Below are 57,671 nucleotides of genomic sequence, written 5' to 3' on the forward strand. Positions count from 1 at the left end.
GCCCCGGGCAGCGAGCGCAGCGGCGCAGACGTCCCCTCACGGACGGCGGCTTCCCGCGCGCCGGCTACTCGACCTGGGCGGCGTCCCCCGGCGTCGGAGTACCGCCTTCCTTCCCTGCACGCGGGCGCGGCTCGGGAAGGTCGGGCGACAGGAGGCGCTTGTAGTACGAGCCCTTCGTGTAGAGCGCGGCTGCGGGGTTGTGGGCGAGCACGCGGTCCTTCACCACCAGGTAGGTCACGGGAGCTTCCGCATGCTTCATGAACAGCGTGTCGTGGCCCACGCACAGGCCCACGATCACGTTCAGGTCGCAGCCGGCTTCGTTCAAGATGCGCGCCTGCATGATAGGGTTGCACGTGGGTTCGAAGCAGCCGGGATGCACCTTCACGTCGTCGGCGATGCCCGCACGCTCCTTCGCCACGGCACCTACCTTGCAGGCCACGGCGCACACGTCTTCGAATCCCTTGGCGCGCAGGATGCGGGCGAACGCCTGGGCCTCGTCGATGAGCCCCATGCACGTGGCGATGCCGATCTTGCGCGCGCCTATGCGCCGGGCGAACACCATGACCTCCTCCACGCGCGTGAGCTGGCTGTAGAAGAGGCCCTCCACCTCGGCGGCGGCTTGGAAGATGCGCGCCGTCTCGGGGTCGTCCCGATAGAGGGCGGCCGCGTCTTCGAACTCCTCGTCGGGCGTGCGCTGCGTCAGGCAGAACGAGGGATAGGCCCGCGCGGCCCCCTCGGCGCTACGGTCGTCGCAAGCCCGCACGGCGCAGTTGGCGCAGCTGCGCGGATCGTCGTTTTCCATATGCTCCCTTTCCAAGCCTTCCAGCCCTGCGTTTGCGGCGCACCGGGGTGCGGCGCGCGTTGCCGAACGCAACGGGTCGAGCTTTTCCTTCCGCTACTGGTAGCGCAGCGACTCCACCGGGTCGAGCTTGGCGGCGCGGCGCGCCGGGTAGTAGCCGAACACGATGCCGATGAGCACGCACACGGCCACGGCGCCGAACACCACGCCCGGCGCGAGCACCGGCGTGACGGTCATGCCCGCCTGCACCGCCCCGATCACCTGGCCCAAGCCCCACGCCGCCAAGAAGCCGAACACGATGCCGAACGCGCCGCCGGCCACGCACAGCATGATGGCCTCGAGCAAGAACTGCTTCGTTATGTCGCGACGGCGCGCGCCGAGCGACTTGCGCAGGCCTATCTCGCGTATGCGCTCGGTGACGTTCGTCAGCATCATGTTCATGATGCCGATGCCGCCCACGAACAGCGAGATCGACGCTACCGACCCCATGAGCAGCGAAAACGACGTCATCATCGTCTCCATCTGCTTGATGACGGCATCGAGCGACGACACGTACACGTTTTCGGGCTCCAGGTTGAAGTACTGCGCCACGAAGGTTTGGGTCGTCTCGACGAGACGGTCCATGTCGGTGCCCTCGCGCGCGAAGCCGACGATCTGCTGGATGCCCCCCGTGTTGCCGATGCGCGTCTCCGCCGTGGTGTAGGGCGCGTAGAACGTCCCGCCCCCGCCCATGAACGTCGAGGTCTCCAGCACGCCGATCACCGTGTAGTCGTCGTTGCCGAGGCGCACCGTCTTGCCCACCGCCTCGGTGTCGGGAACGCCGAGCATCTGCACGGCCATCTCGCCGCCGCCCATCACCACGAGCCGCGCGGCGTTCTGCTCTTCGCTCTCGGTGAAGAAGCGGCCCTCCTTGAGCTTCGTCCCGTTCGCCGTGAAGTACTCGGGGCGGGCGCCGATGATGCTCGCGTAGTTCTTCTGCCCGTCGGCCGTCGAGACCTCGGCCGATGCGTACGACGCGCCGGTAATGACCTCGTACTCCGGCATGCCCTGCGCGAGCTTGTCCAGGTCGTCGAACGTGATGCCCTGCGGCGAGTAGGCGCTGATGGACACCTGGCGCGCCTGGGAAAGCCCCATCTCGCCCATGAGCATGTTCTGCACGCCCGCGATGAGCGAGGTCATGGCGATGACGGCCGCGATGCCGATGACGATGCCGAGGATGGTGAGCAGCGAGCGGCCCTTGTTCGCGGACAGCGCGTGCCAGGTTTCGTAGAACAGGTCTCCGATCCTCATGCGCACTCCCCTTCGTACAGCCGCCCGTCGCGAATGTGCACCACGCGGTCGGCATGGGCGGCTACGTCGGGCTCGTGCGTGATGAGCACGATGGTCTTGCCCGCATCCCGCAGACGCTTGAACGTGTTCAGCACCATGTCGCCCGTGGCGGTGTCGAGGTTGCCCGTGGGCTCGTCGGCCAGGATGAGGGCCGGGTCATTCACGAGGGCGCGCGCGATGGCGACGCGTTGCATCTGGCCGCCGGACAGCTCGTTGCTGCGGTGGTCGTACAGCCGCTCGTCGAGCGACACGCTGCGCAGCGCCGCATGGGCGCGCAGCTCGCGCTCCTTGCGCGGGCAGGCCGTGTAGATGAGCGGCAGCACCACGTTGCGCAGCACGGTGGCGCGCGGCAGCAGGTTGAACGACTGGAACACGAAGCCGAGGCGCGTGGCGCGTATCTCGGCGAGCTCGTCGTCGCGATAGTCGGCCACGTCGACGCCCTCGAGGAGGTAACGCCCGCGCGTGGGCGTGTCGAGACAGCCCAGCAGGTTCATGAGCGTGGACTTGCCCGAACCCGACGGGCCCATGATGGCGAGGAACTCGCCCTGCGCCACCGTCAGCGACACGCCGCGCAGGGCGTGCGTGTAGCCCGAAGCGCTCTCGTAGATGCGGTGCAGGTCGACGGCTTCAACCACGTTGGCCATGGCGCTACCCCACCATGACGCTGCCGGCGGAGTCGGCCGCGGCCATGCCGCCGGCCTCCATGCCCATGTCGCCCGACGCGCGGCCCGCGCCTCCGCTCACGACCACCTCGTCGCCGGCCTTCACCTGGCCCCTCACGACGGACGTGAGACCATCCGACGCGACGACCTCCACCTCGCGCACGTCCATCTCCTGCGTCTCGGGGTCGGTGAGCACCATCACGAAGTTACCGCCCGCGCCGTCGGACTGCACGGCCGAGATGGGCACCATGAGCGCGTTGTCGATGGTGGTCGTGGTGATGGCGGCCTTGGCGGTCATGCCGGGCTTGAGGCGCGGGTCGGGCTCGGCGATGAGCAGTTTCACCGCGTACGTGACGGCGCCGCCCATGCCGCCGTACATGGCGCCGCCCGACGGGTCGCCGGAGCCGGCCGACGTGGTGGCGATGCTCACCACGGTGGCGGGCAGCGTGAGGTCGGGGGCGGCGGTGAACGTGACTTCGGCGGTCTGGTCGGCGCTGATCTTGAGGATGTCGATCTCGTTCACGTTGATGGAGACGGTCATCTGCGACAGGTCGGCGATCTGCACGGGCGAGGTCGCGGCGCTCGCCGTGGCCCCGAGCGCCTTGCCGGGCTCGATGTTCACCGCGACGACGCTGCCGGCGATGGAGGCGGTCACCGTGCGCTTGGCGGCGCGCGCGACGGCCTCGTCGTAAGCGCTCTGCGCGTTCTGCAGCGCGAGGTTCGCGTTGCTTAAGGCGAGTTCGGCCGACCTGATGGCGGAATCCGCGCTGGACTCGTCGAAGGACGCCTGCTCGCCGGCGAACGACCCGGCCGCCGCTCCCCCGGCCTCCTTGGCGGCCGCCGCGGCTGCTTGCGCTTGGGCTTGCGCGTTCGCGGCCGCCTGCTGGCCGGCGGACTTGGCGTGGTAGGCGTCGTTCACGGCGTTCTGGGCTTGGGCCACGCCGTTCCTGGCCTCCTCGATCCCCTGGGCCGCCTGGTTCACCGCTTTGTCCAATTCGTCGTTGACCACGGTGAACAGCGTCTGGCCCTCTTCCACCGCATCGCCTTCGGCCACGAGCACCTCGCCCACGATGCCGTCCACCTCGGGCGTGGCGCTCACCGACGCGACGGGTTGCAGGTTGCCGGAGGCCGACACCGTCTCGACGAAGGTGCCCTGCTCCACGAAGCCGGTCTGCGGGGCCATGTTCTGCAACGCCTTGGCCGCCTGGTCGGCCGTGTACCATGCGAACGCGCCGCCCGCGACGGCGAGCACCGCCACGGTCGATGCGACGCCGATGATGATCTTGCGCTTGCGCTGCTTCTTGCGCTTCGCCTTGAGGTCGTTGAACGCCCGCATGTCAGCGAGCGCCTCGGCGTCGACCAGGTCCGCGGGACCCAACGGGTCGGTTGAGCCGGGGACGTTGGCATGCGGGATGCCGGCGAGCGCGGCGGTCGCGCCGGGGGCCGCCTGCGGCGCGGGCTCGGCGGCGGGCATCGCGGGGGCGGCGGGCGCCGCAGGAACGATGCGCGCGGAGGCGTCCTCGCCCGCCGCTGCGCCGATGGGATGCGCGGACACCGGCGCCGCTGCCCTGCCGTCGCTCCAGGATGCGCGCTCGTCCGCGCCGTCTCCCCGCCGGTTGCGTCGCAGTGCCATCATGAACCTCCCGTGTGAAGAAGCGATCAGTCCCCAAGGCATCGAGCATAAGCCTCTCCGTTTCAGCATACGGTGCGGAAGAGGAAAAGGGAAGCCGAATTGGGCGGGTATGCACCGAGCCGTCGAAACCACATATTCCTCAAACTGCGGTTGAGGCGAGCGGGCGGGCGACCCTTTGCGCGGCCGCGGGCAATGCGATACCCTAGCAGGGAAAGGCGCGGGCGGAAGGATGGTGTCATGGGCGATTTCTCGGAGCGGGTGTTCGCGGTGGTGCGGCAGGTGCCGCACGGCAAAGTAGCATCGTACGGGCAGGTGGCGCGCCTGATAGGCGCTCCGCGGTCGGCCCGCTACGTGGGCTACGCGCTGCACGCGAACCCCGACCCGGGCGCCGAGGTGAACCACATCCCCTGCCATCGCATCGTGTTCAAGGACGGAGGCCTGTGCCGCGGCTACGCCTTCGGCGGCCCCGACGTGCAGCGCGAGATGCTGGAAGAGGAGGGCGTCACGTTCTCCGATGACGAGCACGTGGACATGGGCGCCTGCCAATGGGACGGCCGGCTGGACTCCGACGGAGGCGATGGGAACGTGCCGCTGGCGCCTCCCCCCGACTTCGACTGGGAACGCGAGCTGGGCGACTGACGGAGCAGGCACCGCGCCGATTGGGCCCGTCGGCGTGACGCGCGGGCGTCGACGGCACGCGGGCGGGAACGCGCGACGCGCGCCCTCGAGCGCGGCAGGCGAACGGGAGCGCCCGGAACGGACGCTCCGCGAAAGGAGCGGCATGGAGCAGGGCAAGGTGCAGGTGTACACGGGCGACGGCAAGGGCAAGACCACGGCCGCCGCCGGGCTGGCCCTGCGCGCGGCGGGCGAGGGCCTGCGCGTGTACTTCGGGCAGTTCATGAAGCACGGCGAGACCGGCGAGGTCAGCGCGTTCAGGGCGATGCCCCAGTCGGGCGCGCCGGTGACGACCGAGCAGTTCGGCACGGGCGACGAGCTGTCCGCCCCCGACCCGCTGCGCGACGCGCAGGCGGCCTGCGACGGCCTAGCCCGCACAATCAAGGCCATGAACAGCGGAAACTACGATGTCGTGGTTCTCGACGAGGCGAACGTGGCCGATTCGCTCGGCTACTTCGAACCGGGCGCCCTGCTGGACGCCATCCGCGAGAAGCCCGAGGGGGTCGAGCTCGTCGTCACGGGCCGCGGCGCCAGCGACGAGGTCATGGCCGCAGCCGACCTCGTGACCGAGATGCGCGAGGTGAAGCACTATTACCATGACGGCGTTCCCGCGCGGCGCGGCATCGAGTTCTAGCAGGCGACGTCGCCCGCCACCGCCTGGGCCACGCGCAGGCCGTCGCAGGCGGCGCTCATGATGCCGCCGGCATAGCCGGCACCCTCGCCGCAGGGGTAGAGGCCGCTGCCGCAGGGCTCGCCGGCGACGGACGGGCGCGAACCGGAAGCCGCATCGCCGGCCGTGCGCCGGGCGCTTGCAGCCCCGACGCCGCCGCGTTGCGCAGCCGCGGCCCCGCTGCCCGCCATCACGGCCTGCAGACCCTCGTCGCGCACGATGCGCACGGGGCTGGAGCTACGCGTCTCCACGCCGGTCATGACGGCGTCGGCATCGGCGAAGCCGTGCATCCTTGCGTCGAGGAGCGGCAGCGCCTCGGCCAGCGCGTCGGCCACGAACGGCGGCAGGCAGTCCCGCAGGTCGCACCACGCCACGCCACGCGCGTACGTGGGGCGCACCGCGGCGCTCGGACCGCCCGCACGGCCGGCCAGGAAGTCGCCCACCGTCTGCGCGGGGGCCTGGTACGGCGCGCCGCCGGCCGCCACGGCCGCCTCGTAGGCCGCCCGCTCCATGCGGCGCTGCAGCTCCACGCCCGCCAGCGGGTGGTCGCTCCCGAAGTCCTCCGGCCCCACGCCCACCAGCAGCGCGCTGTTCGCGTTCTCGCCGTCGCGCGCGAAGCGGCTCATGCCGTTCACCACCACGCCGCCCGCCTCGCTGGCCGCGCACACCACCTGCCCGCCCGGGCACATGCAGAACGTGTACACGCCGCGGCCCTCGCCGCCTGCGCCGCCGCCGCGGCTCCTGCCGAAGCCGCCGTCGGACCCTGCGTCCTCGCCCCCTCGCGCGGGCAGGTGCACCGCCAGCTTGTAGTCGGCCGCGCCGAGCGCCGGGTGCGCGGCGGCCACTCCGTACTGGGCCTCGTCCACGGAGCGCTGGAGGTGCTCGATGCGCACGCCCACCGAGAACGGCTTCTGCTCCAGCGCCAAGCCCGCCTCGTGCACGAGCTCGAACGTGTCGCGCGCGGAGTGCCCGCATGCCAGCACGACGCGCCGCGCCGGCATGCGCTCTGTGCGGCCCGTGCGCACGTCCCGCGCCTCCGCCTCGACAAGCGCGCCGTCCTCGAACCGCAGGCCCGCGAGCTGCGCGTTGAACCGCACCTCGCCGCCCGCCGCGATTATCTGGCCGCGCAGCCGCCGCACCACGTCAACCAGCAGGTCGGTCCCGATGTGGGGCTTTGCCTGCCAGAGTATCTCCTCGGGCGCGCCTGCGTCCACGAACCACCGCAGCACGTGCGGCGCGAGCGGGTTCTTGATGTTCGTGGTGAGCTTGCCGTCCGAGAACGTGCCGGCCCCGCCCTCGCCGAACTGGATGTTCGTGTGCGGGTCCAGGTCGCCGCCCGCATCGAACGCGGCCACGGCGGCCAAGCGCTCGTCCACGTCGCCGCCGCGCTCCAGCACGAGCGGTCGCAGCCCGGCTCGCGCCAGGTAGAGCGCGCAGAACAGCCCCGCCGGCCCCGCACCCACCACCACCGGGCGCGGCTCCGCCCCGGCGGCGGCCCCCGCGCGCGGCACCGCGAGCGGCTCGTAGGGGACGCGGCGCTTGACGTGCGTGCCCTTCGCGGCGCCCGCCCCACCGCGGGCCTGCGCCGCCGCGAGCGCACGGTCCTCGGCCGCCGCGTCCGCCAGCTCCACGCCAAGGGCGGCCACGAAGCGCACGTCGCGCTTCTTGCGCGCGTCCACGCTGCGCTTGAGCACGCGCACCGCCGCCACCTCGGCCGCCGGCACGCCCAGCGCCTGGGCCGCCGCCTCGCGCACGAGCCGTTCGCCCGCCGCACCCGGCAGCCCTGCGTCGAGCGGCAGCCTCATGTTGGACACCTCGAGCATGCGCTACCCCCCCCCCTATCGTCCCTCGTCCTGCGCCACGTCATCGGGGCCCATCAGCCGCGCGGCGGCAGCGCGCCCTGCCAGGATGCCGCTCGCCCAGGCCCAGTGCAGGTTGTAGCCGCCGCAGGGGGCATCGACGTCCAGCGCCTCGCCCACCACGTGCAGCCCGGGCACGGCGCGGGCCTCCAGCGTGCGCGGGTCGAACGCGGCCACGTCCGCGCCGCCGCGCCGCACCTGGCATTGGCGCTCGTCGCCTATGCCGCGCACCTCCAGCGGGAACGCCTTGAGCGCGGCGGCCAGCGCCGGCACATCGCGCTTGGCGAGGGGCGCCCTGGGCGCAAGCCCCGCCTCCTCCAGCACGGCGCGCGCCACCGCTGGCAGCAGCATGCCGCGCAGGAACGCCTCGCGCGAAAGCGGGCGGCCGTCGGTCGAAAGGCGCCTGCGGCGCGCATGCAGGAAACCCGCGCAGTCTCCTTCGGGCATCTGCGGCAGCAGGTCCACGAGCAGCCGGTCGCCCGGCTCGGCAAAGCGCGACAGGTTGAACACCGCGATGCCCGACACGCCGTAGTCGCGGAACAGCAGCTCGCCCGCCTCGCGCGCCTTGGGCGCGCCGTCGGGCCCCGCAAGCGTCACGGCGCAGCGCACGCGCAGGTTGTTCAGGTGCCTCACCACGTCGGTGGCGGTGCGCAGCGGGCCGAGCACCGGGCGCGCGGCGGCAAAGCCGATGCCCTCCGGCAGCAGCTCGCGCACCGTCCGGCCGCCGGTGGCGAGCACCACGGCGTCGGCATGCCCCACCGTCCCGTCGGCGAAGCGGATGTTAAAGCGACCGCCCGGACGATCGGGCACGTCAAGCCGCACGGCGCGCCGCCCGCACGCCTCCCGCACGCCGAAGTCCGCCGCAGCCGCCCGCAGCACGTCGAGCACGCTCGTCGCCTTGTTGGCCAGCGGGTAGAGCCGCCCTTCGCCCTCCTCGCGCCACACGAGCCCCAAGTCTTCGAAGAACGCATGCACCGGGTCCGAGCCGGCCGTCAACGCGCCGAGCGCCGAGCCCACGAACGCCGCGTTGCGGTAGGCTCCCGCATCGATGCGCGCGTTCGAGAAGTTGCACCGCCCATTGCCCGTGGCCAGGATGGAGCGCCCCACCCGCTCGTCGGCCTCGTACACCGTCACGTCGCCGGGAACGCCGAGCATGCGCAGCTCGCGGGCAGCCGTCACGGCCGCCGCCAGCCCCGCCGCCCCGCCGCCAATGATCGCCAACCGGCCCATGAGCCCACCGCTTCCCTTCCTCGCTTCCTTCGCCCGCCATCATACCGCAACGCCGCAGCAGGAAGAACGCCGCTCACGCCGTCGCCACATGAGGCGCCGGCAGGAAGCGGCGCAGGGCCTCGGCGTTTCCGGCCGTCGGGGCACCGGTCTGCGCCGTTCCGCCCAGCAGGGCACCGTTTACGCCCAGCGGGCGAGCCTGGCCTCGTGCCAGCGGCCGAACACGCCGTACAGCCAGTGGAACAGCGCCGACGCCGCAACGGCGCAGACGGCGAGCAGCACGGCCATAGGCACGGTGAACGGCTCGATGCCGAATAGCCCGTGCAGCAGCGTGGCGCCCAGCACGGTGCCGCCCACCACCACGACCAGAAGCGCGGTGCGGATGGGCGTGAACGGCACGGACAGCCGGATGATGAGCATGACGCCCACCCAGGCCGTGAGCAGCACGCACAGCGTTGACACCTGGCCGTAGTCCAGCCCCAGCGCCAGGCGGCCCACCGCGTTCACGGCCAGCACGCCCAGCACCGCGCACACGGCGCCGGGGATGGACTTCACGATGACGTTCTCCAGGAAGCGGCCGCGTATGCGCTCCTTGTTGGGCTCGAGCGCCAGCACGAACGACGGGATGCCGATGGTGAATGCGCTGATGAGCGTCATCTGGATGGGCTGGAACGGGTACTGCCACGGCAGCAGCACGAACAGCACCGCCAGCGTCATGGACAAAAGCGTCTTCACCAAGAACAGCGACGCCGAGCGCTGGAGGTTGTTGATGGAGCGCCGCCCCTCGGCCACCACCTTCGGCATGCTGGCGAAGTCGTTGTCCACGAGCACGAGCTGGGCCACGTTGCGCGCCGCGTCCGAGCCGGCCGCCATGGCGACCGAGCAGTCAGCCTGCTTGAGGGCCAGCGTATCGTTCACGCCGTCGCCGGTCATGGCCACCACATGGCCCTGCTCCTGCAACGCCACGACGAACTGCTTCTTCTGCTCGGGCTTCACGCGGCCGAAAACGTGGTAGCGACGCAAGGCGTCGGCCACCTGCTCGGGAGTCTCGAGCGTCGTGGCGTCCACGTACTCTTCCGCGCCCTCGACGCCCACCTGGGCCGCAATGCCCGCCACCGTGCGCGGGTCGTCGCCGGAGATGACGTTCACGGAAACGCCCTGGTCCTTGAAATAGCCGATCGTCTGGGCGGCCGTGGCACGTATCTGGTCGTGGATGCACACGAACCCGAGCAGCGCCGGCGCGCCCACGATGGCGCCGTCGGGGTCGAAGCCCTCCACGCGCGCCACGGCGAGCACGCGCGCCGTGGCGGCCAGCTCGCCCGCCTGCTCCTCGAACGCGTCGAACGCGTCTCCCATCACGAACCTGCCGGCACCCATGACGTAGGCGCGGCCTTCGAAGGCCGCGCCCGACCACTTCTTATCGGAGGAGAACGGCACCGTGCGCATGGGCGCGAGCGGGCGCACGGCGGGGCGCGCAGCATAGTACGCGGCGACGGCCTGCGCCGTCTCGTTCGGGTCGTCGTCCGCCGCGGCGAGCGAGGCCAGCGCCACGTCGAGTTCGGCCGCGTATCCGGCACTCCGCGGCGAGGCGGGAACCGCCCCCACGCCGCCGCCCCCCGACGCCGCCATGTCCGCCGCGGCACCCCCGGACGCGCCATCGCCCGGAGCACCGTCCGCGCCCGCCCTCTTCACGCCAGCATCCGCCGCACCCGCGCCTGCAACCGGCACCACGGCCGCCACCTCCATGGCCCCCGTGGTGATGGTGCCCGTCTTGTCCAGGCAGAGCGTGTCCACGCGCGCAAGCGTCTCGATGCAGTAGAGCTGCTGCACCAGCACCTTGCTCTTGGCCAGGCGCACCACGGCCACCGCCAGCACCGTGGACGTGAGCAGGATGAGCCCTTCGGGGATCATGCCCACGAGCGCCGCCACCGTTGACAGGATGGCCTGGTTCAGCGCCACCTCCTCGCCGCTGAAGAACATGCGCGCGAACAGCAACGCTCCCACGGGGAAGATGACGCAGCTCACGAACTTGATGATGCCGTTCAAGCTGTTCATGATCTCGGAGTTGACCTTCTTGTGCTGCTTGGCCTCGGCGCTGATCTTCGCCGCGTAGTTCTCGTGGCCCACGTGCACCACCCGGGCGCACACGGTGCCGGCATTCACGAACGAACCGCTCATGAGCTCGGCGCCGGAAGCCTTCTTTATGAGGTTGCTCTCGCCGGTGAGCAGGCTCTCGTTCACGTCGGCCTCGCCGGACACCACCACGGCGTCGGCCGGCACCTGGTCACCGCGGCCGAGCACCACCACGTCGTCGCGCACGATGTCATGCAACGCCACCTGGGTGCGCGCGCCGTTGCGGATGACCGTGGCGTGCGAGCCCGCCACGATGCTCAAACGGTCGGTGGTGATCTTCGAGCGGATCTCCTGCACGATGCCTATCACGACATTGCACACGATGACGATCATGAACAGCATGTTCTTGTACGAACCGGTGAGCAGCACGAACGCCGCCAAGATCACGTTGATGGCGTTGAACAGCGTGCAGACGTTCTCCCGCACGATCTGGCCCACGGAGCGCGTCTTCACGTCCACGTCGGCGTTCACGTCGCCGCGCGCCATGCGCTCGGCCACCTCCGCGGCGGTCAGTCCCCAGGGTTCGTCGGCCATGTTCTGCTCCTGCTTTCTTGCTCGTCCAGCAGACGGCCCGTTCGGGAAGCCGCCCGCCTGCTTGCGCCCATTCTACGGCACCTCCACGCGAAACGGCCTCCGCTTCGCTGGGAAGGGAGGCCGTTCACGCGAAACCCTCAAACGCCTGCGGCGCCTGCCGGAAACAGGGGCGCCCGCAGATGCGCCCGACCGGCAGGGGCGCACGCTGCGCCATGGGCCGGCAACCGCCCTCGCCGACGAGGCTGGCCGGCTGCCACGTTCTCGGGCACCGGGCTCCCACGCCCCGCAGGCGCAGCAGCCCCGAGCCCCCGCCGCGTCGCGCGCCGCCTATGCCTGCTTCTTCACCTGCGCAGACAGGTACAGGCAGACGGCGATGATCACCAGGCTGACGAGCGACCACGGGTTGAACGAGCCCTGCGCGATGGACATGCCCAGGCTCACGAGCCCCAGCACGAGCCCTATGATGCACAGCACGAAGAACGGCCCCACCTTGCGCGGGTTCTTGGCGCCGCGCAGGCCCAGCAAGCCGATGATCAAGTCGATGACGCCGCCGGCGATGGTGCCGGCGCCCAGCGCCGCGGCCATGACGTTGGCCGCCTGCGCGGTGCCGTCCACATCGACGGTCTCGCCGACCAGAAACGAGCCGCCCGCCACCATGAAGATGCCGAAGGCCGCCATGGCCACGGCATAGATGATAAGGAGGACGGAAACGACCTTCAAGGCCTTCTGAGAACCGGACATGCTGGACTTCCTTTCCGAAACGCGAGTAGGGTTCCCTGTCCCGGAATGGCACGACGGCCGGCCGGTGGGCAGGGCGCGCGACGTCCCCTCTCGGCCGGCGCGCTGCAAGGCGCTTCGATTATAAGATGAGGGAGGACGACCGCTCGCCCTCCCTCCGTGATTCAGCATATCATTGAACGTGCCGGCCCGACGGCCCGCGATCTGCGCCGCGGGCTACTTCGATTCCAGCACGGGGATGGGCGTCTCGTCCACCTCGTCCAGGTTCTTGTCCCACACGTAATGCTTCGTCTCCCGGGCGATCAGGCCCGACAGCATGAGCACCACGATGATGTTAGGCACTGCCATGAGCGCGTTCGTGATGTCCGAGATGGTCCACACCAAGTCGCCGATGCCGATGGCGCCCAGGAACGCCACGATGACATAGAGCACCTGGTAGGGGCGCACGGCATGCTTGCCGAACAGGTACGCGGCGCAACGGTTGCCGTAGTACGACCAGCCGAGGATCGTGGAGTACGCGAACAGGATCATGCCGATGACCAGGATGGGCGTGCCCACGTAGGGAATGGACGCGAAGGCGGCGCTCGTCAGGTCGGCGCCGGCTTTGATCTGCCCGGACTCCAGGATGCCGGGATTCGCGATGAGCGTGGACACCAGCACGATGCCCGTGAGCGCGCAGATGACCACGGTGTCCCAGAACGTGCCGGTCATGGACACGAGCGCCTGGCGCGCCGGGTTGCGCGTGGAGGCCGCCGAGGCCACGATGGGCGCCGAGCCCAGGCCCGACTCGTTGGAGAACAGGCCGCGCGCGCAGCCGAACTGCAGGGCCATCATGATGCCGCTGCCCACCGCGCCCCCGAACGCCGCCTTCGGCGTGAAGGCGCACTCGAAGATGAGGCAGATGGCGGGCCATACGTACTCCCAGTTCATGCCGATGATGACGATGCAACCCCACGCGTAGGCGATGGCCATGAAAGGCACGAGCTTCTCGCACACCTTCGAGATGACCTTCACGCCGCCGAAGATGACGATGGACACCATGATGACGATGGCCAGGCCGATGCCCCATGCGGGAATGCCCGGGAAGTTCGACGTGATGATGCCCGTCATGGCGCTGGACTGCACGGCCGAGCCGATGCCGAACGACGCGACGGTGGCGAACAGCGCGAACGCGCCGGCGCCCAGCAGGCCCCACCACGGCGTCTTGCCGTCCTTCTCGAAGGCGCGGCGCCACGCGTACATCGCGCCGCCGAGCATGTTGCCGTTGTGGTCCTTCACGCGGTACTTCACCGCGGCGAACGTCTCGGAGTACTTCGTGGCCATGCCGAACACGCCGGTGAGCCACATCCACAGCACGGCGCCGGGCCCGCCCGCCAGGATGGCGGTGGCCACGCCCACGATGTTGCCCGTGCCGATGGTGGCCGACAGCGCCGTGCACAGCGCGCCGAACTGGCTGATGTCGCCCGGGGCGTCCGGGTCCTTCGTCACCGACAGCTTGATGGCCGTGGGCAGCTTGCGCTGGATGAAGCCCGTGCGGAACGTCAGGAACAGGTGCGACCCCAGAAGGATCACGATCATCGGCGGACCCCACACGAACGCGTCGATGTCGGTGATGAGCTGGACGATGTCCATTGGCAACCTCTTTTCTGCTGGTGAATCCCCCTCGCGCAGTGCCGTTGCCGAAACAGATTCCGTCTCCGGGAAGCCCTGGCAATTCGATGAAGCCGTTTCGGCACGGGCGCTTTCGCGCACTAAAGTGGTTGGATTATAGGTGCAGGATCCGGCAGAATGCGCCGTAAACCGCGAAATTCCCAGCGAGCGGAGCCCCGCCGCCCGGCCGCGGCCGACGCGCGGGTGCGGGGAGCGGCAAAGCCCCTCGCGGACACGCCCGGCACCACGGCGTTCAGAAGGCCACGAGCATGACCTGGATGCCGTTGCGCTTGAACAGCGGCTTCATGTATTCCGGGTCGCGCAGCTCGGGCAGCACCTGCTGCAACGCGAAGAACACATCGGCCGAGGGCGCGCGGCTCGCATCCTCGAGCGTGTAGATGGCCCGCTCCGATATCCGCATCCCCGTCTTCTCCTCCACCGCGTCGGAGAGCGCCCGCCCCCGCGTGTATCCGTTCGCCAACCGGGCCGCCTTCAGCAGCACCCCGTACGCCTCCCAATCGATCACGCCGTCTTCCCGAGGCATCTTCTCCGCCCTTCCATTGCACTATCGTGCGAATACGTGTTAGTATCATTTTTGCATTATAGTGCAACTTTGGCGCTTGCCATGGGGAAAAGGGCGTGATAGTATGAGTTCACTTAAAAATGAACTAAAGAATGGATCGGGAAGGAGGCTCATCAAGCGTCGACTGGATGACGGCGTATTCTATTATGTCCTATCCGACGGAAGCAGCACGAGCAGCTTTCTTGACGATTGGCTGAACGACCCACGATCGAGGGGCAAGGCGAAGCGCCTCCTCTCGACGGTGCAGAAAATCACGACAAACGGGCTCGAATGGGCAACGGCCGCCAGGCGCATCCGCCGCATCTCGCCGGAGCTGTACGAGATCAAGAACTTTTCCGGAGCGGCCAGGGTTATGGCGCATATCCGCACGGTTGAGGCAATCGTGATACTCCGGCCGTTTCAAGGGCACAGTGGAACCGGGAGCGTTCCGACCACTCTTATTGCAAGCGCAACCCGGCAACAGCGCCTTGTCGTCGAGTTGCTTGAACAGGAGGAATACGATGGCGATTGAGGAACGCGACGATCGCGCCTTCATGCGGGACTTCCACACGCCGGGCACGCGCGCCTATGACCATGCGCTCGACATCAGCGTCATGATCTGGGAGCTCATGCAGGAGCAGGGGCTCTCGAAGACCGAGCTGGCGCGCCGTATGGGCATATCGAAGTCGCACCTGTCCAACCTGCTGAACACCCAGCCGAACATGACGCTGGAGACCATCGCGAAGTTCGAGCTGGCGCTCGGCGTGGAGTTCAAGTTCAGCTTCGTCCCGGCCCCCGCCCCCCTTGCCGGGACAGCCGTGGAGGACGCCCCGGCATCGAAGCGCGCATAACCGCCGGCATGCGGGGCGGGTGCCGCTACTTGCTCTCCACGACGGGGATGGGGTCCTCGTCCACCTCGTCGAGGCAGCCGTCGTAGACGTAGTGGCGGGTGCCGCGGGCCACGAGGCCCGACAGCAGCAGGATGGCCACGATGTTCGGGATGGCCATGAGCGCGTTGCCGATGTCCGAGACCGTCCACATGACATCGCCCACGCCGATGGCCCCCAAGAACGCCACGGCCACGTACAGCACCTGGTACGGCCTGATGGCGCGCTTGCCGAACAGGTACGTGACGCAGCGGTTGCCGTAGTACGACCAGCCCAGGATCGTGGAGTACGAGAACGCCACCATGCCCAGCACCAGGATGGGCGTGCCGATGTAGGGGATCTTCGAGAACGCGGCGCTGGCCAGCTCGGCGCCCGAGAACAGCGTGGGGTTCGCCAGAACGTCGGCCTGGATGCCGGGGTTCGCTATCATGGTGGACACGAGCACGATGCCCGTGAGCGCGCAGATGACCACGGTGGACCAGAACGTGCCGGTCATGGCGATGAGCGCCTGCTCGGCCGGGTTGCGCGTCTTCGCGGCGGCCGCGATGATGGGCGCCGAGCCCAGGCCCGACTCGTTGGAGAACAGGCCGCGCGCGCAGCCGAACTGCAGCGCCATCATGATGCCGCTGCCCACCGCGCCCCCGAAGGCCGCCTTGCCCGTGAACGCGCACTGGAAGATGAGCGCCACGGCCTCCCCCACCACCGGGGCGTTGAGCGCCAGGATGACCAGGCAGCCGCCCGCGTACGCCACGGCCATGACGGGCACCAGCTTCTCGCACACGTTCGAGATGGTGCGCACGCCGCCGAAGATCACCACCGACACCAGCACGACGATGCCGATGCCGATGGCCCAGGCGGGCACCGGCACGCTCGACGCGATGATGCCCGTCATGGCGGACGCCTGCACGGCCGATCCCGTGCCGATGGTGGCCACGGTGGCGAACGCGGCGAACGCCACGGCGCCCAGCTTCGCCCACCAGGGGGTGCGGCCGTCCTCCTTCTTGAACGCGCGCTCCCACACGTACATGGCGCCGCCGAGCATGTTGCCGGCATGGTCGCGCACGCGGTACTTCACCGAGGCGTACACCTCCACGTACTTCGTGGCGATGCCGAACACGCCGGTGATCCACATCCAGAACACCGCACCCGGCCCGCCCGCCAGGATGGCGGTAGCCACGCCCACGATGGAGCCCGTGCCGATGGTGGCCGCCAGCGCCGTGGCCAGAGCGCCGAAGTTGGAGATGTCGCCCTTGCCCTGGGGGTCCTTGCGGAACGACAGGCGGATGGCCTGCGGCAGCTTGCGCTGGATGAAACCGGTCTTGAAGGTGAGGAAGACATGCGTGCCCAGAAGGAGCACGATCATGGCCGGCCCCCAGACGAACGCGTCGATACTGTTCAGTATTTCAAGCATACGGCGCGGTATTGTACCCGATCGGCGGGCGCCGAGCGCAAAACTGTAGCCGACGCACACATATGGGAAGCCTCATGCCGGCGTGCCCGCGGTTGCCGACCGCTTCGACGTTTCTGTCCGGTCTTTCAGGCACGCTGGTTGCGCGGGGCCGTCGGGGCCGCTACAATGGGCCGCGATGGATTCTGTTTCAGGGCGAGGTGAAATTCCTCACTGGCGGTAATCGGACAGCCGGCGCAAGCCGCGCCAAGCCGAGAGTCCGCGACCCTGCGACGGCGCACGCCGGCCCCGGCCGAGCGCGCCCGGCAGGCTGACACCGGTGAGATTCCGGGACCAACGGTTAAAGTCCGGATGGAAGAGGCAGATATCGCGTCGGCTGCGACCGTTTTGCCGTAAAGGCCGGCCGCGTCCTTGCGAATCACAAGCCCGTATGGCAGGAGTGGAATTCATACGGGCTTGCTTCTTCTCTGCGAGGCGGGAGGCGGACCCGAACAGCCGACGCCCCGCGGAAAGAAGGTCGATCATGGCCGAGAAGGCGCGCAGCGCGCAGAACCTCGAATTCACGAACACGAACAAGTGGGATACCCGCCAGCTGGTGACGATGGCCCTCATGTGCGCTATCGCGGCGTTGCTGTCGTTCATCCAGATCCCGCTCATCCCCGGCGTCACGTTCCTCACCTACGACCCCTCGCTCATGCCGGCCATGGTGTGCGGCTTCGCCTTCGGGCCCGGCGCGGGCATCGCCGTGGGCGCCGTGGCAGCCGTCATCCACGGGCTCATCCTGGGCGAGTGGGTGGGCTCGCTCATGAACATCGTGGCCACGCTGTGCTTCGTGTGGCCGGCGGCCGCCCTCTACCGCCGCAAGCGCACCTTCAAGCGGGGCGTGATCGGCCTGGCTGCGAGCGTGCTGGCGGCCACGGCGGGCGCCATCGCGGCGAACCTGACCATCGGCGTGCTGTTCTGGTACGGCAGCGTGGACGTCATCCTGCCCATGCTGCTGCCCGCCATCGTCCCGTTCAACCTGGTGAAGGGCACGGTGAACGCCGTGCTCACGCTCATCGTGTACAAGGCCGTCTCCAACCTGATAACGCCGAAGAAGTCGCAGGTCAAAGGACATTAGGCCGCATCGTCAACCCGGCCCCCCACGGCACCCAACCGGCCCGTAGGGTCGCAGTAAGGAAGCATATGATTCACTGCACCGACATCGAGTTCACCTACGACGGCGAGCGCTTGGCGCTGGCCGGGGTCGACCTGCACGTGGCGCCCGGCGAGTTCGTCTGCATCTTGGGCGGCAACGGCAGCGGCAAGAGCACCCTGGCGAAGCACCTGAACGCGCTCCTGCTGCCCGACCGGGGCGCCGTGACCGTCGATGGCTACGACACGGCCGAGCCGCGCGACGTCTACCGCATACGCTCCACAGCGGGCATGGTGTTCCAGAACCCCGACGACCAGCTGGTGGCCTCCCTCGTGGAAGACGACGTGGCGTTCGGCCCCGAGAACCTGGGCGTTGAAACGGCCGAGCTGCACCGGCGCGTGCGCGACGCGCTCAAGCAGGTGGGCCTCGTGGGCTTCGAGAAGCATGAGACGAACGCCCTGTCCGGCGGCCAGAAGCAGCGCGTGGCCATCGCGGGGGTGCTCGGCATGCAGCCGAAGATCCTCATACTGGACGAGGCGTCGGCCATGCTCGACCCGCGGGGACGCAAGGGCCTCATGCGCGTGTGCCGCGAGCTGAACGGGCGCGGCATGACCGTGGTCATGATCACCCACTTCATGGAGGAGGCCGCCGCGGCCGACCGCGTGGTGGTGCTCGACCGCGGCAAGGTGGCGTGCAACGGCGCCCCGCGCGACGTGCTCGTGCGCACCGACGTGCTGGCCGGCTTGAACCTGGAGGTCCCCTTCGCCTGCGACCTGTCGCTCAAGCTGCGGGAAGCGGGCGTGGACGTGCCCGTGTGCGTGGAGGAGGCACCGCTCGTGGATGCCGTCGCCGCCGCGCTGCGCGAGGGCCTCCTAACGGAAGGGCCCGCGGGCCCTGCGGCGGACCCGGAGAGCGGGGACGGGGCACCGAACGACAACGCCCTCGGTGCCGCCGAAGAACCCGGGGCAGAGCATCCCCGGGCCGCACTCCAAGACGACGGAGAAGGGCGTCCGCAGCGCTCCGGCCGAAACGGCAAGGGCGCGGGCGCCATCGTGGCGTTCGAGAACGTCTCTTTCACCTACAACCCCGCCAAGGGCAAGCGCGCCGGAAAGGGGAAGCGCCCCCGGGGGCCGCATCCAGACTGGGGCAACGACCCGGACGCCGTATGGGCGCTGCGCGACGTGAGCTTCGCCATCGCGCCGGGCGAGTTCTTCGGCATCGCCGGGCACACGGGCTCCGGCAAGTCCACCCTCATCCAGCACATGAACGGCATCCTGCATCCCACGTGCGGGCGCGTGCTGGTGGAGGGCCGCGACGTGGCCGACAAGGCGCAGGCCGCCCGCGTGCGCGCCGACGTGGGCGTGGTGTTCCAGTACCCCGAGCGCCAGCTGTTCGCCGACACGGTCTACCACGACGTGGCGTTCGGGCCGCGCAACCTGAAGCTCTCCGACGAGGAGGTGGACGCCCGCGTGCGCGAGTCGCTCGCGCTCGTGAACCTGGACTTCGACGAGATCGGGGATGCGAGCCCCTTCGAGTTGTCGGGCGGCCAGCAGCGCCGCGTGGCGTTCGCGGGCGTGCTGGCCATGCGCCCCCGCATCCTCGTGCTCGACGAGCCCGTGGCCGGCCTGGACCCGGCGGCGCGCCGCGACTTCCTGGCGCTCATCGCCGGCCTGCACGCCCAGGGCCGCACCGTGGTCATGATCTCGCACAGCATGGACGACTTGGCCGCGCTCTGCGACCGCGTGCTCGTGCTGAACGAGGGCCGCACGTTCGAGGTTGGCACCCCCGGCGACGTGTTCCTACGCGCCGGCGAGCTCAACGGCATCGGGCTCGGCGTCCCCGCCGCCCAGCGCATGGCGAACGCCCTGCGCGAGCGGGGCCTGCCCCTGCCGGCAGGCGTCCTGTTCGACAGTGCGTCGCTGGCCGACGCGCTAGCCGGGATCGCCGGCAAGGACGCGTGCGGGGGCGCCGACGACGGCATGCGGTCCGGCGGATCCGCCGACGGGAACACAGGCGGGCGGTCCGACGAGGGCGCCGGGCTGCAGGGCGGGGCGGCGCAGCCGCACCTCGGCAGGGCGGGCGGCGCACGATGAACGTGTTCTCCTTCGGCAGCTACTACCCCGGCGAGAGCCCGCTGCACCGCCTGGACCCGCGCGCGAAGCTGCTTTTGGGCTGCGCCTTCATCGTCATCGCGCTCTGCGCCCGCAACGTGGCCGCGCTCGGGGCGGTAGCGGTGTTCGTGGCGGCGCTCTACCTGGCCTCGCGCATTCCGCTCGGCTACGCGGCGCGGTCGCTCGCGCCGCTACTGTTCATCGTAGTGGTGGCGTCCCTTCTGAACCTGTTCGTAAACCAGGAGGGCGCCGTGCTCGTGGAGTGGGCGTTCGTCCGCATCACCGCAGGAGGCGTGGGCGCGTGCCTGTTCATCGCCGCGCGTCTCGTGCTCATCCTGCTGGGCATGAGCCTCATCACCATGACCACCCCCACCCTCGATTTGACCGAGGCACTGGAGAAGTTGCTGTCGCCCTTCGCCCGCTTCGGGCTTCCCGCTCACGAGCTGGGCATGATCATGGGCATCGCCCTGCGGTTCCTGCCGCAGTTCGCCACCGAGCTCGTGACCGTCTACCACGCCCAGATCAGCCGCGGAGCCGGGCTGGACAGCAGCCCCGTGCGCGGCATGCGCATGCTCTCTTCGCTCATGATACCCCTGCTCACCAGCGCGTTCCGCCATGCGGAAACGCTCTCGGCCGCCATGGACGCACGGTGCTACCACGGCGGCGAGGGACGAACCCGCCTGCACCCGCTCAAGCTGTCCGCCCGCGACGGCGTGGCCGCCGGGATGCTGGCGGCGCTGGCCGTGTGCGTGGGCTTGGCGAACATGCTGCCCTGACCGCCGCCGCGTCCGCGGCGCGGCCCCTCCCTGATCGCCCCCAGACCCCCCGCAACCGACCGAACAACCACGATGCCGAAGACCGTGCCGGGCGACCGAGCCCGGAACGCAAAGACCGACCATCGACCATGAAAAAGGAGCACTCCATGACCGGAAACGAGACCGTCCTCCAGTACCTCACCAGCGTGCCCGCGTGGTACCTCGCCACGAGCGTGGACGACCAGCCGCACGTGCGCCCGTTCAGCTTCGCCGCCGAGCAGGACGGCAAGCTGTGGTTCTGCACGGCCACCACCAAGGACGTGTGGGAGGAGCTGCTGGCCAACCAGCGCTTCGAGGCCACGTCGTGGTGGCCCGGCCACGGCTGGCTCATCCTGCGCGGCATCGCAGGGCTTGACGACCGCGTGGGCGATGACATTCGCCAGGCGGGCTACGACCACCTCACCGGCCTGGGCGAGCACTACGACGGGCCCCACGACCCCACGCTCGTGTACTTCTCGGTGGAAGACCCGCAGGCCTGGATCTGCAACCACGACGAGTGGAAGCCGCTGGTTTTCTAGCCCCCTCGGCGCGAACGGGAAGGGCGGGCCGCAAGGCCCGCTTGGCACCGGTCGGCCCTCGTGAGCCTTCCGTCGCTCGGAGCCCCGCTTTCAGCCTTCGTCGCCGAACAGCGCGCTCACGCTCGTGCCCAGGCCGTCGGCGATGCGCTCCAGCACGTCAACCGTGGGGTTTGCGGCACCGCTCTCTATGTTGCCCAGGTAGAGCCTGCTCACCCCGATCATGAGCGCGAACGTAGTCTTGGACAGTCCGGCCCTCGTTCGCAGTTCCGCAATATTGGCACCGAGTTGGGCTTTCAGTGTAATATTCCCCATGCTCGAAAAGGCTAGTATCGGGCCGGAGAAATGTCGTAAACTATAGTTTACAGCACACGGATAAAACAACTGGTCACACGCTTATATATAAGCACCGGTGTAAGTGTCGCGACCGGACGCCGAGATACGGGGACAACGATGGAGCACGCAGAGTACGAACGGCAGATGGAGGCGATCAAGGCCGCAACTGCCCACATATTCGCCATGGCCGAAACCGAGGAGGAGGTCTGCCGCCTTGAGAAGGCCATAAACCACGAGGTCATGTACCTTGCGGCCATCGCCCAGTCCGAGCTGGTGAAGCCCGAGGGCGGTTGGGATCCGTTCGGGCGCTGACGTCCGGCGAACAGGGCCGCGAACCGGCCCCGGAACGATTGGGCCCCGCACTCGGGGGTGCCATTGCCGTGCAGGCCGCATCGTGCCCGGAAGGGCGCCGGTAAGCTCGCGCGAGCAGCCGCGCGGTCAGTCCGCGAAATCGTAGAGATCCTTGGTAGCCTGGCGAAAGTCAGCATACACCTCGGCCGCCACGCCCTCGTCCTCCACCAGCTCGAAGGCGGAGGGCTGGCCATCCTCGTCCAGCTCCGTCACCTCCAACAGCACGACCTCCCCCGACGAGCCGGCCGGCTCGTCCTCCGACACGGGAAAGAAGAACCCGTAGCGGCGCGCGCCGTGCAGCACGAGCCCGAGGAACTCCAACGTCACGGCATCGCCTCTCTCGTCGACGAATTCGAGCGTCACGCCCTCCTCGACCGGCGGACAGAAATTCGGGGCGCTCCCTTGGCGCATGCGCAGCTCCTTACCTCTCGCGGCCCCGCCCTCCTGCGCGGCAAGGCCCTGTTTGATCCCAGCAGCATAGCATACCGCGCCCGTGCCCGTCCGCCCGCCGCCTCCCCCTCCACGAGATCGGCTTTCATCTGCAACCGCCGCCGACGACCCGCGGCCATCGGCACCTGCACGCTTGCAGCGCCGCAGCCATCCGATCACTCTAGGTTACCGCCGATGACATTCCGCAGGTCAGCCTCTGCTTTGCCACCCCGGGCGAGCAGAGCGGGTCGAAAGATCCCGCCGCGGAGTTGCCGGAACGCTTCTTGTTGCGTGAAAGACCCTTCCAAGGAGGCGCGTCGGCCCAAAACGGGATTCTCCGGCCTTTTCTGGAAAACCCCTCCAGGGCAAAGCCCCTCCTTCGCCGCCAAGCGCCCTCACGCGCCCGGCCACTGGAAGAGGTCGGCGCGGTGATCGGCCACCCAGGCGAGGGCGAAGTCGCAGAACTCCTGGGCCTGGGGCGACAGGTCGGCGCCGGCCTTGCGGACGATGAACGTCTCCCAGACGAACGAGCGGTCGGCGAAGGGCCGGATGACCGTATGCGCGCGTCTGCCGCCCCAGGCGGCGAAATCGAACGACACAGCGATGGCGTCGCCCTGCTCGGCCAGGCGGTGGCATAGGTCCAGCTCCGTGGCCTCCATGACGATGTCCACGTGCACGCCCGCGTTCGCCAGGCGGTTCACCACCAGGTGGTGCGAGGCGAACTCGCGGCTGACCATGGCGAGCGGCTGGCAGTCCAGGTCGGCGTAGTCGATGGCGGCCTTGCGCGCGAGCGGGTTCGCCTCGTTGACGACCAGGCATGGCCGATGGCTCGTGAACGGCACGGCGTGGAACACCGACAGGTCCACCGGCCCTCCCAGCACGCCGACCTCGGCAACGTTTTCGAGCGTGCGCTGCTTGGCGATGGCGTCGGGGCTTTCCATGATGCGCGGGCTGATATGCGGATGGCTCTCGGCGAAGTCGCGGATGAACGCGAGCGAGAGGTACTCGGACACGCCCTGCGTCGAGGCGATGGTCAGCGTGTACTTCAGCGCGCGGGCAGCCTCCACCTCATCCTTCACACCTTCGAGCAGGCGGATGACCATCTGAGCGCGACGGTACAGCGCATCGCCCTGCGGCGTGGGCTTCACACCGAAGTGGTTGCGGGCAAAGAGCGACGTGCCCAGCTCGGCCTCGATCTTCTGGACGATCTTGCTGCACCCCTGGGGGCTTAGGAACTGGTCCTTCGCTGCGCGGGTGATGCTCTTCGTCTCGTAGACGGCCACGAACACCTTCAAGTCGCGTGTGTCCATGGCCGCCTCCCTTCCCCGCCTCGTCTGCACCCGGCGCGCCGCCTCCCTCCGCCGGCGCGCCGGTCGCGTTTTCCGGCGCGCAAGCGCGCACCGCGCCCCCGTTGCCGTGCGCGCCATGCTTGGACAGGGGGCGTCCCGCCGTCTCACGCACCCGCTCCCGCCCCGCGGCCAAGCCTGCGCCCCGCTTCCGCAGCCCGGCCCGCATGCGCCCGCCTTCGGTTCCGCGCCTCCATTCTACGCAGCGGGGCGCGCGTTTTGAATCGGCCTCACGTGACTATTGATACCCCTCTCCATATCGTTCGTTCCGCCATAGGAAACCCCGCGCGTAAGCTGGGAGCAGTACGGGAGGTATGAGCGCGACCACCACCCACCTGCGGTTTCGGGGCAGGACGGGCCCGTGGTGCGCACGGAGGCGGCCAGACGGCCGCGAAAGGGGTGAAAACATGATGGAGCGGAAAAGGATCTCTCCCGGGCTCGTGCTGTTCATGATGCTCATGTCCATGACGGCGGGGGCCATGTGCCTGAACAAGGTGGCGCCCATCGTGCCGGTGCTCACGGAGAGCATGGGGCTTGCGGGGGCTGGGCAGGCCGGGCTGCTTATCTCGGTGTTCGTGTTCTCGGGCATATTCCTGGCCATTCCCAGCGGCGTCATCATCGCGAAGCTGGGGTACTACAAGACGGGCATCATCGCCCTGGCGGCCATCTTGGCCGGTTCGGTCGTGGGCGCGCTCGATGCGGGCTACGCCGTCATGCTGGGCAGCCGCATCGTGGAAGGCGTGGGGCTCATCCTGCTCATGACGCTGGGGCCGGCGGCCGTGGCCAGCTCGTTCGACGACCGGCGCCGCGGCAGCGCCATGGGCCTGCTCATGTGCTTCATGGCGTTCGGCCAGATAGCCATGTTCAACCTGGCGCCGCGCATCGCCGAGGGCGGCGCTTGGGAGAACGTATGGTGGTTCACGGCCGTCTACGCCGGCGTGTTCCTCGTGGCATGGATCGTCGCGCTGCGCAACCTTGACGCATCGCTCGCGGCGGCGGCCGCGCCGGCCGCGGAAGCGCCGGGCACAGGGGCGCTTGACGGCGCACCGGCTGCGCCGAATGCGCCGACGAGGCTGTTCTCGAAGGACGTGTTCCTGAACCCGGGCGTGTGGCTCGTCGGCATCACGCTCATGGTGTACCTGATTGCCGAGCAGGGCGTGATCTCGTTTCTGCCCACGTACCTGGCCGAGGTGCGCGGCATGGACGCGGCGGCGGCCAGCTCCATCGTGAGCATCGCGCCGCTCGTGGGCATCCCCGTGGGCATCGTGGCCGGCATGGTGTCGGACAAGATGGGGTCGCGCAAGAAGCCGCTCGGCGTGCTCATGCTGGCCAGCGCCGTGACCTACGCGCTCATGCCCACCTGGCCCACCGGCGTGTTCATCGTGCTGGTGGTGCTGTTCGGCATCGCGGTCATGGGCATCGTAGGCCTGTGCTTCTCGGCCGTGGCCGAGCTGGTGCCGCCCGCGCAGGGCGACATGGCCGTAGCGCTGCTGAACACGTTCCAGTGGGTGGGCATCTTCCTGAGCTCCAGCCTGGTGGGCCTGCTCATCGAGGCGGTGGGCTGGGACATGGCGTTCTACCTCATGGTGCCGCTCACCGTGGTGGGCGCCGTGTGCACGTTCGTCACGCCGAAGCTGCGCTAACGGACGAGAAGAGCGCTCTGCAGCGGCCGGGACCGTCATGGCAGCACGGCAGGCCGAGGGCGAACTGCGCAGGCCCGGCCGCACCTCGGGGAAACCGAGCAGGCGGATGCGAGGGCGCGCAAAGCGCAAGACGAGAGGATGGCGCAAGGCACTGCGCCTTGCTGGAAAGGAGCTTTTCATGAAGGACATCATGAACGTCGCCGTGGTCACGTACGAGCCGCGCTGGGGCGACAAGGAGCGGAACCTGAACCGCATCACGGGCTATATCGAGTGCGCGGCGGCGCGCGGGGCGAACCTTGTGGTGCTGCCCGAGACGGCGCTCACCGGCTACGACGCCGATCTCGAACACGCCGGCGACGAGCGCATGCACCATCGGCTGGCCGAACCCATTCCCGGCCCGTCGACCGAGGCCGTGGCCGAGGTCACGCACCGCTTGGGCGTGTACGCCGTGTTCGGACTGGCCGAGCGCGCCGAGGACGGTACCGTCTACAACGCCGCGGTGGCCTGCGGACCCGACGGAGTGCTCGGCCGCTACCGCAAGATGCACCTGCCGGCCGCCGAGCCCACCTGGGCGGGACGGGGCGACGAGCCGTTCATGTTCGGCACCCCCTGGGGGCCGGTGGGCGTGAGCATCTGCTACGACACGTTCGTGTTCTCCGAGATCATGCGCTACTACCGCGCGAGCGGATGCCGCCTCATCGCGAACCCGTTCGCCGTGAACACGGGCGTGACCGCCCGCAACATCAAGGACTCGCTGGAGTACCTGGCTGCGAACAACGACGTGTACATCGCCTCGGCGAACTGCACGGGCTGCGCCCTCACCGACGACTTCGTGGGCGGCAGCAGCGTGATAGGCCCCGGCAAGAACGTGCCGGCCGTGCACTACTACGCCGGCGGGCCCTGCGGCGCCCCCGGATCCGACGAGCAGGAGCTGCACCTGGGCACCGTCGATCTGTCCTACGTAGACAAGCCCTTCCTGGCAAAGCAATGGGCCGACGAGGACCCGGACTTCCGCCCCGATGTCTACGCCCGCTGGTATGCCGAGCTGGCCGGGCAGGAGCGCTTCAAGCGGTAAGGGCGCATGCGGGTTGAAACCTGCCTGGTCAAAGAGGGGGCTGCCTGCGTACCGGGGGCAGCCTCCTCTGCATGCGGGATGACCTCCTTTCGCCCCGCCCCTCTTTAAGCGACATACATTCGCCATTCCCTCTTTACAAACATATGTTCCCTATGCTACGATAGCCTCATCGAAACGAGCCAATGCACGCGCTGCGCTGATGCGCAGTCCGAAGAGGCGAAGGCGTTCCCCTTCTGCCTGACGCAACGCTTGCAGGATCCTCGAAACCAGGGAACATTGGGAGTAGCCCGCGTTGGGTTGCGCCCGCATGGTAGGAGGATGCATGGGCTACATCGCATTCGAGCACACCCGCATCGTTGCCAGCGAAGGAGGTGAGAGCATGGCAGAGTTCCAGCCGGACCCGTTTCTGACCTCCCTCGGCCTGTCCATCGACGAGCAGCGCGCCTACGACGCGTACTGCGACGCGGTCGTGGACGCATCCGAGGCAGAGATCGCGCGCACGGGGATTACGTATACTTGGGAGGAAGTCCAAGCGAATGCCCAAGCGGAATGGGATCGCCTCAAGCGCGAATACCCCCGCGAAGATTGGGGGCGGCCATGTTCCCAGTAGAGTACGCACCCGAGTTCAACGAAACACATGTGGACATCGCGAGAAATCTCTTTTTCCACTACGATGACTATTCTGCACTTGAAGAGTTCGACAACGCGCTGCAGGCCGCCCTCGCCACGGTACGGCTGTTCCCCGAGGCATATCCACGCACGGGCAAGGCGCGGCGGCGCTTCACCTTCGAGTACCGCTCCATCCCCTACACGGTGATCTTCGCCTTCGACGGCGAGATCATCACGCTGCACGACCCTCACTTCGCACGGTCGGCACGTGCCGCGCACTGGCTTGAGGAGTAATCGGCAAATTCTCTGTCTGCGCTTAAGCGAAGGGGTTGTATCAAAAGCCTTCCTGTAGAAGGGCCGAAGCCTCGTGAAGGGCTTCGGCCCATTTCGCTGTCGGACGGAAGAGGGGGGCAGACCCCTACGCCCGCGCCGTCGCGGGTCGGGCCGGGGGTCGGCGGCAAGGGCGGAGCCCTTGCCCTACGGGACGATCCCACGACGAGCGCCGATTGCGGGACGTTTTTTTGGGGGGGGGGGCACCGTGCAACCGGGGCCGGGTCACAGGTTGCGGCAAGCACAGGGTGCCTGCCCTACGCAGGTTCTCGCACGCACCGGATGCCCCGGTTGTACGTAGGACACGGGCAGGGGGCGCGAGGGCGGTCGGCCTTGCTGTGCTGTGGGAAAAAGCGCCCCTGGTCGTTCGGGACGAGCGGGGGCGCTCACTGTACCTTTTTTGGGCACGGGGAGGCCCGGGGGCGCGGAGCGCCGACCGGGCCTTGGGTGGTGCTGGTTAGCGGCGGCGGCGCAGGCGAACCGCTGCAATCGCCGCAAACGCCGTGCAAACGGCTCCGAGGACGCCTGCGGTGCCCACGGCGTTGCCCAGCGGGTCGCCGGTAGGAGCCAGCGGCTTGGCGCCCGCGGCGCCGTCGGTGGCGCCGGTTCCACCGTTACCGCCGTTGTTGCCGTTGTTGCCGTCATTTGGCGGGGTCGGCGTCGGCTTGTCGGGCTTCGGGTCGTCGGGGCCAGGGCCGGGGTCGGCCGCGGCCACGGTGAACGTCGTCTCTGCCGTCCCGTCGGTGTACGTCGCGACCAGCGTATGCGTGCCCGCCGAAAGCGTGGCCAGGTAGTCGCTCGAAAGCGTGAGGATCGTGCTGCCCGAAGCCGCCGTGTAGTCCTTGCCGCGGACGAGCTGCGCGCCATCGACCGCCAGCGACACGAACTTGTCGAGGTCGCCGTTGATAGTGAACGCCAGACCTGCCTGCCCCGGCTTCCACGTGCTATTGGCGCCGGCCGTCACCTGGTAGGTTTTCATCGTTTGTGTGGTGAAGGAATCGCCGTACGCCCACGCCGTCTTCAAAGCGTCGTCGCCCTCTCCCACGACCGCCTGCACGCGCCACTCGTAGAGCGTCCCCGGCTCAAGGCCGCCCAGGTCGTACGAAGGCTCGGTCAAACCCGCGACCTCCGTCCAATCCTGGCTGCCGGCAACATGGTACGCCAGCGTGAACGTGACGCCGTCCACATCGGCGGCCGCCCACGAAAGCGCGGCGTTCGTGTAACCGACCGCGCCCACCGCAAGCCCGCTCGGCACGCTGGGCGTCACGCGCACGCGCGCCTGGTTGCTGATCGCGACCGGCGCCGGCGCCGCGAACGTCTCGGCAACCTCAGACACCTCAGATGTCGCGGACGCCTCGCCTGCCTCGTTCACTGCAGGCGTCTCGCTTGCCTCGGGACCGTCGTTCACCCCAAGCGTTTCGTTCGACGCGCCAGCCTCGGCCACGTCGGCCACGTCGGCTCCCTCGGGCGTCTCAGGCGTTTCAGCCGCCTCGGCAACCTCGGCAACTTCAGATACCTCGGCACCCTCGGCCGCCCCGGCGCTTGGAGCCGTCTGCGTGGCTACGCAGCGTACGTAGCCGGTGGTGTTGGCGGCGAGCGTCAAGACCTTATCCGTCGCGTTCGGGATAGTCTCCCACGAACCGTCGGCATCATCGGAATCGAGCGCGCGGCGCTGCCACTCGTACGAAACGCCCTCGGCATCCCCGAGGTTCGTGAATACCGTGAACTTCGCTTGCTCGCCCTTCCCAAGCACCACGTCGGGCGGCCATATGCGCGCGACCTTGAGCGACCCGCCCGACAGCGTGACGAACCCGCTGCCGGCCCATTCGCTCGCCTGGCCGCCTTGCACGGCTTGCACCTGCCACTCGTAGGACGTGCCGGGCGCAAGACCGCTCAGCGGGCAGGTCATGTTCACGGCGTCGATAGCGGCGGCATCGGCAAGCTGCCACTCCGAAGCGCCTTCCTCGCGGTACTGGACGTTGAACGACTCGACCGCACCCGGCCCCGTCCACGTCCACGCAAGCGTCGCCGCATCCCTCGTCACCTCTCGCACGTCAAGGCCGCTCGGCGTTGCCGGCGACAGCACCAGCGTCACCGCGTTGCTCTCGACCGTCTTCGTCTTGCCGCCCGGCGCAGTCGCCGTCACGAGGCAGCGCACGGAGTGCTCGCCCGCTTCCAAGGTGGCAACCGACAGATGGGTGCGCTCGCCCGTCTCGCCGGGCAGGTTTGTCCACCCGCCGGACAGCAGGACCTGCCACTGGTACGCCAGCGACTGGCCCTCGGCGGCACCGGTAACCGTGGCGAAGAAGTCCTCGACCAGCGCGCTATCGCCCGCCACCGCTTCCGCACGCTCGGGAGCCACGACTACGCTGCCGAGCACGCCGTCCGGCGACGTCGTGGCGAACGCAGGACCGTCAACCCATTCGGAGGCCACCCCGTCGGCCGACACCGAGCACATGCGCCACTCGTATGTCGTGCCGGGAGCAAGGCCTTCTACGGTATAGGGCGATGCGGTGAGCTTCGACACCGTGGTCCATCCGTCCTCGCCAGCCGGCCGGTACAGCAGCGTGAAGGAGCCGCCGGTTGGCAGCGTGCCGTCCCATGCGAGCGTCGCCGCCGTGTCGCCGATATCCTTCACTTCCAGGCCGGTCGGAACAGCATCGGCACCAGGCTGCACGCGCACGGACACCTCGTTGCTGACAACCGGGTCGCCCACGGCAGAGCCGTTGACTGTATACGTCACCGTGCAACGCACGTAGCCGCTCGTTATAACGGAAGACGTCACGCTGCTGCCCGTTTGGCCCGTGATCTCCACCCACGCATTAGGATCGTTGGGTTTGGAATCGAGCGCACGCTTCTCCCATGCATACGTAAGCTCGCCCGGATCCACCATCCCGTCCAGGTTCGTGGTCGCCGTCACCGTGGCCTGCGCCTCCGGCTTCACCGTCTGGTCGCTCGGATCCACCAGCACCGACTCCAGCTTCAAGGCAGGATGCTCCGACGCCGTGACGAACAGACTCGAGGACGACGGCAGCGACTCCACGTCGTTCTGCACGGCCCGCACGCGCCACTCGTAGATCGTCTCGGGCTTCAAGTCCTTGAGCACAAGCTCGCAGGCACCGCCCGCAGCCGTGGCGGTCTTCCACTCCTTCGCACCGCTTTCGCGATAGAGAACCTTGAACTCGTCGGCCTTCTGCAAGCCTCCCTTCTCCCACGTCCAGGAAAGCGTGGCTTCGCCGGACGTGATATCCGACGCCGTCAAGTTGGCCGGAGCGGCGGGCGCAAGCGTGCAGGTGACCTCGTTGCTTGTCGTATCGACACGACTGTACTCACCGTCGCCCAACGTCACCATGCAGCGATACCTGCTCGCTCCAGCCGTGGCCGCCTTGTTCGCCTCGATGCTGAGCGTCTCGCTCGTTGCGCCCGGCACAGACACCCAGTCCTTGCCCTCATAACGCTCCCACTGGTACGTCTTCTCGCGCGTGCTGCTCGTTATGGGGGCATTGGGCATGGCCGTGAACGTCAGGGTGCGGCCGTTGCCGATAACCGCCGCCGCCCTCGTCGGGGTGACCTCGACCTTCGGCATGGTGAACACGGGGCCGTCCACCCACTCGGAATGCGGGCCGCCCTTATCCACCGTAGGATTATAACCTCCCTCCCCTTTCATATTATTGCTCAATATCGTACGCACGCGCCACTCGTACGTTGCATCCAACTCCAAAACCTGGGAAGTCAGAGGGCAGTTCGTTTCGTTGCAAATCTTTTCAGACCACTCGCTTTCACCGACCTTGCGATAGTTCACCTCATAGCCGATGACCGTTTTCTGCGCATTGTCTTTTGCACGCGGGTCATCACACTTCCAGCTCAGGCTGGCACACGAGGTAGAGTCGTAAGTGCCGACACGGGCCGCTTTCGCGGAAGTGTCCTTCGGTGCCATGGGCTCGGTGCGCACGCGTGCCGGGTTGCTGGACACGGTCTTGGTCGTCCCGTCAACAGTCTGCGTCACCGTGCAGCGCACGTAGCGGTTCCTTTCATCCCCGGAAAGCGTTATCTCCTTCGATGCTTTGCCGTCCATTGGCGTCCAAACGGTTTCGCTTTTGCGCGGATCCTCCGTTGTAAGCTCGCACCATTCCCACGTGTACGTGAGAGCGGAGTCATCAGTCACGTTCGTGGATGCCGTGAGGGTGACAGCAGTCGTCTCATTGACCAAGCTGTCAGAGGGCGTAACCTGAACGGAGCTGAGCACCCCGGACGGCTCGTCCTGCGCAGTGATGAACGTGTCGATCTCCGACCACGGCGATGTCACGCCGTTCTGCACGACCCGTACGCGCCACTGGTACGTGATATTCCTCGCTTCCAGCACAGCCCGACACGTCCTGGTCGCGTTGTCTATCGCAAGACCCGCGGACAGCCACTCGTCATTGATGGCACCAGCTCCTGCGAGCTTTCGGTAGCTCACCTCGAACCGAGCGCCCTCCGGCAAAGCGCCGTTGCCCCACGTCCAGCTGAGCGTGGCCTTCACCTGGCCGCTAGGCTTATCAGGGTCAACATACGGAAAATCATCATCGACGGTAAGATCGGTCGGCGCAGCGGGCATCGCCGTCACGACGGACTCGTTGCTGTCGAACGTCTTTGCGAGGCTGCCGCGCGTGGCCGTGACCTCGCAGCGGTAGACGTGCCCGCCGACCGACAGGTCCTTCGCGGAAACCTGCAGCGTGGCAGCCTTCGCACCCTCCACGGACTTCCATTCGGAGCCGTCGGAGCGCTGCCACTGGTAGGTCAGCTGCTCGTGGTCGGCATCGGCGTCGGTATTCGCCGTCAGCGTGACGGCACGGTCGGCGCCGGCCAGAACGCTCGTCGCGCTCGGCGTGACCCAGGCCCGCGAGAACACGATCTCTTCCGGATCCGTGGTGAACAGAGGACCCGCCACCCAGTCGCTGCACAACGGATCGCTGCTTGTACCGTAGGCAACGGAGCGCACGTTCCACTCGTACGTCGCGCCCGGCTTCAAGTCGTTCAAATTGGCGGAGGCCGAATTCAATCCTGATTGGACGATCCACTCGCTCGAACCAACCACGCGATACACGAGGTCGGATGCAGCCCCGTTCGCGTCGCCCGTCCAGCTGACTTTGGCGGTCGTTTGACCGAAGTCGGCGGCCTTCAGGTCAGCGGGCGCTGCGGGCATAACGCGCACGCGCCCTTCGTTGGTGCTGGTAACCGTGGCATTGGCCAGCGGCGGCACCAGCCCGCCGGCAGGCGGCGTATACGTCACCGTGCAGCGCACGTAGCCGGCCGCGCCCGGATCAAGCTCTATCTCGCGCGTCGTCTTGCCCGCGAGCGTCGTCCATGCACCGGGGTTGGCGGGATCCGATCCCAGATCCCGCTTCTCCCACGTGTAAGCCCTTGTCGCGTCCGGCATGTCGTCCACGTTCGTGTACGCCGTGAATCTTGCCTGCCCGGTCGCACTGGAGGTTTGGTCAGCCGGGCCCACCACCACGCGCGTGAGCTGGGGGATCGGCGACAACGATTGCGTCACGAACAGCGACGTGGCCGAGCGCACCGACGGCTCGCCGTGGTCCATCACCTTCACGTACCACTCGTAGGTGGTGGCGGGCATGAGGCTGTTCAGCGTGTACGTAGCTTCCGCCAGGTCGGATGTGCTGGCCCACTCATCGGTTCCCGATGCGCGCCAGAACACGCGGTAGGACATCCCTTCAACAAGGGAGCCCGTCCACGACAGATCCGCGGTGGCTGCCGTGATGTTCTGCGCCAGCAACGAGGTGGGGGGCTCTACCGTGGTCTCGAAGCTGACCGACTCGCTGGTTATGGTTTTCAGCTCCTCGCCGTTTTTGCTGGCCGTCACGGCACAGCGGTACTGGCACGAGCGCGGTGCCGCATCCGCCGTATCGGCTACGTACGTTGCGCCCGTTGCGCCTGGCACATCGCCCCACTCGTCACCGGTCGCGCTTTCCTGCCACTGATAGGACAGCGTTTCGCCATTGAGGGCGTTGTCGATATTCGTCGTCGCCGTGTACGCGATGTCCTTGTCGCTGCCCGCCACGGCCACTCCCCAGCGCGGCGTCACCGACACCGCGGCCAGCGCGCTGGGCTCTTCAAGCGTGGTGAACGTATCGGCCGAAGCCCACTCGGACTGCAGCTGGTCGCGCACCACCGCCTGAACGCGCCACGAGTACACCGTGTTCGCCTTCAAGCCTTCCACGTCGCACGACGTGCTGGAACCCACGTTGTCGACGGTTTGCCAAGCGTCGTCGCTCGGCGTGGGGCCCTCCGCGTACTGCACCTGGTAGGTGACGTCGCGCGGGTCGTCGCTTGCCCACGTCAGGTGCACCGAGGTAGTGCCCGGCTCGGCCGCAAGCTGCACGGGCGGCGCCACGGGAACGCTCGTCAGCAGCAAGCCGACGGAACTGGTCACGCTCTTCGTGTCGGTTCCTACGCCAGGCGTCGTCCTGGTGGACGTCACGACGCAGCGATAGCCGTCGACCGATCCGCCCTCGGGCGCCGTGACGGAAAGCGTCTTCTTCGCACCGTCTTCGCCATCGACGTCGAACCAAGACTCGCCGAACGCGTTGCGCTGCCACCGGTACTCCAGCTGTTCCGACGAGTCGACCTCGTTCGTCGCAACCTCGAACGTCACCGTTTCGCCGGGTTCCACCAGCTGCTTGTCCGGGTTCACCGTGGCCGTTTCGAGCGTGCTTGCAAGCGGCGTATCGAGCGATGCGTTAGCCGCCTCCGACCGGAAGCCGGCTTGCGGCGCGGCGTACACCGTCACCCCGTAGCTTGCCCCGGGCAGCAGCCCGTCGAGTTGACAGCTGCCTTGCGCTGCGACGTCGGAGATGGTAACGATCCTGGAGTATTCGGACCCCTTGGAACCGTTCCCATCGGTTTGCTGCCACGTCACCACGAAGCGACGCACGATGCCGTTCGCCGTCCAGGTAACCTCGCCCGCGGTCGCGCTGGTTGCCCGCGCTTCCGCGTTCGTGGGCGCAACGGGAGTCACGGTCAGGTAGGCCGCCGCGCTGGCGGCGTTCGCCGTCTGGTTCTCTTTGGTGCTCGTCGCCACGCAGCGGAACGCCGCACCCACGTCGCCCGCGCCCACGTTCTTCACCGTGAGCGTCGCCACGCCGTCTTTCTCGCTCATGACGTACTTGTCGCCCGCCGCAAGGGGGGCGAAGTCCTGCTCGCCTGCGCCCTTGCGCTGCCAGGCGTACGCAATCGTGCCGCCGTCGCTCACGCTGGCCTGCGCCGTGAACGTCGCAGCCTCGCCAGCTTCCACCCAGGTCGTCTTGGGCACCTGCGAGAATGCGGGCGTCTCGATGGTGGGCTCTGCCAACGTCATCGCGTCGAGCGCGGTCGAGAAGTCGCTGGTCACGCCGTGCGTGAACGCGGCAACGCTCACCTGGTAGGGCGTGCTCGGCTCAAGGCCCAGCACCTCATAGCACAGCTTGCCGTCGGCGTCCGGCGTCAAGCTGCTCGCAGCCACCGAATACGTGGTCGCGCTCACCGGATTGCCGTCGGCATCCAGCTTCGCGCACTTGATCTGGTACCCCTCCGCAGCCTCAACCGGCGTCCACGAAACCGGGAGGCTCGTGGGCGTCGACGTGCCGAACGCGACGTCCGTCGGCGTGGGCGGCGTGATGGCCACCGTCACGACGTTCGAGCTGTCCGTGACCGACTCGTCGGGCGAGGTCGCCTTCACGCCCAGCTTCCACTGCCGCCCGTAATCTTCGGAGGCCACCGTGTGCTTCAGGGTCGTCGTGTAATCCTGACTGGCATCGCCAAGCGTAACCGGGTCGCCCTCAGGCCGCCAATCCTTGTCGCCCTCGCGCCAAGAGTACCATTGCAGCTCGGCAGCCTTCGGGAACTTCCCGCTGTTCGCCGCATAGGAGGCCGAAAGCGTGATCTCGTCGCCCTGCTTGGCGTCGCTCGGGTTGGCCGTGGCCGTCCAGGTGCCCACCTCGGGGCTGGGCAGCGTCGTGTCATTCTTGATCCACGTATAAGAGCCCGTGTAGGTCGGTATGCGCGAATCGGTGGTGCCGATACCCGCATCACACCAGGTATCGCTGGGTAGGCCGTCGACCTTCAGCTCGAAATGGCCATCCTTTGCCTGCTCCGACGGGACGATCCAGATGCGGTCGTCCACTTCAACCTCGTATTCGCGCACCAGGCCCTCCGCAGGCGCATCCCAGCATATCGTCATGCTGTGCGACCCGACATCCTTCGTGCTCGGGCTCAGCGTCTCGGAGGTGCGGTGCACCACGGGAAGGGCCGATGTACGCGCGATGGTTTCAGTGATGCCATACGTCGGGTTGCCCTTCTCGTCAAGGTTGTACACCTCGGCCTCCAACCACACCCACCACGCGTCCATCGGATCGCACAGTGTCTCCGGATGGGCGCTCTCGTCATAGGCTTTCCGGAAGTCCTCCGGGAAGCTCGCGGTGTCAGATTCCGTGGTGAAGAACTTCTGGTACGCTGTTTCGGCGTACTTCTCCGTACTGAGATGCCACGTGTACAGGGCGACGTGTTTGCCGTCTTTGTAGCTCGCCCAATCGTAATCCACGGAAATTTTGTCGTTCTTATTTTCCGAGGGGAGGTAGGCCGTGCAGTAGGTATCGTCCCACGCAAGCACCGTCGTGCCGGACGTGGAAAACTCCTTTTGCACTGATGAGCTTTGAAGACCTTCCGTGTCGGCTCGCACAGACACGCGATATTTTTGCTGAGGATCGAGGGTTGCATCGTAGGTGTACGTATACACCCGACCGCGGTTCACCTCCACCCAATTTTCTTCCCCCGAGCTTGACGAGTCGTCGCGTTCGATGCTCACGTAGTAGCCATCGCTCGGCAACTTGTTCCCCGCGGCATCTTCCCACTCCCACGTAACGCTCACATGTGTGTCGTTCGTCACCTTCAAGTCCGTTATCTTCGGCTGGGGAACAGACAGGTTCAGGGCTTTCTTCGACTGAGCGCTTGCCGTGTCGACGGACGCCGGCGGCGTGGACAGCTTCACCCGGAAGTACGCCTCATCAAGCTTCGCCTGGGCGTTCAGCGTGGCATACAAACGCGCGCTCTTGCGGTCATCGCTCCACGCAATGCCGCGAACCGGCTTGCCCTTCTCGTCTTGAGCGAACAGCTCGTCGGGCACGTCGGTCCAACCGCTAGAGCCTATGCAATACTGCCACTGGGCAGACACCTCGCGGCCGTCGGTCTGCGCCTGCGTGTACTGCACATCCGAGGCTAGGTTGAACGTTCCGTTGACTAACACGTTATAGTCGGTATCAAAGTCGAGTGCCTTGCCATTTTGCACCACGGGTTCTTCCGTCACCTGCACCGCCGTGATGCTGGCCGCCACGCTGTCTGCGTAGGGCACCACGAACGGCACACGGTACGGCTCGCTTTCGCCCGTGTAGCGTCCGAGTAGATAATAGTTGTCCATCACGCGAGACACGCATAGCGTGTAGGTTTGCCCCTCCCTCAAATTCTGGTCCGCCAACGTGAAGCCGCGCACGTCGTCAACGTACAGTTTTGCCGTGTTGGTGGTAGCCGGCAAGATGCCGCCAAGACCGCCCTCAATCCACGCCATATGGGCGAAGTTCCCCGGAACGGACTCGTCTATGAGCGATGGGAGGTCGCCCAGTATGCTCCCGTTCACGTTGTAGGAGTGCGTTCCCAAAACCTCGTCGATTTCACTATCCTCCTCCAAGGTGATGCTGCTGACTTTCGCTTCCGACTGCGGAATGTCCAGCACGATGTTCGCAGAACTGGTGTAGAGCGTGCCTAACGGTTCGAGGAAATCGTAGTACTCTATCTTGATGCGGTAGTCCCCCATGGCTTCCGTTGAGGACTCAAGGTAGAAATGGAACTGGTCTGCCATGGCGGCGTGGGGGACGTCGAGGTCTTTATAGCTACTGCTCCCCTCCTTCTTGAACTGCAGCGTCGCAGAATAGTAGTCGTACGTGGTGTAGAAATCGAACCAAACCTCATGATTTACGCCTTCGGCAACGGCGGAAACCAAGCAGTCTTCGGGTTGGCGGAGAATCTCGAACGGCACGCTCGTATCGGCCCACTGCGCATACAGTGTGATGGTATGGGAATCGTCTCGGAAATCGTACAGGTTGTCGGAGTTTTCGCTTATCCATTCCGCTTTCGGGTCGTTTCCATCTTTCTTGGTCGCCCAGCCCAAAAACGCCCGGGTATCTTTTTTGTCGTTAGGGTTGACGCAGGTAGCCGTGGGCAGCGCACCTACCGGCTCGCCTTTCATGAAGGTCTTGGTCGCGTCTTTCGGATCCAATGAGCAGGTATAACCGCCGGTGGGTTCGTTCAGGTCGAACTTCACGGTAGCCGAAGAGGGCACGCAGTAGGCGTAGAAAACGGGCTCGCCGCCGTAGACACGATCGTGTATATCGTCGGAGTCGGCCTTGTATTCCTTGGGCGGCTCGCTCCACGTGCCGTTCGCGTCGAGCGCTTCGCGCGTCCAATAGAGCACACGGTAGCCCTCCGGCGGATAACTGTCTCCACCGTGGAAAGTCTTGCTCCAACCGACTTGCTCGTAGTCATACTTGTTGGATAGGGGGGTTATCACCGTCACTTTGATGCTCTTGCCGACACCGACGCCCTCAAGTACCTGTTTACTGGTATACCCGTGGCCATAGGCCATATTAATCTTGCTGACAATGCTGCCGTTGTTCGTGCCGCTGACGGCGTCCGCCGGCACGCTGCCTTCTAAGGTCTGGCAGCCGTTAGGATTATTTACATGGTACAACGTGAACCCGAAGAGGCCGCCGGCATGCCCGGCTTCTGCGGCGTTGGTCTTGATAGTACCTGAGTTGTAGCAATACGAAATAGTATGCTGATCATAGGTAGTGGTATCGGAGAATCCCACCAAACCGCCGGAGTATCCGATGCCGCTCGCGCTATAGATTTCCCCTTGGTTGTAGTCGTGACCAATGACAAAATGGGTAGATTTATACGACGAATACCCCACTAGGCCTCCGGCGCATCCCCCGATTGTTTCTGGCTTGTCTTTTTCATAAACGTCATAGAACGTGGAGAAGCTGCCGCCCATCGACTTGATCGCGCCGTTGTTCGAGCAGTACTCCAAACTACTTCTGTGAGAAGAGGCCAGAAATTCACTGCTGTACTCCACAAGGCTGCCCACCAGGCCGCCGGCGTGCCCCTGCGAGGACAGGATATCGCCGAAGTTCGAGCAGCGCTCGATGTCGATACTGCCTTCGCCAGACTCATTGTCGTAATACGAGCCTATGAAGCCGCCGGCGCTCGGGCCGCCCTCCACGTTCGCCTGGTTCGTGCAATCCGTTATCTCGATCCGGCGGTTTTCGGAAGGGTTGCCCTCCTCGCCGATGCTCCCGAACAGCGTGCCCGCGCTGCCGCCGTGACTCACCGAGCCGATGACGTGGAGGTCCTTGATCGTTGTAACGCCCGTGTTGTCAGGCTTGCCGCCGGTTTGGAAGAGGGCGCTGCTGCCGGTAAGCTGGAGCTCGATCAAATGACCGTTGCCGTCGAACTCGGTCACTTGCAAGTCGGGGTGGTTCATGGCGGCGATGACATCGTTGGTGACGGCGCCGCCGTATTCCGTGCCGTCGATACCAGGGACGGTGAGGTCGTTCATGAGGCGCGCGTGCTGCTGGCGCTCTTGGTCCTGGCCCATCTCGTTCAGCTTGTTGCACCACGCGATGAGGTCGCCGGTGTTGTAGATGAGCATGGGGTCTTCGGCCGTGCCCGTGCCTTGCAGCTCGCCCGCGTAGGCGGGCGAGGGAGCCGCGAGGCCAGCGAGCACGAGGATCGCGACGAGCATGCCCGTCGTGAGCAGCGCGGCGAACGCCGACCGCTCGCTTTCATGTTCACGCCTCAGTATCCGGCCCATACCGTACTCCGTTCTCGCAGGAAAGCACACTTCAAGTGAAGTTTACCGAGGCGCAAGATCGAAAACCGTTTTCTGGCACGAAACGAACCTCCCTGGCACGAAACGCACCCCCGCAACCCCCGAGCGGCGGGAGGAGGTCGGGGGAGATGACGAAAGGGGCACTCGTTCGCAGGCGCGTCGCACGCTTGCCTCGGTCTGCCTGCACATCTGAAAAACCGTGTCTCTCTATTGGACAAGCGATTTTCATCTTCAATGCCTCAGCTCTCACCGCATGATGCGGCAGCGGACTTTGTTCCTGCTAGAATGTCGATAGGATTATGACGAGATACGAAAAGAGCCGTCATGGACGATAAGAGCTTGTTGCGGGAAATAGACGACGGGGAAACGAAAACCCTCGAACTAAAGGAAACCCTTCCTCCAAAGAGCGAGAAATACGTCAAGACCCTCATCGCATTTGCTAATTCTGCTGGCGGCAAGCTCATCGTCGGCGTACGCAATGAAGACAGGAAGATCGTTGGCATAGCCAACGCTTCGCAGGTTGCAGATACAATCGCAAATGCGCTCTCCGATTTATGCGAGCCTCTTCTGGCTCCCCGTATTCGAGTTGCTCAATTCGAAGATCGTGAGATTGTAATAGCAGAGGTCCAGCCGGGCCCATCAGTGCCGTATCACTTCAAGGGCAAAGACGTTGGTAAAGGGACTTATGTGCGCGTCGGAGCAACGACCCGCATGGCAGACGAGACGGCTCTCAAAGAGCTCTTGCTTCGAGGGTCGTCTCAATCATATGATGAGCAGGTTTGTCCAGAGGAGCCGTTCCTCGAAAAGGAAGCACAGCTTCTTTGCGACGAGATAAACCGGCGTCGCACGGATGACGGCAGACGCGAAGCGACTATTCGCAATCTTGAGAATTGGGGGCTTGTCAAATTGATCGACGGCAAGAGGGCTCCCGCACGGGCCTTGATTCTACTCACCCGCAATTCATATCGCTTTGCCCGGATACAGTGCGCTCAGTTCAAGGGCACCGACCGCGTGGTTTTTCTTGATCGTCGCGAGTACGGCGGACCGCTCTATGAACAAGTCGACGAGGCGGTTCAGTTTGTGCTGCGCAATATACGGCTCGGTGCCGAGATCAAAGGTCTCTATCGAAAAGACGAATACGAGTTACCGCTGGAGGCCATTCGAGAGGCCATCGTCAACGCCGTGGTGCATCGAAACCTACAATCGAATTCGTGCGTACAGGTGGCGTTGTTCGACGACCGACTTGAGGTGACTTCTCCCGGCGCACTTTTTGGCGGCATAACCATAGAGCAGGCACTCGAAGGTGCCACTGCGCTAAGGAATCCCTTGATCGCTGAAGTCTTCATGCAGATGGATCTATTTGAAAGCTGGGGGACCGGACTCAGGCGAATCAAAGACGCCTGCGAGGAAGCCGGCCTCCCGGAACCCGAGTTCCGCGAAATCGGCAATATGTTTCGAGTGAACATTTTCAGGCGAGCACAAGAAGGGGCTATGGATGAAGATGTTTTGTCCCATGGCAAGGGACAAGCTGTGCCCCTCGAAACGTTTGCAAAGCTGAACGACAACGAGAGGCTCGCTCTTCGGCTCGCTGCGGAGGAGGGTCGGGTGACCTCGGCAAGCCTCGTTGAAAAGGCGGGAGTGTCCAAGCCAACGGCATCTCGCGTGTTGAAGAACTTGGTTGACGAAGGACTGCTCGTCTGGCATGGCAAAAACAAAACCGATCCTTTTCAATACTACGGTCCTCCTGCCAAGCTGTAAAGAGCTGTAAAGAGCTGTAAAGAGCTGTAAAGAGTGTTGGGCTGGCTCTTAGTCTTCCGGGGCAGCGCGTTGCATTATACTGTTCGCAAGACGATCCGCCCGCACGTGGGCGATTTTCGTCCCTGCACAGCCTGGCACGAAACGCGCCGATCTGGCACGAAAACATCCGTCGCTTTTCGACGATACCGCCAAAATGGAATGGAGGTTCCATGACGCGTCGCATAACCGATATGCGCCGTTCAGGCGAACCCCTCCCTGCCGGCATGTATCGAAGAAAGAGACCGATGAGAATCGCCATCGTTGATGACTGCGCACCCGATGCCAAAACCCTCGAAGACGCGATCCGCTCCCACCTGGACAAGCGAGGACGCACCTGCGAGATATGCCGCTTCCGCGGCGGCGACGACCTGTTCGAGACAGCCGACGCGCTCGCCTTCGACCTCGTGTTCCTGGATGTGTTCCTGGACGGCGCCAACGGCATCGACATCGCCGAACGGCTGCGGCGCGAGAACTACCCCGGCCTCATCATCTTCACCACCGTGTCCAGCGAACACGCCGTGGACGGGTTCCGTGTGCGCGCGTTCCACTACCTGACCAAACCGTTCACGCCCGACGACATCGCCGCCGCTCTGGACGAGGCCATCGAGCGCCTCGCCGGAGACGAGACCATGCTGCGCATCCACGACGGATCGGCCGTGATCAATGTGCCGCTGTCGCAGGTGCGCTCCATCACCGCCGACGGGCACTACTTGAACCTCAACACCGCGAACGGGCCGCTGCGCTGGCGTCAGTCGTTCGGCCGGCTCGCGGACATGGTGGCGCCGTATCCGCAGCTGTTCGCCTGCAACCGCGGCATCATGGTGAACCTCGCCCATGTGGACGACCTCACCGACGACGGCTGCTTTCTCATGAACGACGGCTCGAAGCTGCCCGTGCGCCGCTCGTCGCGCGCCGAGGCGCGCAGCCGCTATTTCGATTACCTGTTCGCCCACGTACGGAGGTAGGCTTCCATGGGAGAGGACGTCGCCGGAGGGGTTCTGTGGTACGTCGTGCGCAACGCGCCCACGTTCCTGGCGATGTTCTTCCTCATGCTGCTGTCCGTGCGCGGCCGGCTGCGCTTTTCTCTCAAGGCCACCGTAGGCATCGCGCTGGGCATCGTCGCCGCCGTCAGCCTGGCCTGCGGCATCGGCGTAGCAGCCTTCGCCGGCGAGGAAGGGGTCTGGGCGACGGTTCCCGTGCTGGCCGTGTCGCTGCTGTCGCTGGCCGCGCTGACGAAGCTGCCGTGGGGCAAGCGCCTGTTCGTTTTCTTCAGCGCCGCGACCGCCGCCGCCATCGCCATCCTCGCCTACGACGTACTGCTGCGCACGGTAGCGCTGGAATGGAACTTCGGGGCGCGGCGCGTGCTGGATGCCGTCGTGTGCTCCGCGGGCCCGCTCGTGCTGACGCCGTTGTTCGCGCGAACCATCCGCTGGGGCGTCGATCAGGTGGACGACCCCGCGCTCTGGCGACGCCTGGCCGCCGTGCCCGCAGGGTTCTTCGTCGCAGCGAACGCACTGTACCTGTTCGCATACGCGGTGGAATTCCTATCGTTCGGCTCGGATGTGCTGTACGCGCTGGCGGTGAGCGTCCTGGCGTTCCTGATGGTAGCGTCGTACATCATGCTGTTCTCGGCCCTGCGCACCGTCATGGAGAACGCGCGCCTGCGCGAGACGGCTCAGTTGGAAGAGCTGCAGCATGAGCGCTACGAGAACCTGCGCCGCACCCTGCGCGACACCGCCAAGGCGCGCCACGACTTTCGCCACCAGATGCTGGTCATTCGATCGTTTGTCGACGAGGACGACGTACGGGGCCTGCGCGCGTACCTCGACGAACACGGAGCCGGCCAGGCGCAACACGAGCCGGGCGCTTACGCGCTCAACTTCGCTTTGGACTCCGTGGCCGCGCATTTCGCCGAGCGGGCGCGAGCCTTCGGTGCCGATGTCTCGCTTGCCTTCGCACTGCCCGAACGCCTGCCGCTGCCCGAAGCAGATTTCTGCATGGCGATGGCGAACCTGCTGGAGAACGCCGTGGAAGCCTGTGAGCGTGCGACGGCTGAGGATGCACAGGTTGCGGGGAGCGCGCAGGCGGGGACAGACGGCCGATCGGCGGCGCCGGACGGGGCGCGCCCGCTCTTTGTGGACGCCGAAGCGCGGATCGAGGGCAACGCCGTGCTGGTTTCCGTGCGCAACAGCTGCACGTCCGCCGATGCCCGCGCGCTGGCCGCCGCGGCGCCGGAAGGCGTGCTGTCGAGCGGCGCACGCTCGGCCAAGCGGAAAGGCGACGGCATCGGGCTGACCTCGGTAGCGACCCTGGCGAAGCGCTACCGAGGCGAGGTGCAGGTTGAAGCCGACGAGCACGCGGCGACGGTTCGCGTGCTGCTGCGCCCGAGCGGCGCTCGCTAGCATCCCAGGGCGTGTCAGGGCGCGGCCGTTTCAAAAGCGATGCCGTCCCACCTTCTACGCCCAACGGCCGCCGTCGGCTCCCCTGTTCACCACTTCGGCAGCGGATACCCGCAAGACAACCGCATTTCGGCTTTCGTAATTACCAATAGAAACGCCCCGCACCATCCCATACCAAGAAGGCTATTTCTTGTTGGATCGCTTCTTGCGCTTCGCCTTCGGCGGCTTGGAACCGGCTTTGGAGGCACTGGCACCGTGGGGCTGCACAGTGCTCGACGGACTGGTTCCCGCAGAAGGTTCTGCCGATCCGTTGGATGCAGTGCCCTTCTTGGCGGCAGCCGTCGTCTCCACGGCCGCCTTCGATGCCGGCTTCACGGCAGACGCGCCTTTGGACGGCTTGCCCGCGGCCGCCTTCGCCGGCTTCGCCGACGCGGCCGCCATGGCGCCCGGGTTCGCGAACTCGAAGCGGCCCACCTCCGTGCCGTACTTCTTCACGAGCTTCGCGTTCCTCGGCTCGCGCGTCTTCCACATGGCGTACAGCGGCGTGGCCACGGCCACCGACGAGTACGAACCGCAGATCAGGCCGATGGCCATGGCGAACGCGAAGTCCTTCAGCGTCTCGCCGCCGAAGAACAGCATGGCCAGCACCGGGATGAGCGACGTGAGCGTGGTGTTGATGGTGCGCACGAGCACCTGGTTGATGGAGTGGTTCGCCATCGTCATGAACGTGCATTTGATGTCGTCGCCCTGCATGTTGTCGTTGATGCGGTGGAACACGACCACCGTGTCGTAGAGCGAATAGCCCAGGATGGTGAGCAGCGCGGCGATAGTGTTCGGGTTCACCTCGCGTCCCACCAGCGCGTAGATGCCCATGACCAGCACCAGGTCGTGCAGGAGCGCCACGATGGCGGTGATGCCCATCTTATAGTCGAAGCGGATGGCGATGTAGATGATGATGAGCACGATGGACACGAGGAACGCGATAAGCGATGACTGGATGACGCTCGCGCCCCAGTCGGGCCCGATGGTGGTCACCTCGAAGCTGTCGGTGGACAGTCCCAGGTCGCCCGCCACCTGGTTCGCGCGCGCCGTGGCATCCTCGGCGCTCGTGGTGGTGGTGCGTACGAGGAAGCCCTCCTGGCCGTCCGCGTTCGTCGTCTGGATGACGGCGTCGGGCTCGCCGGCCGCATCGAACGAGGCGCGCAGCTGTTCGGTGGTCACGTCGCCCGTGTTGTGGAACGCCACCGAGGTGCCGCCCACGAACTCGATGCCGAAGTTCAGCCCCTTCACGCCCACGACGGCGAACGACGCGCACACGAGCACGGCCGCCACCGTGAGGAAGATGCGGCGGTAGCCCAGGAAGTTGATGTCGCGCTTGATGAAGCGCCCGCGCGGCTTGCGCGCCGCCTTCGCGGCGGCCTCGCCGGCGGCGCCCGCATGCTTCTCGGCCACGCGCTCGCTCTCGGCGGCGTTCAGAGCCTCGCCCGCCTCGGCCGCAGCCGTGCTCGTGCCCTCGGCCAGCGCCAGCGCCTCGTAGTCCTTCGCGGCGGCCTCGGCGTCCGAAACGCCCCAGAAGCCGGGATGGCCCGCGATGACCTTCGGCGCCAGCAGGCGGATGAGCGGGGCCTTGAACAGCAGCATCATGACGATGTCGCACACGATGCCCAGCGCCAGCGTCAGGCCGAAGCCCTTGACGGAGGCCGTGGCCAGGAAGAACAGAGACAGCGCCGACACGAGCGTCACCAGGTCGGCGTCCACCGACGTGACGATGGCGTGCCGCACGCCCGTGATGGACGCGGCGCGCACGCTGCGGCCCATGCGGATCTCCTCGCGGAAGCGCTCCATGGTGAGGATGGACGAGTCGGCCGCCATGCCGATGGTCAGCACGATGCCCGCGATGCCCGCGAGCGAGAGGCTGAACAGCCCGAACGCCGAGAGCGTGGCCAGGATGCCCAGGTACAGCACGGCGAAGATGCCCATGGCCGCCGCCGTGATGAGGCCAAGGCCGCGGTAGAAGAACAGCAGGTACAGCATGACCACGGCCAGGCCGATGAGCGCCACCAGCACGCCGGACGCCAGCGCGTCCTGGCCGAGCGTCGGGCCCACGGTCTGGCTCTGCGCGTACTCGAAGCTCACGGGCAAAGACCCGCTCTCCAGCACGGTCTGCAGCGACTTGGCTTCGTCGAGCGAGTAACCGCCCGTGATGGACACGTCGCCGTTCGGGATCTCGGACTGCACTGCCGGCGCGGACTGCACCTCGTTGTCCAATATGATGACGATCTTGCCTTTCGTCGGCGCAAGCTCTTTCGTAGCCTCGGCGAACGCCTTCGTGCCCTCGCCGTCCAGCTTCACGTTCACCGCATAGTCGGCGGAGGCCTCTTTCTCCTTGCCGATGGAAACGTTCGTGATGTTTGCGCCGGAAACGAGGGGCGTGTAGGTGCCGTCCTCCACCTTGAGGTGCTCGGTCTTGCCCGAGGGCAGCGAGTTGCCCAGCTCGTCGGTGATGGTGGCCTCGTTGCCGTACTGGCCGTTCTCTATCTTGGTCTTCACGTCCTGGTCGGTGAACGAGTCGAGGCGCGCGAACTCCAGCTTGCCGGTCTTGCCGATGGTGTCGAGCGCGTCCTCGGTGTTCGTGAGGCCGGGGATCTGCACGAGGATCTGGTCGGTGCCCTGCACCTGCACCACGGCCTCCGAGGCGCCGAGCGCGTTCACGCGGCTCTCGATGATGGCGCGGCTCTTCTCCATGTCCTCGGTCGACACGGCCTGGCCGTTCTCGCCTTTCGCCGTGAGCACGACCGACAGGCCGCCCTGGATGTCCAGGCCCTGGTTGATCTTCTCCTGCGGGGGCGCGAACATGAAGATCGAACCCACCACCAGCAAGGTGGTGGCTATGAGGAGCCAGACGTTGCGCCGGTCGACCGAACGGCCGGGCTTCTTCTTCGATTTCTGGGCTGTCGCCATGGAGAGCTCTCCCTCGTTGATTCTTTCCATTCAAAGGCGCGCGGAGCGGCTCCGCCACGTCAACTGTCCTATTGTGCCACAAATCGACCGCCGGGAACACTTCCCTGCGGTTAAACTATACTTGTCCGGAAATATTCGGCGATTTCCGAAAAAGAGCAGCTCGAGGGCCCTGCCTAGTAGTCCTTCGCCGCCGGGCTGGCCATCCACGCCGCGTAGAACTCCTCGTAGGCGCCGGCCAGCACCGCCTCGCGGGCGCGGCGCATGAGGTCGATGAGGTAGTGCAGGTTGTGGATGGACAAGAGGATGCCGCCGAGCATCTCGTTCTGCTTCACGAGGTGGCGGATGTAGGCGCGGCTGTGGTTTTGGCACGTCGGGCACGTGCAGGCGGCGTCGAGCGGGCCGAAGTCGCGCGCGAACTTCGCGTTGCGCATGTTCATGCGGCCCGTGGACGAGAACGCCGTGCCCATGCGGGCCGTACGGGTGGGCAGCACGCAGTCGAACATGTCCACGCCCTCGCGCACCGCGCGCACGAGCGTGGTGGGGTTGCCCACCCCCATGAGGTAGCGCGGGCGGTCCTCCGGGCACGCGCGCGCCACGGGACCCAGCGTCTCGAACATCACCTCGTGGTCCTCGCCCACCGAGTAGCCCCCGATGCCGAAGCCGCCGAAACGCCGCGCGCCGCGCGCCAGGCTCTCGTCCTCGATCTCGCGCAGGCGGCGGATGGATTCCAGCCGCAGGTCCAGCTCCATGCCGCCCTGCACGATGCCGAAGAGCGTCTGGTCGGGCCGGACGTGCGCGGCCAGGCAGCGGCGCGCCCAGTTGGCCGACAGATCCACGGCCTTCGCCACGAACGCGCGCTCGGCCGGGTACGGCGTGCACTGGTCGAGCTGCATGGCGATATCGGCGCCGAGCTGCTCCTGGATGGCCATGTTGGACTCGGGCGTCCAGCGGATCTTCGAGCCGTCGTAGATGGAGCGGAACGTGAGGCCGTCGTCGTCGAGCTTGAGCGTGTCGGCCAAGCTGAACACCTGGAACCCGCCCGAGTCGGTGAGCATGGGGCCATCGTAGTTCATGAAGCGGTGCACCCCGCCGGCCTCGGCCACCACGTCGGCGCCGGGGCGCAGCGACAGGTGGTAGGTGTTCGCGAGCACCACCTGGGAGTTCAGATCGCGCAGCTGGCCTGCGGTGACGCCCTTCACTGTGGCGCTCGTGCCCACGGGCATGAACATGGGCGTATGGAACGTCCCGTGGGCTGTTTCGTAGGAAAGCGCGCGGGCGTGGCCGCTCGTCGCCTCGCAGGCGCAATCGAAAAGGGCCACGGCTAGCCCTCGATCCCGTTGATGGTGAAGCCCGCGCCGGGAGCCGCAGGGGCGTCGCCCGCGAGGTTCTCCGCGAGCACGCGCTCGCACGCGGCGGCATCCACCAGGCCGGCGTCGATGCCGGTTGCGTGCTCTGCGCAGGCAGGCAGCGCCTCGGCCCACGCGGCGAACTCCTCCATCGTGCCGTGCTTCACGGTTGCGAGATCGAAGCCCCCGTCCGTCGGATCGAGCAGGTGGTCGGTCACGAGGAACGCGTCGGCCCCGAGCGCCTGGATGCCCAGGTCCTCCACCGTGTTGTTCCCCACCATGAGCACGTCGGCGCCGCACAGGCCGGCCGCAGCCAGGTTCTCGGCGTAGTAGGAGGGCTTGGGCTTCACGCTCGTGGAGTTCGCGAAGTTCGTGAGGCGCGAGAACTTGTCCGGGTCGATGCCCGCCCACTCGAGGCGCCACCGCACGGCACGCTCGGGGAACATGGGCATCGTGGCGAGCACGAGCGGGTAGCCCTTGGACGCGAGCGCATCCACCGCACGCGCCGCCGCCGGGTTCGGCGCCACGCCCGCGCCGATCGCGCCGAACTCGACTTCGTAGAAGCGGTCGAGCTCCGCCGTCCAGTCGCACGCATCGGCATCGACGTGCGCGAACCAGCCTTCCCAGAACGCGTCGCTGTTCGGGCGGCCGTCGTCGTGGGCGGCCATGTTCTTGATGCCGGCCTTCATGCCGGCCATGAACGCCTCGGGCGCCACGCCGAAGCGGGCGACGTACGCGCCGAGCGCTTCGAAGTACGTGCGCATGAACTCGTCGATCTCCATGGGGAGCAAGGTCCCGTCCAAGTCGAAGAAGATGGCCCGGTAGGCCGGTGCGGTGCATTCGCTCATTGCGTCGTCCTTCTGTTCGTCGGCGTGCGTTTTGTCCGACATGGTAGTATAGGCGACGATGCGAAGGAGCGTGCGAAACCCGATGAAATTGCTACTTCATGCCTGCTGCGGACCGTGCTCGCTGGAGCCAACGCGTATCTTGCGCGCGGCCGGGCACGACCTGACCCTCTATTATGCGAACTCGAACATCGCGCCGGCCGAGGAGTATGCGCACCGGCTGGGCACGCTGCGCACGTGGGCCGGCGGCGAGGGGCTGCCGGTGGTGGAGGGCCCCTACGACCCTGCGGCCTGGGAGGCGACGGCCGGACGCGTGGGCGAGGCCGCGCTCGCGGCGGCGGACGGCGACGTGCTGCGCGTGGCGACGCACCCCGCGCTGCGCGAGGCGCGCTGCCGTGCGTGCTACCGCCTGCGCTTCGAGGAGGCCGCGCGCGTTGCCTCCGAGCGGCGCTTCGACGCCGTGGGCACCACGCTCTCGGTAAGCCCCTACCAGTTCACCGAGGTAATCCGCGAGGAGCTGGAACGCGCAGCGGCCGCCGCAGGCGTGCGCGCGCTCTTCGAGGACTACCGCCCCTTCTACGACGAGGCCACCCGCCGCAGCCGCGCGACGGGCATGTACCGCCAGAACTTCTGCGGCTGCCACTTCTCCGAGGCTGAGGCGGCGGCCGAGCGTGCCGAGCGCAAGCGGCAGCGGGCCGCCAAGCGCGAGGCCGAGGCCGCCGCGCATGCCGACGAGCGCGCCGCCCAGGAAGCCGCCCGCGCCGCCAAGCGAGCCGAACGAGCAGCCTACGCCGAGAAGCAGGCCCGCAAGCGCGCCGCCCTGCGCGCGCTGCGCGAGCAGGGGCGCGGCGAGCGGTAGCCCGGCCTTCGGCCAAAGCGCCTCGCAAGCCCTGCCGTCGCGTGCCAAAGCATGGGCTTGCTTTCCAAGGTTTTAGCAAGTATACTCACAAGTATATTTGCTACCGAAGGGAGGGTGACATGGCCCAGCTTTCGTTGTACGTGGACGATTCCACGATGGAAGATCTGCGTCGCGATGCCGCGCGCGAGGGGAAGACGCTCTCGAAGTACGCGGCGGGCGTGCTGCGCGGGCGCAAGGAACATAACGGCTGGCCGCCAGGGTTCTTCAATCTGTACGGAGCCTGCGACGACGACACGTTCGTAGTGCCTCCGGAGATTCCCTGGGAGCTCGACGCGCCTCGCAAGACGCTGTAGGCGGCGCGCATGTACCTCCTCGACGCCAACATTTGCATAGACTTCATGCACGGACACCTCCCCTACGCTTACGATCTGATGCGCAGCAGCGACCCTCGCCTGTTCAAAATTCCCGCCATCGTGGAGGGAGAGCTGAGGCTCGGCATAGTGAAAAGCAGGCAATCGGAAAAAACGCGATGGCTCGTCGATGAATTCATGCTTCCCTTCGAAGTCCTTCCGTTCGATTCCGAATGCGCGCACATTTATGCGCGCATAAGAGGGGAACTGGAAATGACGGGCAAGGTCATCGGACCAAACGACCTCCTCATCGCCGCCACGGCGCTCGCGAACAGCGCAGTCCTCGTCACGAACAACGTGGACGAGTTCAAGCGCGTGCCGGGGCTTTCCATCGAGTCGTGGTATGAGATGACGTGGGAGGAATTGGGAATGGGGCCCTTGGCGGAGCCGGAACGCCTATAATAGGCTCTTCGACGAACCGACCGCGAACCGCACGAAGGACCCGCCCGCATGAAGACCTCCGATTTCGACTACGACCTGCCCGAAGAGCTCATAGCCCAAGAGCCCGCCGCGGAACGCGACGGCTGCCGCTTGCTGGTCATGGACCGCGTGACCGGCGCGCTGGAGGACCGCGTATTCCGCGACATCGCGGAGTACCTGCGCCCCGGCGACCTTCTGGTGGCCAACGAGACGCGCGTCATGCCGGCGCGCCTTTTGGGCGCGAAACGCGGCACCGGCGGGGCGGCCGAGGTGTTCCTGCTGCGCCAGCACGGCACGCCCCTCGACAACAAGAGCGCGCTCTGGGAGGTGCTCGTGCGCCCTGGCAAGCGCCTCAAGCCCGGCACGGGCGCCATCGTGGACTTCACGGACGCCGCAGGCCAGGTGGCGCTTTCCGCCGAGATCGTGGATTGGATCGCTGACGCGCAGAAGGGCGAGCGCCTGGCACGCCTCATCACGCCGCTCCCCTCCCTCGACGAGGCGCTGCACGCGGTGGGCCACACGCCGCTGCCGCCCTACATCAAGGACTACGCCGGCGACGAAGAGCTGTACCAGACGGTGTACTCGCGTCGCGAGAGCTCGGCGGCGGCGCCCACGGCCGGCCTGCACTTCACGCCCGAGCTCATCGAGCGCCTGCACAAGCAGGGCGTGGGCTGGGAGACCGTGGAGCTGGAAGTGGGCCTGGACACGTTCCGCATCGTGGACGAGGACGACCCCGAGAAGCACGTCATCCACACCGAGCGCTACAGCGTGCCCGCCCGCACCGTGGACGCCATCGCCGCGACGCGCGAGCGCGGCGGCCGCGTGGTGGCCGTGGGCACCACGAGCGTGCGCAGCCTCGAGAGCGCCTGGGACGCGGAAGCGGGCATTGTGACGCCCCGCGAACGCGAGGCCACGTCGCTCTACCTGCTGCCCGGCAGCGAGTTCCACGTGGTGGACGCCCTGGTCACGAACTTCCACGTGCCCCGCTCCACCCTCATGATGCTGGTGAGCGCCTTCTCCACGCGCGAGCACATCATGGCCGCCTACCGGCATGCCATCGCCGAGCGCTACCGCCTGCTCTCGTTCGGCGACGCCATGCTCATCTGCTAGGCTCGCCGAGGACCCTCGACCAAGACGGCCGAAGGAGGCATGCGATCTCGCCCCAGCGGCTATCGCTGCATTCGGCAGACAGAAGGCTGCCGTACGCAGCGATAGCCGGCATGACCTTCGTGGGCCGGGGCAACTCGGCGGAGAACCCGAACCGCGACCTCGACGCAAAAAAATGGCCCCGCACTGCGGGGCCATTTCGGCTTGTTTATGTGAGGTTGCTTTACGCCTTCGTCACGTTGCTAGCCTGGAGCTTGCCATTCTGGCCGGTCGTCACGTCGAACTGCACAGCCTGGCCTTCATCGAGGGTCTTGAAGCCGTCCATCTTGATCTCAGAGAAGTGGACGAAGAGGTCTTCGCCATCGTTCTGAGAGATGAACCCATAGCCTTTTTCGGGGTTGAACCACTTCACGGTACCTTCTGCCATTTTAAATCCTCTTTCCTCTCCTTGACCCTTCAAGGAGGCAACACTGCATGCTGCATGGCGGCAGCACTCGCCCTCACCTCGAGAGCACGAGAATACTATACGCTATCCAGAGAGAAAAAGGCTCGGGATTCTCGGTTTAGCCCGTTTTTTACCGTTTCGTAAGATACGGCCGGCGCCACGCCATCAGTCTTCGGGACAAGACGTCTCCAGCGCCTCGCACCGGGCAAGGGCCTCGGCGTAGGCGCTCCGGTAGGCTTCGACCTCCGACTGGACAGACGCTAGCTCGGCCGGCTCCAAGAGGGCGGCATGCGCTTCCGCCGCATCGGCGAAGCACCCTTCCTCGAGCGCGCGGGCCAGGGCTGCCTCGGCGTTGCGCGCGGGACCGACGCGGAACCCTCGCAGCGAGCCGGCATGCAGCAGGGCCCGGCGGCACTCGTCGGCAAGCGCCGGAGCGCCTCCCTGCTCCGCCCGCTCGAACGCGGCGCGGGCCGCAGCCTCGCGCTTCTCGGCCTCGTCCAGGAGGATACGGGCCGTGCGCAGCTCGTCCTCGAGACGAACCGCCGCAGCCGCAGCCTTCGCACGTGCCAGCAGCGCGCCGCGCTCCTCCATGGCGGGAAGCTGATCGTAAAGCCGCTGCAGCTGGTCGAACGCCTCCTCGGAGGCATCCGTGCCCGCGGCCTCCGCGCTTCCGTCGGCCGCCGTCACGCACGTGCCCGCCCCGGCCGCGCCGGCGCCCGTCCCCGCATCCTTCGGTTCGTCCATGCCCTCGGTCCTTCCGTGGTCCGCCCGAGACGGCAGGCCGGGCCGGCGGCGCCGGCTCCGGCCACCGGGCGACGTCGCGCCCGGTGATGCCGGCACGCCGCCGCCCAGCCCCGCCGTCAACCTGCTAGATCTCCTGGTACACGCCCGCCAGCTGCTCGCCCAGGCACTTGCCCTCGATGAGGCAGCGGCCGTGGCTGTTGCCCTGCACGTTGATGGGATAGTCGTAGGCGTAAATGTCGCCCGCGCAGTTGCCGATGGCGTACAGGCCCTCGACCGGCTGGTCCTCGGCGTCCAGCACCTCGAAGTTGTCCGAGATGTGGATGCCGCCGCACACGCCCAACAGGCCCGGCGCCACCATGCAGGCCGTGAAAGGGCCTTCCTTGACGGGATAGAGGAAGTGGCTCTCCTTGTAGAAGTCGGTATCCTCGCCCTGCTCGCACATCTTGTTGTAGCGCTCGACCGACTTCAGGAACTCGTCCTTGTCCACGTCGAGCATCTCCGCCAGCTCCTCCAGCGTGTCGGCGCGCTTGTAGTAGTCGGGCACCTTCTCCAGGCCGCCCTCGACCGTCTTCGTGTGCGAGTCCACCGCCACCTGGTAGTCCGTGCCGTAGGCGCGGAACGAGTCCCAGAACATGCCGCCGCCGTACTGCAGGCTGTCCAGCAGGTCCGTCTGCCAGTTCGCGTCGAACACCGACCACGCGTGGTCCGAGCCGCCGTTTACCATGACGCCCACGCACTTGCCCTGCACCCACGTGGCCTCGTTCATGAAGCGCTTGCCGGCCGGGTTCACGAACATGAAGGGGCCGTGGAACGTGGCGGCCGCCTGGGGGTGCATCATCGTGGGCCACGGGCCGTCCTGGAACGCACCGCCGGCCCAGGCGGCCATGTTGTGGCCGTCGCCCACGTTGCCCTGGTCGGAGCACAGGCGGGTCATGACCTTCTTTGCGATGGGGGCGAACTCGTCGAGGTACTCGTCGTTGTAGCTCACGTCGCCCGTGGCCAGCACCACGCCCTTCGGCGCGTTGTACTGCACGTAGTCGCCGTCCTTGTTCTGGCAGATGGCACCCGTGACCTTGCCGGCGTCGTCCTGCACGAGCTGCACGGCCGGCATCTCGTACACGAACTCGGCGCCGTGCTGCTTGGCCTCGCTCTCGAACAGGTACTCGACGAAATCGGCCATGGTGTGCTGCTCGAAGATCTCGCCGCCGAAGATCATGTGGTAGCAGTCGATCTCGGGGTGCACGGCAGAGCGCGAGCCCACCGTGACCATGCACTTCGCGCCGTTCTTCTCGGCCAGGTCGAGGAACCAGTTCATGCAGCGCTCGGACTCGCGGAACCACTTGGCCACGAGCGACTCGCGGCAGCGGTTGCCGCACGTGGACACCCAGCGCTCCATCTCCACGGCCTTGTCGAAGCTGATGCCCAGCTTGTCCAGCTCGCGCGAGGCGATGGCGCCCGTGCCTCCCACGCCGTGGCCGTTGAGCATGGCGTCCTTCTCCACGAGCGTCACCTTGGCGCCGCCCTCCGCCGCAGCCAGCGCGCAGCACGTGCCCGAGTAGCCGCCGCCGATGACGAGCACCTCGGTGTCCACCGTCTCCTTGACCTTGTCGGCCGGGATGGGTTCGGGCTTGACCTCCCAGGTGTGCTTGCCGTCGGCGCCGCCCGCTGCGCCCGCCTTGGCGTCGTCGGCCGAGCCGGCCTCCTTCGGGGCGCAGCCGATCATGCCGAGCGCGGCCACGCTCGCCGCGCTCAGGGCCGCCCCCTTGAGCAGGCTGCGTCGCGAGATTCCCTTGCTTTCTTCGCTCATGTTCCCTCCTTGGATCGATCCATCGCTTGCGCGGGCGGCTTCCCCCGCCCGCCAACAGGGCCAGCTTAGCGCGCGAAGGGCGCCCCGCACCATCCCATACTTTGGGTTGTTTTCGCGTTTCCGCAGGTTATCCTCTAAAAAGTGAGCGTTGGTCGAGCGTTGCGAAGCGGTGTCCGAGGGCAGGACGCAACCTGTGCGGAAAGGCTCGCGACGGCTCGAGGCGAGCCGGGGATAGCCGGATGCGCCCGCAGGAGCGCCGGAGGACAGATGTCGCCACGGTGGCTAGTCGAACAGGTCGATGAGCTCCTGGCGGGAGTGGACGTCGGCCTTGCGGTAGATGCTCTTCATATGGTCGCGGGTTGTGTTCTCGGAGATGTAGAGCTTGCGGGCGATGGCGGGCACGTTGTTGCCGCGCAGGACGAGGGCCACGACCTCGCGCTCGCGGGGGCTGAACGGCTCGGCCAGGTCCAGCGCGTCCATGCGCCGCTCGATGAGCGTCGCGATGCCGTCGGCGCCGGGGGCGGCCGCCGCGCCCTCGCCCGGCAGCCTCTCCGGGCACGTCTCCGCGCCCGGCCCAGACGGCGCGCCTGCAGAGCCCGCTTGAGGACCCGGCTCCCCGGCAGCCGCCGGCACCGGCGCGCCGATCGCGCCTGCGGCAGAGCCCGCGACGGCGTCCGACCCTCTCGCGGACGAGCGGCCAGCGGCCCCCGCAGGCAGGACGCCCGGCGAGAGGAACGCAGCCGCACCCACCACGGCCATGTCGTGCTCGGCCTCGGCCGCCACGCGCCCGCGGTGGCCCTTGCGGGTGAACGCCACGCAGAACAGCACGAGCGACAGCGCGTACACGCAGACGAACAGCACGTTCACCGCCAGCGCGAAGTCGTAGGCCGCAAGCGGGCTCAGTCCCGTGCCCACGACATCGCCTGCGAGCATGGCGGCCAGCGTGGGCCCCACGCACAGGGCGTACACCTGGGTCGAGGGCAGCGAGCGCTCGCTCGCGTACACGGCGCTGGTGACGATGAGCAGCAGGTTCACTATCTCGAAGCCGAACAGCAACATGCCCGAAGCGAAGGGCGCGAACTGCACCCCCAACAGCGTAGGAAGCAAGAACGCACCGGTGACCAGCGGAAACAATATCTGGTAGACGCGCAGCACCGCGAAGCCCGTCTCCGAGAGCAGCTCGATGAGCACCACCACCGCCACGGCCAGCGCCATGCCGGCCAGCACGGGCGGCGACGCGATGCCGCCGGGCACGGCGAAGAGATGCGAGACGAGCTTCCACACGAAGCCGATGGCGCACGTGCAGAACACTGGCTTCCACAGCATGCGCACCGTGGCCGCGGCGGCCGTGCCCGTCATGCGCGGCCGCGGGTCGGCGGGCACGATCTCCCGCAGGCAGCGGCCGAGCGACACGGCGGCAGCGACGGGCAGGACGGCCACGGAGCACAGGGCGCGCGCGGCGTCCGGCAGCAGCGCCAAAAGAACGCTGAGCACCACCGAGAGCAGGGCCGACAGCGGTATGAACACGGCCGTGCGCGATGCCCCCTCGGAGGCGAAGAACTGCTGCCACAGCACGTAGGACGAGCCCAAGGCAAGGCCCACCAGCACGCCGGCCGCAAGCGAGCCGGGCAGGACGGGCACGCCGCCGTTGGCCGCCAGGTAGTAGACGGCCGACCCTGCGGCCAGCAGCATGCCCACCATCAGGGCGGATCGCGGCGGAAAGGGCATGCGCCGCCGCTCGTAGAGCACGGCGGCGCCCACGGCCGCCAGGGCGCACAGCTGGTCGCTCAAGCTGAACAGGCGCTGGCCCGCGAAGCCGTCGGGTGCCGAGAGGCCCGCGAACGTGATGGCCCACACGAACGCGAACCCCAGATGATGCCACCGCAGCGACCGCAGCAGCGTTTTCGCCTTCTCGACGGACAAGAACGATCCCCTCCCGTAGTTTCTCCCGGGAACATGGTAGCGTACCGCAGCCGCCCGGTGAAGCGCAGAAGGGAAAAGCAGGGCGCCGACCGCGCCGGCGCGGCAAGAGCGGGGCAGCGCGGCCGGCCGACCGTATCAGCAGGGCCGGCCGGCGCATCCGCTTCCCGACGCTGCCCGGCCCGCAGGCCGCGGGCCGCAACGCACTGGCTACCGGGCACTCCCCTTCGCGCGAGAGGATGCATCCACGGCGCCCTGGCCAGGCCGGCCGTCCCGGGCAAGCGGAGCCGCCTGCCCGGACGGCGAGGCGCCCTTGATGCCCGCAAGCGGGATCCGTGACTTGAGCAGGGCGATCCAGCCGATGCCCGCAAAGGCCATGGACGCCACGATGAGCACGCCGATGCCCTGCACATAGCTCGACCACGGCAGCACGGCCAACAGCATGCCCACGCAGCCGATGGCGGTGTGGGCGAAGTTGATGAGCGATGACGCCGCGCCCGTGTCGCCTTCCTGCTGAGATAGCAGGATGTTCGTGCTGTAGGGGCGGATGCAGGCCTCCGTCAGGGCGAACACGAGGAACGTGAGGCAGAACAGCACGGGCGAGAGCTCGCCTGCCAGCAGCATGGCCACGCCCGAGAGTGCAGCCGCAACCAGCAGGATGCCGGTGAAGCGGCGCGCGCTCACGTAGCGGGAGGCCTTGAGCCAGATGAAGGGGCCGGCGGCAGTGAGCAGCGCCGCCACGGCGAAGAACACGCTGTACTCCAGCTCGCTTAAGCCGAAGAACGAGATGTACACGTAGGAGCCCACGGCGATGTAGGCCATGAACGGAAGGTTGTACAGGCCCACGATGGCCAAGAACGAGGAGAAGCCCTTGTTCTTGGCCACGGCGCCCAGTTGCCCGATGCTGCCGAGCACGGTGCCGCGGTAGCGCTCCTCCTGCGGCAGCGTCTCCTCGAACAGCACGGCGAGCGCGCAGCAGAACAGGCCCACGGCGCCCAGGGCGCAGAACGTCATGCGCCAGTCGAACACCTGCAGGATGAGGGCGCCCACCACCGGGGACAGCACGGGCCCCACCACGAACATGACCTGCACGATGGAAAGGATGGCCTCGCGCTTCTCGACCTTGAAGGCGTCCTTGACCACGGCGGTGGCAACGGCGCTCACGGCGCCCGCGCCCAGCGCCTGCACGACGCGGAACACGATGAGCATCTCGATATCGAGCGCGAGCGCGCA

At 67.0% G+C, this 57,671-nt stretch carries 43 protein-coding genes and 1 riboswitch (1 of these 44 cut by a window edge); of the genes, 20 read left to right on the forward strand and 23 right to left on the reverse strand.

The window, feature by feature from the left end; genetic code table 11:
- Positions 1-64: 64 nt before the first annotated feature.
- The 4 genes from K9U15_RS05710 to K9U15_RS05725 all read right to left on the reverse strand — a co-directional run bounded on the left by K9U15_RS05710 (position 65) and on the right by K9U15_RS05725 (position 4,426).
- Positions 65-802, reverse strand: a complete 738-nt coding sequence (locus K9U15_RS05710; RefSeq protein ID WP_096228077.1) for a DUF1847 domain-containing protein — start codon at positions 800-802, stop codon at positions 65-67.
- Positions 803-895: 93 nt separating this feature from the next.
- Entirely contained in the window at positions 896-2,089 is a 1,194-nt protein-coding gene (locus tag K9U15_RS05715; protein WP_123674397.1) for an ABC transporter permease, read from the reverse strand.
- Positions 2,086-2,772, reverse strand: coding sequence for an ABC transporter ATP-binding protein (locus K9U15_RS05720; RefSeq protein WP_123674396.1), 687 nt, complete (start codon positions 2,770-2,772; stop codon positions 2,086-2,088). Before K9U15_RS05720 ends, K9U15_RS05715 begins: the two co-directional genes overlap by 4 nt.
- Before the next feature lie 4 nt (positions 2,773-2,776).
- Positions 2,777-4,426 (reverse strand): efflux RND transporter periplasmic adaptor subunit, encoded by a 1,650-nt coding sequence (locus tag K9U15_RS05725; protein ID WP_301155749.1) that lies wholly within the window; start codon positions 4,424-4,426, stop codon positions 2,777-2,779.
- 234 nt (positions 4,427-4,660) lie between these two features.
- On the opposite strand from K9U15_RS05725, the gene K9U15_RS05730 reads away from it, so the two are divergent.
- Positions 4,661-5,062, forward strand: coding sequence for an MGMT family protein (locus K9U15_RS05730; RefSeq protein WP_087191476.1), 402 nt, complete (start codon positions 4,661-4,663; stop codon positions 5,060-5,062).
- Between the two features lie 142 nt (positions 5,063-5,204).
- A complete protein-coding gene (locus tag K9U15_RS05735) occupies positions 5,205-5,732 on the forward strand; it encodes a cob(I)yrinic acid a,c-diamide adenosyltransferase (RefSeq protein ID WP_123674395.1) in 528 nt (175 codons plus the stop codon).
- On the opposite strand, the gene K9U15_RS05740 is transcribed toward K9U15_RS05735, so the two are convergent.
- The 6 genes from K9U15_RS05740 to K9U15_RS05765 form a co-directional block, all read right to left on the reverse strand.
- Positions 5,729-7,591, reverse strand: coding sequence for an NAD(P)/FAD-dependent oxidoreductase (locus K9U15_RS05740; protein ID WP_123674394.1), 1,863 nt, complete (start codon positions 7,589-7,591; stop codon positions 5,729-5,731). The genes K9U15_RS05735 and K9U15_RS05740 overlap by 4 nt on opposite strands.
- Before the next feature lie 15 nt (positions 7,592-7,606).
- A complete protein-coding gene (locus K9U15_RS05745) occupies positions 7,607-8,857 on the reverse strand; it encodes an aminoacetone oxidase family FAD-binding enzyme (protein ID WP_301155750.1) in 1,251 nt (416 codons plus the stop codon).
- A gap of 177 nt (positions 8,858-9,034) precedes the next feature.
- Positions 9,035-11,521: an HAD-IC family P-type ATPase gene (locus tag K9U15_RS05750; RefSeq protein ID WP_301155751.1), complete on the reverse strand. Its 2,487-nt coding sequence runs from the start codon at positions 11,519-11,521 to the stop codon at positions 9,035-9,037.
- A 327-nt stretch (positions 11,522-11,848) separates the two neighbouring features.
- Positions 11,849-12,262 carry a hypothetical protein gene (locus K9U15_RS05755; RefSeq protein ID WP_087191293.1) on the reverse strand — a complete coding sequence of 138 codons (414 nt, stop codon included), beginning with the start codon at positions 12,260-12,262 and terminating at the stop codon, positions 11,849-11,851.
- A gap of 213 nt (positions 12,263-12,475) precedes the next feature.
- Positions 12,476-13,891, reverse strand: a complete 1,416-nt coding sequence (locus tag K9U15_RS05760) for a sodium:alanine symporter family protein (protein WP_096228070.1) — start codon at positions 13,889-13,891, stop codon at positions 12,476-12,478.
- Between the two features lie 271 nt (positions 13,892-14,162).
- On the reverse strand, positions 14,163-14,453 hold the full coding sequence (locus tag K9U15_RS05765; protein WP_123674665.1) for a hypothetical protein: 291 nt from the start codon (positions 14,451-14,453) through the stop codon (positions 14,163-14,165).
- 103 nt (positions 14,454-14,556) lie between these two features.
- Here K9U15_RS05765 and K9U15_RS05770 point away from each other — a divergent pair, with 103 nt between their 5' ends.
- Positions 14,557-15,003: a hypothetical protein gene (locus K9U15_RS05770; protein ID WP_123674664.1), complete on the forward strand. Its 447-nt coding sequence runs from the start codon at positions 14,557-14,559 to the stop codon at positions 15,001-15,003.
- Positions 14,993-15,322, forward strand: a complete 330-nt coding sequence (locus K9U15_RS05775) for a helix-turn-helix transcriptional regulator (protein ID WP_123674663.1) — start codon at positions 14,993-14,995, stop codon at positions 15,320-15,322. Before K9U15_RS05770 ends, K9U15_RS05775 begins: the two co-directional genes overlap by 11 nt.
- 25 nt (positions 15,323-15,347) lie before the next feature.
- Here the strand turns inward: K9U15_RS05775 and K9U15_RS05780 are convergent, their stop codons facing one another.
- Positions 15,348-16,769 carry a sodium:alanine symporter family protein gene (locus K9U15_RS05780; protein WP_096228068.1) on the reverse strand — a complete coding sequence of 474 codons (1,422 nt, stop codon included), beginning with the start codon at positions 16,767-16,769 and terminating at the stop codon, positions 15,348-15,350.
- A 179-nt stretch (positions 16,770-16,948) separates the two neighbouring features.
- Positions 16,949-17,133: riboswitch (FMN riboswitch) on the forward strand.
- A 156-nt stretch (positions 17,134-17,289) separates the two neighbouring features.
- Between K9U15_RS05780 and K9U15_RS05785 the strand changes: the two genes are divergently transcribed.
- The 4 genes from K9U15_RS05785 (at position 17,290) to K9U15_RS05800 (ending at position 21,345) form a co-directional block, all read left to right on the forward strand.
- On the forward strand, positions 17,290-17,886 hold the full coding sequence (locus K9U15_RS05785; protein WP_087191299.1) for an ECF transporter S component: 597 nt from the start codon (positions 17,290-17,292) through the stop codon (positions 17,884-17,886).
- A 65-nt stretch (positions 17,887-17,951) separates the two neighbouring features.
- A complete protein-coding gene (locus K9U15_RS05790; RefSeq protein ID WP_301155752.1) occupies positions 17,952-19,994 on the forward strand; it encodes an energy-coupling factor transporter ATPase in 2,043 nt (680 codons plus the stop codon).
- Positions 19,991-20,788, forward strand: coding sequence for an energy-coupling factor transporter transmembrane protein EcfT (locus tag K9U15_RS05795; protein WP_096228066.1), 798 nt, complete (start codon positions 19,991-19,993; stop codon positions 20,786-20,788). Before K9U15_RS05790 ends, K9U15_RS05795 begins: the two co-directional genes overlap by 4 nt.
- A 146-nt stretch (positions 20,789-20,934) precedes the next feature.
- A complete protein-coding gene (locus tag K9U15_RS05800) occupies positions 20,935-21,345 on the forward strand; it encodes a pyridoxamine 5'-phosphate oxidase family protein (RefSeq protein WP_015539951.1) in 411 nt (136 codons plus the stop codon).
- Between the two features lie 90 nt (positions 21,346-21,435).
- Here K9U15_RS05800 and K9U15_RS05805 read toward each other — a convergent pair whose 3' ends face one another.
- Positions 21,436-21,657 carry a helix-turn-helix domain-containing protein gene (locus K9U15_RS05805; RefSeq protein WP_041239536.1) on the reverse strand — a complete coding sequence of 74 codons (222 nt, stop codon included), beginning with the start codon at positions 21,655-21,657 and terminating at the stop codon, positions 21,436-21,438.
- 138 nt (positions 21,658-21,795) lie between these two features.
- Here K9U15_RS05805 and K9U15_RS05810 point away from each other — a divergent pair, with 138 nt between their 5' ends.
- Entirely contained in the window at positions 21,796-21,990 is a 195-nt protein-coding gene (locus tag K9U15_RS05810; RefSeq protein ID WP_015539953.1) for a hypothetical protein, read from the forward strand.
- 126 nt (positions 21,991-22,116) lie between these two features.
- On the opposite strand, the gene K9U15_RS05815 is transcribed toward K9U15_RS05810, so the two are convergent.
- Entirely contained in the window at positions 22,117-22,440 is a 324-nt protein-coding gene (locus K9U15_RS05815) for a DUF1292 domain-containing protein (RefSeq protein WP_087191305.1), read from the reverse strand.
- 413 nt (positions 22,441-22,853) lie between these two features.
- The gene (locus K9U15_RS05820; protein ID WP_161959458.1) at positions 22,854-23,768 is read right to left on the reverse strand and encodes a LysR family transcriptional regulator; all 915 of its coding nucleotides are present in this window, start codon (positions 23,766-23,768) and stop codon (positions 22,854-22,856) included.
- 443 nt (positions 23,769-24,211) lie between these two features.
- On the opposite strand from K9U15_RS05820, the gene K9U15_RS05825 reads away from it, so the two are divergent.
- From K9U15_RS05825 to K9U15_RS05840, 4 genes are all read left to right on the forward strand, one after another.
- A complete protein-coding gene (locus K9U15_RS05825; RefSeq protein ID WP_206613357.1) occupies positions 24,212-25,447 on the forward strand; it encodes a CynX/NimT family MFS transporter in 1,236 nt (411 codons plus the stop codon).
- Between the two features lie 178 nt (positions 25,448-25,625).
- The gene (locus tag K9U15_RS05830) at positions 25,626-26,522 is read left to right on the forward strand and encodes a carbon-nitrogen hydrolase family protein (protein ID WP_096228064.1); all 897 of its coding nucleotides are present in this window, start codon (positions 25,626-25,628) and stop codon (positions 26,520-26,522) included.
- Positions 26,523-26,844: 322 nt separating this feature from the next.
- Positions 26,845-27,132 (forward strand): GMP synthase, encoded by a 288-nt coding sequence (locus tag K9U15_RS05835; RefSeq protein ID WP_227115190.1) that lies wholly within the window; start codon positions 26,845-26,847, stop codon positions 27,130-27,132.
- Positions 27,133-27,161: 29 nt separating this feature from the next.
- Complete coding sequence (locus K9U15_RS05840; RefSeq protein ID WP_227115189.1) at positions 27,162-27,425, forward strand: DNA-directed RNA polymerase subunit beta; 264 nt, start codon at positions 27,162-27,164, stop codon at positions 27,423-27,425.
- 493 nt (positions 27,426-27,918) lie between these two features.
- Here K9U15_RS05840 and K9U15_RS05845 read toward each other — a convergent pair whose 3' ends face one another.
- Positions 27,919-39,360, reverse strand: a complete 11,442-nt coding sequence (locus K9U15_RS05845) for a fibronectin type III domain-containing protein (protein ID WP_301155753.1) — start codon at positions 39,358-39,360, stop codon at positions 27,919-27,921.
- A gap of 342 nt (positions 39,361-39,702) precedes the next feature.
- Between K9U15_RS05845 and K9U15_RS05850 the strand changes: the two genes are divergently transcribed.
- The 3 genes from K9U15_RS05850 (at position 39,703) to K9U15_RS05860 (ending at position 43,577) form a co-directional block, all read left to right on the forward strand.
- Positions 39,703-41,136 (forward strand): ATP-binding protein, encoded by a 1,434-nt coding sequence (locus tag K9U15_RS05850; protein ID WP_096228060.1) that lies wholly within the window; start codon positions 39,703-39,705, stop codon positions 41,134-41,136.
- A gap of 284 nt (positions 41,137-41,420) precedes the next feature.
- Positions 41,421-42,140, forward strand: a complete 720-nt coding sequence (locus K9U15_RS05855; RefSeq protein ID WP_096228059.1) for a LytTR family DNA-binding domain-containing protein — start codon at positions 41,421-41,423, stop codon at positions 42,138-42,140.
- A gap of 6 nt (positions 42,141-42,146) precedes the next feature.
- Positions 42,147-43,577 carry a sensor histidine kinase gene (locus K9U15_RS05860; RefSeq protein ID WP_096228058.1) on the forward strand — a complete coding sequence of 477 codons (1,431 nt, stop codon included), beginning with the start codon at positions 42,147-42,149 and terminating at the stop codon, positions 43,575-43,577.
- A gap of 180 nt (positions 43,578-43,757) precedes the next feature.
- Here the strand turns inward: K9U15_RS05860 and secD are convergent, their stop codons facing one another.
- The 3 genes from secD to K9U15_RS05875 form a co-directional block, all read right to left on the reverse strand.
- Positions 43,758-46,535 carry a protein translocase subunit SecD gene (gene secD / locus K9U15_RS05865; RefSeq protein ID WP_096228057.1) on the reverse strand — a complete coding sequence of 926 codons (2,778 nt, stop codon included), beginning with the start codon at positions 46,533-46,535 and terminating at the stop codon, positions 43,758-43,760.
- Positions 46,536-46,708: 173 nt separating this feature from the next.
- Positions 46,709-47,854: a tRNA guanosine(34) transglycosylase Tgt gene (tgt, locus tag K9U15_RS05870; protein WP_123673453.1), complete on the reverse strand. Its 1,146-nt coding sequence runs from the start codon at positions 47,852-47,854 to the stop codon at positions 46,709-46,711.
- 2 nt (positions 47,855-47,856) lie between these two features.
- Positions 47,857-48,729: an HAD family hydrolase gene (locus K9U15_RS05875; RefSeq protein WP_167380496.1), complete on the reverse strand. Its 873-nt coding sequence runs from the start codon at positions 48,727-48,729 to the stop codon at positions 47,857-47,859.
- Positions 48,730-48,811: 82 nt separating this feature from the next.
- Here K9U15_RS05875 and K9U15_RS05880 point away from each other — a divergent pair, with 82 nt between their 5' ends.
- The 4 genes from K9U15_RS05880 to queA all read left to right on the forward strand — a co-directional run bounded on the left by K9U15_RS05880 (position 48,812) and on the right by queA (position 51,525).
- The gene (locus tag K9U15_RS05880; RefSeq protein WP_096228054.1) at positions 48,812-49,585 is read left to right on the forward strand and encodes an epoxyqueuosine reductase QueH; all 774 of its coding nucleotides are present in this window, start codon (positions 48,812-48,814) and stop codon (positions 49,583-49,585) included.
- A gap of 119 nt (positions 49,586-49,704) precedes the next feature.
- A complete protein-coding gene (locus tag K9U15_RS05885; RefSeq protein WP_096228053.1) occupies positions 49,705-49,938 on the forward strand; it encodes an antitoxin in 234 nt (77 codons plus the stop codon).
- A gap of 9 nt (positions 49,939-49,947) precedes the next feature.
- Positions 49,948-50,397, forward strand: a complete 450-nt coding sequence (locus K9U15_RS05890) for a type II toxin-antitoxin system VapC family toxin (RefSeq protein WP_096228052.1) — start codon at positions 49,948-49,950, stop codon at positions 50,395-50,397.
- A gap of 48 nt (positions 50,398-50,445) precedes the next feature.
- Positions 50,446-51,525: a tRNA preQ1(34) S-adenosylmethionine ribosyltransferase-isomerase QueA gene (gene queA / locus K9U15_RS05895; protein ID WP_096228051.1), complete on the forward strand. Its 1,080-nt coding sequence runs from the start codon at positions 50,446-50,448 to the stop codon at positions 51,523-51,525.
- Between the two features lie 220 nt (positions 51,526-51,745).
- Here the strand turns inward: queA and K9U15_RS05900 are convergent, their stop codons facing one another.
- The 5 genes from K9U15_RS05900 to K9U15_RS05920 form a co-directional block, all read right to left on the reverse strand.
- Positions 51,746-51,949, reverse strand: a complete 204-nt coding sequence (locus K9U15_RS05900; protein ID WP_015539962.1) for a cold-shock protein — start codon at positions 51,947-51,949, stop codon at positions 51,746-51,748.
- A 183-nt stretch (positions 51,950-52,132) separates the two neighbouring features.
- The gene (locus K9U15_RS05905; RefSeq protein WP_096228050.1) at positions 52,133-52,711 is read right to left on the reverse strand and encodes a hypothetical protein; all 579 of its coding nucleotides are present in this window, start codon (positions 52,709-52,711) and stop codon (positions 52,133-52,135) included.
- Positions 52,712-52,835: 124 nt separating this feature from the next.
- On the reverse strand, positions 52,836-54,518 hold the full coding sequence (locus K9U15_RS05910) for an FAD-dependent oxidoreductase (RefSeq protein WP_123673457.1): 1,683 nt from the start codon (positions 54,516-54,518) through the stop codon (positions 52,836-52,838).
- 282 nt (positions 54,519-54,800) lie between these two features.
- A complete protein-coding gene (locus K9U15_RS05915; RefSeq protein ID WP_123673459.1) occupies positions 54,801-56,441 on the reverse strand; it encodes a helix-turn-helix transcriptional regulator in 1,641 nt (546 codons plus the stop codon).
- A gap of 207 nt (positions 56,442-56,648) precedes the next feature.
- Positions 56,649-57,671: the 3' portion of a Bcr/CflA family efflux MFS transporter gene (locus K9U15_RS05920; protein ID WP_123673461.1), read on the reverse strand. The gene runs 303 nt beyond the window's last position; the window shows 1,023 of its 1,326 coding nt (coding positions 304-1,326); the start codon falls outside the window, past its right edge; its stop codon occupies positions 56,649-56,651.

Source organism: Gordonibacter sp. RACS_AR68 (assembly GCF_030418485.1).
Taxonomy (GTDB): Bacteria; Actinomycetota; Coriobacteriia; order Coriobacteriales; family Eggerthellaceae; genus Gordonibacter; species Gordonibacter urolithinfaciens.

Coding starts and splice junctions, on each gene's coding strand:
- K9U15_RS05710 (WP_096228077.1), bottom strand. CDS start 802: ATGGAAAACGACGATCCGCGCAGCTGCGCCAACTGCGCCGTGCGGGCT.
- K9U15_RS05715 (WP_123674397.1), bottom strand. CDS start 2,089: ATGAGGATCGGAGACCTGTTCTACGAAACCTGGCACGCGCTGTCCGCG.
- K9U15_RS05720 (WP_123674396.1), bottom strand. CDS start 2,772: ATGGCCAACGTGGTTGAAGCCGTCGACCTGCACCGCATCTACGAGAGC.
- K9U15_RS05725 (WP_301155749.1), bottom strand. CDS start 4,426: ATGATGGCACTGCGACGCAACCGGCGGGGAGACGGCGCGGACGAGCGC.
- K9U15_RS05730 (WP_087191476.1), top strand. CDS start 4,661: ATGGGCGATTTCTCGGAGCGGGTGTTCGCGGTGGTGCGGCAGGTGCCG.
- K9U15_RS05735 (WP_123674395.1), top strand. CDS start 5,205: ATGGAGCAGGGCAAGGTGCAGGTGTACACGGGCGACGGCAAGGGCAAG.
- K9U15_RS05740 (WP_123674394.1), bottom strand. CDS start 7,591: ATGCTCGAGGTGTCCAACATGAGGCTGCCGCTCGACGCAGGGCTGCCG.
- K9U15_RS05745 (WP_301155750.1), bottom strand. CDS start 8,857: ATGGGCCGGTTGGCGATCATTGGCGGCGGGGCGGCGGGGCTGGCGGCG.
- K9U15_RS05750 (WP_301155751.1), bottom strand. CDS start 11,521: ATGGCCGACGAACCCTGGGGACTGACCGCCGCGGAGGTGGCCGAGCGC.
- K9U15_RS05755 (WP_087191293.1), bottom strand. CDS start 12,262: ATGTCCGGTTCTCAGAAGGCCTTGAAGGTCGTTTCCGTCCTCCTTATC.
- K9U15_RS05760 (WP_096228070.1), bottom strand. CDS start 13,891: ATGGACATCGTCCAGCTCATCACCGACATCGACGCGTTCGTGTGGGGT.
- K9U15_RS05765 (WP_123674665.1), bottom strand. CDS start 14,453: ATGCCTCGGGAAGACGGCGTGATCGATTGGGAGGCGTACGGGGTGCTG.
- K9U15_RS05770 (WP_123674664.1), top strand. CDS start 14,557: ATGAGTTCACTTAAAAATGAACTAAAGAATGGATCGGGAAGGAGGCTC.
- K9U15_RS05775 (WP_123674663.1), top strand. CDS start 14,993: ATGGCGATTGAGGAACGCGACGATCGCGCCTTCATGCGGGACTTCCAC.
- K9U15_RS05780 (WP_096228068.1), bottom strand. CDS start 16,769: ATGCTTGAAATACTGAACAGTATCGACGCGTTCGTCTGGGGGCCGGCC.
- K9U15_RS05785 (WP_087191299.1), top strand. CDS start 17,290: ATGGCCGAGAAGGCGCGCAGCGCGCAGAACCTCGAATTCACGAACACG.
- K9U15_RS05790 (WP_301155752.1), top strand. CDS start 17,952: ATGATTCACTGCACCGACATCGAGTTCACCTACGACGGCGAGCGCTTG.
- K9U15_RS05795 (WP_096228066.1), top strand. CDS start 19,991: ATGAACGTGTTCTCCTTCGGCAGCTACTACCCCGGCGAGAGCCCGCTG.
- K9U15_RS05800 (WP_015539951.1), top strand. CDS start 20,935: ATGACCGGAAACGAGACCGTCCTCCAGTACCTCACCAGCGTGCCCGCG.
- K9U15_RS05805 (WP_041239536.1), bottom strand. CDS start 21,657: ATGGGGAATATTACACTGAAAGCCCAACTCGGTGCCAATATTGCGGAA.
- K9U15_RS05810 (WP_015539953.1), top strand. CDS start 21,796: ATGGAGCACGCAGAGTACGAACGGCAGATGGAGGCGATCAAGGCCGCA.
- K9U15_RS05815 (WP_087191305.1), bottom strand. CDS start 22,440: ATGCGCCAAGGGAGCGCCCCGAATTTCTGTCCGCCGGTCGAGGAGGGC.
- K9U15_RS05820 (WP_161959458.1), bottom strand. CDS start 23,768: ATGGACACACGCGACTTGAAGGTGTTCGTGGCCGTCTACGAGACGAAG.
- K9U15_RS05825 (WP_206613357.1), top strand. CDS start 24,212: ATGATGGAGCGGAAAAGGATCTCTCCCGGGCTCGTGCTGTTCATGATG.
- K9U15_RS05830 (WP_096228064.1), top strand. CDS start 25,626: ATGAAGGACATCATGAACGTCGCCGTGGTCACGTACGAGCCGCGCTGG.
- K9U15_RS05835 (WP_227115190.1), top strand. CDS start 26,845: ATGGGCTACATCGCATTCGAGCACACCCGCATCGTTGCCAGCGAAGGA.
- K9U15_RS05845 (WP_301155753.1), bottom strand. CDS start 39,360: ATGGGCCGGATACTGAGGCGTGAACATGAAAGCGAGCGGTCGGCGTTC.
- K9U15_RS05850 (WP_096228060.1), top strand. CDS start 39,703: ATGGACGATAAGAGCTTGTTGCGGGAAATAGACGACGGGGAAACGAAA.
- K9U15_RS05855 (WP_096228059.1), top strand. CDS start 41,421: ATGAGAATCGCCATCGTTGATGACTGCGCACCCGATGCCAAAACCCTC.
- K9U15_RS05860 (WP_096228058.1), top strand. CDS start 42,147: ATGGGAGAGGACGTCGCCGGAGGGGTTCTGTGGTACGTCGTGCGCAAC.
- secD (WP_096228057.1), bottom strand. CDS start 46,535: ATGGCGACAGCCCAGAAATCGAAGAAGAAGCCCGGCCGTTCGGTCGAC.
- K9U15_RS05875 (WP_167380496.1), bottom strand. CDS start 48,729: ATGAGCGAATGCACCGCACCGGCCTACCGGGCCATCTTCTTCGACTTG.
- K9U15_RS05880 (WP_096228054.1), top strand. CDS start 48,812: ATGAAATTGCTACTTCATGCCTGCTGCGGACCGTGCTCGCTGGAGCCA.
- K9U15_RS05885 (WP_096228053.1), top strand. CDS start 49,705: ATGGCCCAGCTTTCGTTGTACGTGGACGATTCCACGATGGAAGATCTG.
- K9U15_RS05890 (WP_096228052.1), top strand. CDS start 49,948: ATGTACCTCCTCGACGCCAACATTTGCATAGACTTCATGCACGGACAC.
- queA (WP_096228051.1), top strand. CDS start 50,446: ATGAAGACCTCCGATTTCGACTACGACCTGCCCGAAGAGCTCATAGCC.
- K9U15_RS05900 (WP_015539962.1), bottom strand. CDS start 51,949: ATGGCAGAAGGTACCGTGAAGTGGTTCAACCCCGAAAAAGGCTATGGG.
- K9U15_RS05905 (WP_096228050.1), bottom strand. CDS start 52,711: ATGGACGAACCGAAGGATGCGGGGACGGGCGCCGGCGCGGCCGGGGCG.
- K9U15_RS05910 (WP_123673457.1), bottom strand. CDS start 54,518: ATGAGCGAAGAAAGCAAGGGAATCTCGCGACGCAGCCTGCTCAAGGGG.